At 66.4% G+C, this 56,573-nt stretch carries 46 protein-coding genes and 1 pseudogene; 15 read left to right on the top strand and 32 right to left on the bottom strand.

The genetic code is table 11. The annotated features are described in order from the left end of the window. Nucleotides 1-200: 200 nt before the first annotated feature. Entirely contained in the window at nucleotides 201-1,118 is a 918-nt protein-coding gene (locus XCSCFBP4642_RS0102140; protein WP_029218334.1) for an AEC family transporter, read from the bottom strand. Nucleotides 1,119-1,668: 550 nt separating this feature from the next. Next, complete coding sequence (locus tag XCSCFBP4642_RS0102135) at nucleotides 1,669-2,304, bottom strand: tetratricopeptide repeat protein (protein WP_029218333.1); 636 nt, start codon at nucleotides 2,302-2,304, stop codon at nucleotides 1,669-1,671. Between the two features lie 193 nt (nucleotides 2,305-2,497). Here XCSCFBP4642_RS0102135 and XCSCFBP4642_RS0102130 point away from each other — a divergent pair, with 193 nt between their 5' ends. From XCSCFBP4642_RS0102130 to XCSCFBP4642_RS30350, 5 genes are all read left to right on the top strand, one after another. After that, entirely contained in the window at nucleotides 2,498-6,205 is a 3,708-nt protein-coding gene (locus tag XCSCFBP4642_RS0102130) for an indolepyruvate ferredoxin oxidoreductase family protein (protein ID WP_029218332.1), read from the top strand. 96 nt (nucleotides 6,206-6,301) lie between these two features. Beyond that, entirely contained in the window at nucleotides 6,302-6,661 is a 360-nt protein-coding gene (locus XCSCFBP4642_RS23840) for a helix-turn-helix transcriptional regulator (RefSeq protein WP_228325789.1), read from the top strand. A gap of 131 nt (nucleotides 6,662-6,792) precedes the next feature. After that, nucleotides 6,793-7,086 carry a hypothetical protein gene (locus XCSCFBP4642_RS26245; RefSeq protein ID WP_228325845.1) on the top strand — a complete coding sequence of 98 codons (294 nt, stop codon included), beginning with the start codon at nucleotides 6,793-6,795 and terminating at the stop codon, nucleotides 7,084-7,086. Continuing rightward, a complete protein-coding gene (locus XCSCFBP4642_RS30355; RefSeq protein WP_228325846.1) occupies nucleotides 7,083-7,844 on the top strand; it encodes a HipA N-terminal domain-containing protein in 762 nt (253 codons plus the stop codon). The genes XCSCFBP4642_RS26245 and XCSCFBP4642_RS30355 overlap by 4 nt, the downstream gene beginning before the upstream one ends. A gap of 37 nt (nucleotides 7,845-7,881) precedes the next feature. Next, the gene (locus tag XCSCFBP4642_RS30350; protein WP_228325847.1) at nucleotides 7,882-8,367 is read left to right on the top strand and encodes a HipA domain-containing protein; all 486 of its coding nucleotides are present in this window, start codon (nucleotides 7,882-7,884) and stop codon (nucleotides 8,365-8,367) included. Nucleotides 8,368-8,418: 51 nt separating this feature from the next. Here the strand turns inward: XCSCFBP4642_RS30350 and XCSCFBP4642_RS0102115 are convergent, their stop codons facing one another. Genes XCSCFBP4642_RS0102115 through egtB form a run of 3 tightly spaced genes read right to left on the bottom strand, consistent with a single transcriptional unit; the run spans nucleotide 8,419 to nucleotide 10,970 of the window. Beyond that, the gene (locus tag XCSCFBP4642_RS0102115; protein ID WP_053329622.1) at nucleotides 8,419-8,652 is read right to left on the bottom strand and encodes a DUF3253 domain-containing protein; all 234 of its coding nucleotides are present in this window, start codon (nucleotides 8,650-8,652) and stop codon (nucleotides 8,419-8,421) included. A 51-nt stretch (nucleotides 8,653-8,703) separates the two neighbouring features. Beyond that, a complete protein-coding gene (egtD, locus tag XCSCFBP4642_RS0102110; RefSeq protein ID WP_029218330.1) occupies nucleotides 8,704-9,690 on the bottom strand; it encodes an L-histidine N(alpha)-methyltransferase in 987 nt (328 codons plus the stop codon). After that, nucleotides 9,687-10,970 carry an ergothioneine biosynthesis protein EgtB gene (gene egtB / locus XCSCFBP4642_RS0102105; protein WP_029218329.1) on the bottom strand — a complete coding sequence of 428 codons (1,284 nt, stop codon included), beginning with the start codon at nucleotides 10,968-10,970 and terminating at the stop codon, nucleotides 9,687-9,689. Before egtB ends, egtD begins: the two co-directional genes overlap by 4 nt. Nucleotides 10,971-11,041: 71 nt before the next feature. Here egtB and XCSCFBP4642_RS0102100 point away from each other — a divergent pair, with 71 nt between their 5' ends. Further along, on the top strand, nucleotides 11,042-12,226 hold the full coding sequence (locus XCSCFBP4642_RS0102100; RefSeq protein ID WP_029218328.1) for an aminotransferase class V-fold PLP-dependent enzyme: 1,185 nt from the start codon (nucleotides 11,042-11,044) through the stop codon (nucleotides 12,224-12,226). Nucleotides 12,227-12,756: 530 nt separating this feature from the next. Here the strand turns inward: XCSCFBP4642_RS0102100 and XCSCFBP4642_RS0102095 are convergent. The 4 genes from XCSCFBP4642_RS0102095 to XCSCFBP4642_RS0102080 are packed head-to-tail and all read right to left on the bottom strand — an operon-like array spanning nucleotide 12,757 to nucleotide 16,602. Continuing rightward, entirely contained in the window at nucleotides 12,757-14,229 is a 1,473-nt protein-coding gene (locus XCSCFBP4642_RS0102095; protein ID WP_029218327.1) for an ABC transporter permease/substrate-binding protein, read from the bottom strand. Beyond that, nucleotides 14,226-14,963 (bottom strand): ATP-binding cassette domain-containing protein, encoded by a 738-nt coding sequence (locus tag XCSCFBP4642_RS0102090; protein ID WP_029218326.1) that lies wholly within the window; start codon nucleotides 14,961-14,963, stop codon nucleotides 14,226-14,228. The genes XCSCFBP4642_RS0102095 and XCSCFBP4642_RS0102090 overlap by 4 nt, the downstream gene beginning before the upstream one ends. A gap of 48 nt (nucleotides 14,964-15,011) precedes the next feature. Next, complete coding sequence (locus tag XCSCFBP4642_RS0102085; protein WP_033898839.1) at nucleotides 15,012-15,338, bottom strand: EF-hand domain-containing protein; 327 nt, start codon at nucleotides 15,336-15,338, stop codon at nucleotides 15,012-15,014. A gap of 58 nt (nucleotides 15,339-15,396) precedes the next feature. Further along, the gene (locus XCSCFBP4642_RS0102080; protein ID WP_029218324.1) at nucleotides 15,397-16,602 is read right to left on the bottom strand and encodes a DesA family fatty acid desaturase; all 1,206 of its coding nucleotides are present in this window, start codon (nucleotides 16,600-16,602) and stop codon (nucleotides 15,397-15,399) included. A 144-nt stretch (nucleotides 16,603-16,746) separates the two neighbouring features. On the opposite strand from XCSCFBP4642_RS0102080, the gene XCSCFBP4642_RS0102075 reads away from it, so the two are divergent. After that, nucleotides 16,747-17,586 carry an ABC transporter ATP-binding protein gene (locus tag XCSCFBP4642_RS0102075; protein ID WP_029218323.1) on the top strand — a complete coding sequence of 280 codons (840 nt, stop codon included), beginning with the start codon at nucleotides 16,747-16,749 and terminating at the stop codon, nucleotides 17,584-17,586. Nucleotides 17,587-17,657: 71 nt separating this feature from the next. On the opposite strand, the pseudogene XCSCFBP4642_RS28085 reads toward XCSCFBP4642_RS0102075, so the two are convergent. Then, nucleotides 17,658-17,753 (bottom strand): annotated as a pseudogene (locus XCSCFBP4642_RS28085) (DMP19 family protein); the annotation flags it as partial. 123 nt (nucleotides 17,754-17,876) lie between these two features. On the opposite strand from XCSCFBP4642_RS28085, the gene XCSCFBP4642_RS0102065 reads away from it, so the two are divergent. Then, on the top strand, nucleotides 17,877-18,890 hold the full coding sequence (locus tag XCSCFBP4642_RS0102065) for a TIGR00266 family protein (protein WP_029218322.1): 1,014 nt from the start codon (nucleotides 17,877-17,879) through the stop codon (nucleotides 18,888-18,890). Between the two features lie 427 nt (nucleotides 18,891-19,317). Next, nucleotides 19,318-20,355, top strand: coding sequence for a patatin-like phospholipase family protein (locus XCSCFBP4642_RS0102060; protein ID WP_029218321.1), 1,038 nt, complete (start codon nucleotides 19,318-19,320; stop codon nucleotides 20,353-20,355). Between the two features lie 454 nt (nucleotides 20,356-20,809). Here XCSCFBP4642_RS0102060 and XCSCFBP4642_RS0102055 read toward each other — a convergent pair whose 3' ends face one another. Both XCSCFBP4642_RS0102055 and XCSCFBP4642_RS0102050 read right to left on the bottom strand, forming a co-directional pair. Next, nucleotides 20,810-22,996, bottom strand: a complete 2,187-nt coding sequence (locus tag XCSCFBP4642_RS0102055) for a TonB-dependent siderophore receptor (protein WP_029218320.1) — start codon at nucleotides 22,994-22,996, stop codon at nucleotides 20,810-20,812. A gap of 246 nt (nucleotides 22,997-23,242) precedes the next feature. Further along, the gene (locus XCSCFBP4642_RS0102050; protein ID WP_029218319.1) at nucleotides 23,243-23,725 is read right to left on the bottom strand and encodes an Lrp/AsnC family transcriptional regulator; all 483 of its coding nucleotides are present in this window, start codon (nucleotides 23,723-23,725) and stop codon (nucleotides 23,243-23,245) included. Nucleotides 23,726-23,854: 129 nt separating this feature from the next. Between XCSCFBP4642_RS0102050 and phhA the strand changes: the two genes are divergently transcribed. Beyond that, nucleotides 23,855-24,745, top strand: coding sequence for a phenylalanine 4-monooxygenase (gene phhA, locus XCSCFBP4642_RS0102045; protein WP_029218318.1), 891 nt, complete (start codon nucleotides 23,855-23,857; stop codon nucleotides 24,743-24,745). A gap of 68 nt (nucleotides 24,746-24,813) precedes the next feature. Next, nucleotides 24,814-25,458 (top strand): DMP19 family protein, encoded by a 645-nt coding sequence (locus XCSCFBP4642_RS0102040; RefSeq protein WP_029218317.1) that lies wholly within the window; start codon nucleotides 24,814-24,816, stop codon nucleotides 25,456-25,458. 284 nt (nucleotides 25,459-25,742) lie between these two features. Here XCSCFBP4642_RS0102040 and XCSCFBP4642_RS0102035 read toward each other — a convergent pair whose 3' ends face one another. The 10 genes from XCSCFBP4642_RS0102035 to XCSCFBP4642_RS0101990 form a co-directional block, all read right to left on the bottom strand. Beyond that, a complete protein-coding gene (locus tag XCSCFBP4642_RS0102035; protein ID WP_029218316.1) occupies nucleotides 25,743-26,861 on the bottom strand; it encodes a GDSL-type esterase/lipase family protein in 1,119 nt (372 codons plus the stop codon). A 221-nt stretch (nucleotides 26,862-27,082) separates the two neighbouring features. Further along, nucleotides 27,083-27,745: an RpiB/LacA/LacB family sugar-phosphate isomerase gene (locus XCSCFBP4642_RS0102030; RefSeq protein ID WP_029218315.1), complete on the bottom strand. Its 663-nt coding sequence runs from the start codon at nucleotides 27,743-27,745 to the stop codon at nucleotides 27,083-27,085. A gap of 275 nt (nucleotides 27,746-28,020) precedes the next feature. Beyond that, on the bottom strand, nucleotides 28,021-28,776 hold the full coding sequence (gene kduD, locus XCSCFBP4642_RS0102025; RefSeq protein ID WP_029218314.1) for a 2-dehydro-3-deoxy-D-gluconate 5-dehydrogenase KduD: 756 nt from the start codon (nucleotides 28,774-28,776) through the stop codon (nucleotides 28,021-28,023). A gap of 182 nt (nucleotides 28,777-28,958) precedes the next feature. Beyond that, the gene (gene kduI / locus XCSCFBP4642_RS0102020) at nucleotides 28,959-29,813 is read right to left on the bottom strand and encodes a 5-dehydro-4-deoxy-D-glucuronate isomerase (protein ID WP_029218313.1); all 855 of its coding nucleotides are present in this window, start codon (nucleotides 29,811-29,813) and stop codon (nucleotides 28,959-28,961) included. Between the two features lie 505 nt (nucleotides 29,814-30,318). After that, on the bottom strand, nucleotides 30,319-31,377 hold the full coding sequence (locus XCSCFBP4642_RS0102015) for a LacI family DNA-binding transcriptional regulator (protein ID WP_029218312.1): 1,059 nt from the start codon (nucleotides 31,375-31,377) through the stop codon (nucleotides 30,319-30,321). Nucleotides 31,378-31,518: 141 nt separating this feature from the next. Continuing rightward, the gene (locus XCSCFBP4642_RS0102010; RefSeq protein ID WP_029218311.1) at nucleotides 31,519-33,099 is read right to left on the bottom strand and encodes a family 43 glycosylhydrolase; all 1,581 of its coding nucleotides are present in this window, start codon (nucleotides 33,097-33,099) and stop codon (nucleotides 31,519-31,521) included. A gap of 101 nt (nucleotides 33,100-33,200) precedes the next feature. Then, the gene (locus tag XCSCFBP4642_RS0102005) at nucleotides 33,201-34,484 is read right to left on the bottom strand and encodes a TRAP transporter large permease (protein WP_029218310.1); all 1,284 of its coding nucleotides are present in this window, start codon (nucleotides 34,482-34,484) and stop codon (nucleotides 33,201-33,203) included. Then, complete coding sequence (locus XCSCFBP4642_RS0102000; RefSeq protein ID WP_029218309.1) at nucleotides 34,484-35,005, bottom strand: TRAP transporter small permease; 522 nt, start codon at nucleotides 35,003-35,005, stop codon at nucleotides 34,484-34,486. Before XCSCFBP4642_RS0102000 ends, XCSCFBP4642_RS0102005 begins: the two co-directional genes overlap by 1 nt. Before the next feature lie 10 nt (nucleotides 35,006-35,015). After that, nucleotides 35,016-36,014, bottom strand: a complete 999-nt coding sequence (locus XCSCFBP4642_RS0101995; protein ID WP_029218308.1) for a TRAP transporter substrate-binding protein — start codon at nucleotides 36,012-36,014, stop codon at nucleotides 35,016-35,018. Between the two features lie 37 nt (nucleotides 36,015-36,051). Beyond that, entirely contained in the window at nucleotides 36,052-36,873 is an 822-nt protein-coding gene (locus tag XCSCFBP4642_RS0101990; RefSeq protein ID WP_029218307.1) for a 2-keto-4-pentenoate hydratase, read from the bottom strand. Nucleotides 36,874-37,012: 139 nt separating this feature from the next. Here XCSCFBP4642_RS0101990 and XCSCFBP4642_RS0101985 point away from each other — a divergent pair, with 139 nt between their 5' ends. The 3 genes from XCSCFBP4642_RS0101985 (at nucleotide 37,013) to XCSCFBP4642_RS0101975 (ending at nucleotide 40,782) form a co-directional block, all read left to right on the top strand. Then, the gene (locus XCSCFBP4642_RS0101985) at nucleotides 37,013-38,065 is read left to right on the top strand and encodes an alpha/beta hydrolase (protein ID WP_029218306.1); all 1,053 of its coding nucleotides are present in this window, start codon (nucleotides 37,013-37,015) and stop codon (nucleotides 38,063-38,065) included. Then, nucleotides 38,062-39,684, top strand: coding sequence for a carboxylesterase/lipase family protein (locus XCSCFBP4642_RS0101980; protein WP_029218305.1), 1,623 nt, complete (start codon nucleotides 38,062-38,064; stop codon nucleotides 39,682-39,684). The genes XCSCFBP4642_RS0101985 and XCSCFBP4642_RS0101980 overlap by 4 nt, the downstream gene beginning before the upstream one ends. Nucleotides 39,685-39,849: 165 nt before the next feature. Further along, on the top strand, nucleotides 39,850-40,782 hold the full coding sequence (locus tag XCSCFBP4642_RS0101975) for a rhamnogalacturonan acetylesterase (protein WP_029218304.1): 933 nt from the start codon (nucleotides 39,850-39,852) through the stop codon (nucleotides 40,780-40,782). A 78-nt stretch (nucleotides 40,783-40,860) separates the two neighbouring features. Here the strand turns inward: XCSCFBP4642_RS0101975 and XCSCFBP4642_RS0101970 are convergent, their stop codons facing one another. The 8 genes from XCSCFBP4642_RS0101970 to XCSCFBP4642_RS0101935 all read right to left on the bottom strand — a co-directional run bounded on the left by XCSCFBP4642_RS0101970 (nucleotide 40,861) and on the right by XCSCFBP4642_RS0101935 (nucleotide 53,989). Continuing rightward, nucleotides 40,861-42,009, bottom strand: a complete 1,149-nt coding sequence (locus XCSCFBP4642_RS0101970) for an aldo/keto reductase (RefSeq protein ID WP_029218303.1) — start codon at nucleotides 42,007-42,009, stop codon at nucleotides 40,861-40,863. A 185-nt stretch (nucleotides 42,010-42,194) separates the two neighbouring features. Continuing rightward, on the bottom strand, nucleotides 42,195-42,662 hold the full coding sequence (locus XCSCFBP4642_RS0101965; RefSeq protein ID WP_029218302.1) for a metallophosphoesterase family protein: 468 nt from the start codon (nucleotides 42,660-42,662) through the stop codon (nucleotides 42,195-42,197). A gap of 156 nt (nucleotides 42,663-42,818) precedes the next feature. Further along, the gene (locus XCSCFBP4642_RS0101960) at nucleotides 42,819-44,384 is read right to left on the bottom strand and encodes a PepSY-associated TM helix domain-containing protein (protein WP_029218301.1); all 1,566 of its coding nucleotides are present in this window, start codon (nucleotides 44,382-44,384) and stop codon (nucleotides 42,819-42,821) included. After that, entirely contained in the window at nucleotides 44,381-44,653 is a 273-nt protein-coding gene (locus XCSCFBP4642_RS0101955; RefSeq protein WP_026064062.1) for a hypothetical protein, read from the bottom strand. The genes XCSCFBP4642_RS0101960 and XCSCFBP4642_RS0101955 overlap by 4 nt, the downstream gene beginning before the upstream one ends. Further along, nucleotides 44,643-44,942 (bottom strand): hypothetical protein, encoded by a 300-nt coding sequence (locus tag XCSCFBP4642_RS0101950; RefSeq protein ID WP_029218300.1) that lies wholly within the window; start codon nucleotides 44,940-44,942, stop codon nucleotides 44,643-44,645. Before XCSCFBP4642_RS0101950 ends, XCSCFBP4642_RS0101955 begins: the two co-directional genes overlap by 11 nt. Before the next feature lie 388 nt (nucleotides 44,943-45,330). Then, nucleotides 45,331-47,514, bottom strand: a complete 2,184-nt coding sequence (gene glgB, locus XCSCFBP4642_RS0101945; protein ID WP_033897900.1) for a 1,4-alpha-glucan branching protein GlgB — start codon at nucleotides 47,512-47,514, stop codon at nucleotides 45,331-45,333. Between the two features lie 11 nt (nucleotides 47,515-47,525). Further along, nucleotides 47,526-50,876, bottom strand: coding sequence for a maltose alpha-D-glucosyltransferase (gene treS, locus XCSCFBP4642_RS0101940; protein ID WP_029218298.1), 3,351 nt, complete (start codon nucleotides 50,874-50,876; stop codon nucleotides 47,526-47,528). Continuing rightward, nucleotides 50,873-53,989, bottom strand: coding sequence for an alpha-1,4-glucan--maltose-1-phosphate maltosyltransferase (locus tag XCSCFBP4642_RS0101935; RefSeq protein WP_029218297.1), 3,117 nt, complete (start codon nucleotides 53,987-53,989; stop codon nucleotides 50,873-50,875). Before XCSCFBP4642_RS0101935 ends, treS begins: the two co-directional genes overlap by 4 nt. 360 nt (nucleotides 53,990-54,349) lie before the next feature. Between XCSCFBP4642_RS0101935 and XCSCFBP4642_RS0101930 the strand changes: the two genes are divergently transcribed. Continuing rightward, a complete protein-coding gene (locus XCSCFBP4642_RS0101930) occupies nucleotides 54,350-55,240 on the top strand; it encodes a hypothetical protein (RefSeq protein ID WP_029218296.1) in 891 nt (296 codons plus the stop codon). A gap of 142 nt (nucleotides 55,241-55,382) precedes the next feature. Here XCSCFBP4642_RS0101930 and XCSCFBP4642_RS23830 read toward each other — a convergent pair whose 3' ends face one another. Then, a complete protein-coding gene (locus tag XCSCFBP4642_RS23830) occupies nucleotides 55,383-55,625 on the bottom strand; it encodes a hypothetical protein (RefSeq protein ID WP_235048260.1) in 243 nt (80 codons plus the stop codon). Between the two features lie 164 nt (nucleotides 55,626-55,789). Further along, nucleotides 55,790-56,410, bottom strand: coding sequence for a DUF4142 domain-containing protein (locus XCSCFBP4642_RS0101925; protein ID WP_029218295.1), 621 nt, complete (start codon nucleotides 56,408-56,410; stop codon nucleotides 55,790-55,792). Nucleotides 56,411-56,573 lie beyond the last annotated feature (163 nt).

Raw genomic sequence — 56,573 nt, 5'->3', positions numbered from 1 at the left:
GTGGCGAGCGCCGCGCACACATGCCGCGCGTTGGACCAAGCGCCGTGCCTGGCTTTGCTGACCAAGGCCGCACATGGCCAGGACGGTGCAGTCATCGCAATGCAACATCCGAAGAGGCGTGGCGATAGTGCGAAGACCGCGCGTTAGGCGGGCAACCGCAGCACTGCGAGCAGCCCTTGGCCGTCAGCGGCGCGGTCCGCTCACGCCACCAGCCGCGCCAGCAGCCAGGACCAGGCGGGCAAGGTCAGCAACGACAGCAGGATGCTGTAGCCGACCATCGCGGCGGCCAGGCGCGGCGTCAGCCGATGCGAGATGGCCAACGCGGCGGCGGTGATCATGGTGGGCATGGCCGATTCGAGCACACTGGTCTGCAGCATCAGCCCGTGCAGGCCCAGCGCCCAGGACAGCGGCAGCGCCAGGATCGGCATCACCGCCAATTTGAAGACCAGGCCCAGCGCCAGCGGCTTGAGCTCGTCGGCCGGCAGGCGCAGTTGCAGTGAAAAGCCCACCGCCAGCATCACCAGCGGCAGCATGGCATCGGCCAGGCTCTTCAGGCCGGAGCCGATCCAGGCCGGCGGCTGCTCGGGCATCAGGGTCAGCGCAAACAGCAGTGCCCACAGCGGCGGGAATTTCAGCACCCGGGCCAGGATCGTCCTGGCGGTGGGCGGGGCGTCGCCGCTGTACCGGGCCAGCACGTACAGGCCAACGGTGGACAGCAGCACGAAGGTGCCGAACTGGTCGTAGACCACCGCGTAGGGCAATGCCCGATCGCCGAGCATTGCGCGCACCATCGGAAACCCGATGAAGCTGGAGTTGGTGAACACCACGCACATCAGCAAGGCGGCGTAATCGGCGCGGCCGATGCGCAGCAGTCGGCTGCAGCCCCACAGCAGCGGCACGATCAGTGCGGTCAACAGCCAGGGCGTGGCGATCACCCCGCCCAGCGAGGCATCCAGATGCAGCCGTGGCACATAGGTCAGTACCGACGCCGGCAGGCAGACGTACAACACGATGCGGTTGAGCACATCGGCGCTGTTGTCCGGCAACACCTTGAGCCGCGCGAACACCAGGCCAAGCCCCAGCATCGCCAGGATCAACGCAAATGCATCCACCGCCATGGCGTGATCGTGTCCGTTGGAAAGCCTGGCACAGCATCGCACGGCAGGCGGCAGGCCCGAACCGGTGCGTGGCAGCGCCTGGACCGGGCATGCGCGACGCGCGATCCGAAGCGGGGATCGTCAAACAGACCGGTGCCTCAAGCGCAGTCCGCCACAAGCTCTCGCATGCGGAAAGGACCGTGCGGCGTGAGGTTGATCTGTGCTCTGCGTACAGCTGTGCGTCGTGGTGATGGCGTCCCGCAGCTTCTCGCCCAAAAGCTCAACGTTGACCGAGCCTGGTCATCGAGCCAATGCATGCAAGGCATGATTTGCACCTGCACATCGGCCATCTCGATGGTGGCCTGCAGCATTTACCTCGCCGCCAACCGTCCGACACGCGTTGACAGCATGGATGCCGCCAACACGCCTGCGAACGTCCTTACGACATGCCCCCGACAATGCCCGGGCAACGGCCATGCAGCCAAGCCAGCGATCCAACCCATGGCCGGCCGCAACGGCGACCGCAGCACCACCCGTGCTGCGGGCTGTCCCCGCAGCACGACGCCTTAGCTTACGGAAACGCCGGCGGGTTGGCCTGCCACGCCGCATGGACTTCGGCCAGGCTGGCGCGCTCAGCCTCGCGCCAGTCCGGCAGCAGGCTGGCGTAGTTGGCGGTGCTGCTCCAGCGGTCCGGCCAGGTCCGCACGGCGGCGGCATACCACTCGGTCGCCTCCTGCTTGCGTCCGGCCCGCCACAGGGCCAGGGCGGCCGCGGTCGGCAGCCATTCCGGCGTGGCCGGACGGCCGTTGGCCAGGTTGGCCCACTGCTGCAGCGCCTTGTCCGGCTTGTCGGCGCGCAACAGGTCCCAGCCATAGCTCCAGGTGATCGTGCGGTATTGCTGGCTGCCATTGGAGACCAGGGCCAGCGCGCCCTGGTACAGCTCGTCGCCCAGCTGCGTGCGCCCGCCCGCGTAGGCCAGCGAGGCCAACTGCGCGCGAGGCTCGGCGGCGCGTGCGTCACGTTGCACCATCGCGGCCAGCCGGTCGACGACAGCATCGCCCTGCCCTTGCACGGCCACCACCGGTCTGGTCGTGGCACGGTCTTCGTCGAAATAGAACTCCTTGGGCTTGGGCAGGTTTTGCGCCTGCGCCAACGACCACGCGCCTCCAAGCAGGGCCAGTGCGGCCCATGCGTATTTCCTTTTCACTGTGTTTTCCCCTGACAGCAAACGACCCTTCCCGTTCCCATCCTACCCGCAGCGCGTCGGCTGCGCATCCGCATGCGAACGGGCGCGTGAAGGCTGACTGTTACACTTGCGCCGCCGTTTTGGAAACCGACGGGCGGGTCAGATAGTTACAGATGACACGCACCGGGTCCCAGCCACCCTTTCCGGGCACGCCATGACCAGTACTGCAGCACTTTCCTCTCCCGACTCTGCCAACACGCCGGAGCTCGGCCAGGTGGATGCGGACTACACGCTGGAGCACAAATACACGCGCGCCGACGGCCGCATCTACCTGTCGGGCGTGCAGGCGCTGGTGCGGCTGCCGTTGATGCAGCGGCTACGCGACCAGGCCGCCGGCCTGGACACGGCCGGTTTTGTCAGCGGTTATCGCGGCAGCCCGCTGGGCGGGCTGGACCTGGAACTGTGGCGCGCGCGCAAGCATCTGGACGCGGCCAGGGTGACCTTCACCCCCGGCCTCAACGAGGACCTGGCCGCCACCATGGTCTGGGGTACCCAGCAGACCAACCTGTTCCCCGGCGCCAAGGTGCAGGGCGTGTACGGCATGTGGTACGGCAAGGGCCCGGGCGTGGACCGCAGCGGCGACGTGTTCAAGCACGGCAATGCCGCCGGCACCTCTCCCTACGGCGGCGTGCTGGCGCTGGCCGCCGACGACCACGCGTGCCGCAGTTCGACCCTGCCGCACGGTTCGGAAGACGAGTTCGTCAGCGCGATGATGCCCATCCTCAACCCGGCCGGGGTGCAGGACATCCTGGACATGGGCTTGCTGGGCTGGGCGATGAGCCGTTACACCGGCCGCTGGATCGGCTTCAAGACGATTGCCGAAACGGTGGAATCGTCCGCCTCGGTCGAGGTAGACCCGTTCGCGCGCACCATCGTGCTGCCGGAGGACTTCGCACTGCCGCCGGGGGGCTTGGGCATCCGCTGGCCCGACCCGCCGGTGGACCAGGAGATGCGCCTGCATCGCTATGCAGTGGCCGCCGCGCAGGCGTTCGCCCGCGCCAACGGCATCGACAAGGTGGTGCTGGATTGCCCACAGGCGCGGCTGGGCATCGTCACCACCGGCAAGAGCTACCTGGACGTGCTGCAGGCACTGGAATACCTGGGCCTGGATGCGCGCGCCTGTGCGCAGATCGGCATCCGCGTCTACAAGGTGGGCATGACCTGGCCGCTGGAACCGGTGGGCATCAGCGCGTTTGCGCACGGGCTGGAAGACATCGTGGTGGTGGAGGAAAAGAAGGCCTTCATCGAGCGGCAGATGAAGGAGCTGTTCTACAACTGGCCGGCCAGCGCCGGCGCGCGGCCGAGCATCGTCGGCAAGTACGACGAGCAGGGCGCGTGGATTCTGCCCTCCACCGGCGAGTTGACCCCGGCCACCATCGCGGCGGTGATCGGCAGACGCATCCAGCGCCTGCTGCAATCGAGCACGATCAATACCGATTCGATCGAGCAACGGTTGCGCTGGATGGAGGCCAAGGAAGCGGAAATGGCCTTGCCGCGCGCGCAGTTCCCGCGCGTGCCGCATTACTGCTCCGGCTGCCCGCACAACACCTCCACCGCCGTGCCGGAAGGCTCGCGTGCACTGGGCGGCATCGGTTGCCACTACATGGTGACCTGGATGAATCGCGCCACCGACACCTTCACCCATATGGGCGGCGAAGGCGTCACGTGGTCCGGGCAGGCGCCGTTCACCGACACCCCGCATGTGTTCCAGAACCTGGGCGATGGCACCTACTTCCACAGCGGCTCGCTGGCGATCCGGCAGTCGGTCGCCACCGGCGTCAACATCACCTACAAGATCCTCTACAACGATGCGGTGGCGATGACCGGCGGGCAGCCGGTGGACGGCACCCTCACCGTGCCCGACATTGCGCATCAGCTGCGTGCCGAAGGCATCCACGACATTGCGGTGGTCAGCGACGACATCGGCAAATGGACACGGCGACGTGACCTGTTTCCGCCTGAGATCGCGTTTCACGATCGTGGTGAACTGGATGCCGTGCAGCAGCACCTGCGCACGGTCAAGGGCGTGTCGATCCTGATCTTCGACCAGACCTGCGCCACCGAAAAACGCCGCCGCCGCAAACGCGGCAAGCTGATCGACCCGCCCAAGCGGGTGATGATCAATTCGCTGGTGTGCGAAGGCTGCGGCGATTGCGGCGAGAAGAGTTTCTGCGTGTCGGTGTTGCCGAAAGACACCGAGTTCGGGCGCAAGCGCCAGATCGATCAGTCCAACTGCAACAAGGATTATTCCTGCGTGTCGGGCTTTTGCCCGAGCTTTGTCACCGTGCATGGCGGCGCACCGCGCAAGGGCAAACAACGCGACGCCAGCGCATTGCTGGAGACGCTTCCCGCACCGCCGCAGCGCACGGCGCTGGAGCAACCCTGGAATATCCTGATCACCGGCGTCGGCGGCACCGGCGTGGTGACCATCGGCGCACTGCTGGGCATGGCCGGGCATCTGGAAGGCAAGGGCGCCACGGTGCTGGACCAGACCGGCCTGGCGCAAAAAGGCGGCGCGGTGACCACGCATATCCGCATCGCACGCCAGCCCGACGATATCCACGCAGTGCGTATCGCTGCCGGCGAAGCGGATCTGGTACTGGGCTGCGACATGGTGGTGGTCAACGATTACTGGGCGTTGTCCAAGGTGCGCGACGGGCGTACGCAGGTGGTGCTCAACACCTATGAAGCAATGCCGGGCACGTTCACCACGCAACCAGACTTACAGTTTCCCGCTGCCGAAATCATCGCCGGTGTGCGCACTGCGCTCGGTGGCCAGGAGCCGCTGTTGCTGGATGCCACGCAGCTGGCAACTGCGTTGTTGGGCGATGCGATTGCCAGCAATCTATTCGTGCTGGGCTACGCCTGGCAGCATGGACTGGTGCCGCTGTCGCATGCGGCGCTGATGCGTGCGATCGAACTCAATGGCGCGGCAGTTGCGATGAATCAGCAGGCATTCGCCTGGGGCCGCCTGGCTGCGATCGATCTGCCGGCGGTACAACGCGCCGCGGGCTTGGCGCACGTGGGCACGCCGGCAGCGACGCATGCCGACACACCGCCGGCACGTGGACCGGGCAGTTGGGAAGATCATGATCTCGGCGGCCAGAGCGCGCCACGCGCGTTGGCGCAAACCGACGGCAGCACGCTGCACGGCGATGTCGACGCGCCGATGCGTCCGCTCGACGACGAGCAGCCGGCGCAGTCGCTGGAAGAAGCCATCGCGCGTCGCATCGCGTTCCTGACCGACTACCAGGATGCGGCCTACGCGCAGCGCTATCGCGTACTGGTCGAGCGCGTACGCAGCCACGAGACACAGCGCGTGCCCGGCAGCAGCGCACTGACCGAAGCGGTCGCCCGTTACGCCTTCAAGCTGATGGCCTACAAGGACGAGTACGAAGTGGCGCGGCTGTACACACGCGGCGATTTCCAGCGCCGGCTGCAGCAGCAGTTCGAGGGCGACTACACGGTGCGCTTCCATCTGGCACCACCGTTGCTGGCCAGGAAGGATGCGCAGGGCAACCTGATCAAGCGCGAGTACGGGCCGTGGATGTTCACCGCCTTCAAGCTGCTGGCGCGGTTGAAGTTCCTGCGTGGCGGCAAGCTCGACCTGTTCGGCTACAGCGCAGAACGACGTGGCGAGCGTCAGCTGATTGCCGACTACAGTGCGACCGTGGAGACACTGCTGGAACGGCTGGATGCCGACAACGTCGGCCTGGCCGCACAGATCGCCAGCATTCCCGAACATATCCGCGGCTATGGCCACATCAAGCATGCGCACCTGCAGGAAGCCAAGGCGCGCGAAGCGGCGCTGCTGGCGCAATGGCGCAATCCGAAGGCGTTGCATGTGGTGCAGACGGCGTGATGTCGCCGAACGACTACGTTTCGTTAATGTCGCCGCTCAACGACAATTTGTGAAGATGATTGATTGCGCGGGCAGGATCGGCATGCCAATGTAACCATGGATACCGTCCGCACTCCTTCCGATGTCGGCAACATCATCCGCTCCAGGCGCAAACGCCTGGGCTGGGATCAGGCTCGCCTGGCCCGCGAAATCGGCGTGAGCCGGCAATGGATCGTCGATATCGAGAAAGGCAAACCGCGTGCGGAGCTGCAGCTGATCCTACGAGCGCTGCAGGCGCTGGGGCTGGAGTTGATGATGGGTCCAGGCGTTGCTCAGGTTTCGGAGGTGCGCGCGCCTGATCGCCACACTGTAACGCCGATCAATCTCGACGCGGTCATTGAACATAACCGGGCCAACCCATCGTTGGGAACGACTGTTTTCAATGCGTTTAAGGAAACTCTGAACAACTCCCCCTGATCCTGCGACAATCGCACAGAGGCACCAGGACGATGACGATGCAACTGACCTTCGGCGACGCGGAGTACAACAGCAAGCGCANTGCCGAAAACGGCAAAAAACCGGGGGGTTGAGCGCCCTCAGCGCGGCGGATGTGGCGTGTTTCGTTTTCCGGCTGCGTTGATCAGACCATCCTTAACAACAACATCTTCAAGAATCAATCCTTGCCGCTCGATGGACTGAAAAACCCTGGATTAAATAAATACCCCTCGATTATCGGTGCACGCGTTAAAAAAGATCCAGCCAATGAAAACTTGCATAAGCAGTTATCAGCAGCTAATCACTTGAAGGTTGGCGAGACGGTAGCTGATAGTTTGAAGATTGGCGAGGCAACGAAACTGTCCAATGTCATATCGACACCTTCTGAAAAGAAGCGCGATCCGTGAGGCTGGTCGCACTGATCGAAAACCAGGTGATCGGCCATCTGGCGCCCGATAAGCGTGGGCATCCACGATTCACCTGCGCGCCGGACTGGCAGCAGTCGAAAAATGCGATACCGCTGTCGTTGAACCTTCCCCTCAGCAAGGAACATCACCCGACCGAGGCGATCAGTGCAGTGCTGTGGGGCCTGCTGCCAGACAACGAAGCCATCTTGCAACGCTGGGCATCCAGGTTCCAGGTTTCGCCGCGCAATCCGCTGGCCCTGTTGTCGCATGTCGGCGAGGATTGTGCTGGTGCGGTGCAGTTCGTCACCGAAGCTAGGCTCGAGGATGTCCTGTCCGGCGCCAGCGATGGCATCGAACCGCTCACCGATGGCAAGCTGGAAGCACGCTTGCGCAGGCTGCGCCAGGACATCGGTGCGGCGCGCCAAGTCGATGACGTTGGACAGTTCAGCCTGGCCGGCGCGCAGGCCAAGATCGCATTGCTGCACGACGGCCTGCAATGGGCCATCCCGGCCGGACGCATCCCGGCTACGCATATCCTCAAACCATCGAGCGGCGAATACGACGGGTTCGTCGAGAACGAGCTGTTCTGTCTACGCTTGGCGCACAGCATCGGCCTGCCGACCGCAGCCGCCCAGGCGCCCAGGCGCTGCGCGTCGGCGCTGAAACCGCCATTTGCGTCGAACGTTACGACCGCATCCTTATCGACGGAGTGCTGCTGCGCATCCACCAGGAAGATACCTGTCAGGCGCTGGGGGTGATCCACACATCAAGTATCAGAACCAGGGCGGTCCTGGGGTGGAGGCGATCTCACAACTCGTATGGACGCACTCGTCGCACCCGCGGCAAGACGTCGAAACCTTGTTCCAGGCCCTGGTCTTCAATTACCTGATCGGCGGCACCGATGCGCATGCGAAGAACTATTCACTGCTGCTCGGCGAAGGCAGGCAGGTTCGCCTGGCGCCGCTATACGACCTTTCCAGTGCTCTGCCGTATCCCCAGCTGCAGCGACGTCGGATCAAGCTGGCAATGAAGATGGGCAGCCATGATTGCTGGCGGGACATCCGTCCAAGCGACTGGATACAGGTCGCCAGCACATTGCGCCTGGATGCATCTGAGTGCCTTGCATGGATGCGCCGGGCCGTTAGCGACATGCCCGATCGAGCGCACGAACTCCTTGTCTCGCTTGCGCGAGAAGACCTCGCGCACCCGATCCTGGATGCTCTGGTGGAGGAAATCGCCAACGCTTGCAGCCGTATGCGCAAGCTGTTGCAGCAGGAGTAATCGGTTCAATACCGTTATACACGGCAGCCGGCGTATCCAATCGATGCGACGTCAATCGAAATGCGGCCCACGCATCAGGCGAATCGGCCCGCGTGCGGTGGCAAGGTCCACCGTTCGGCCCTGTTGGGTGATGCGCACCAGGCCCTTGCCTGCTGCATCGGCGGCAACCGCGCGCACCTGCGGCATCAAGGCACGCCACACCGCCACGTCATCGCTCAGTGCGCGCGCAACCTCCGAAGGACAGATGGAATGCTGCGGCAGCCGCTGTGCCAGCAGCTGCCGCATGACCGCGACAATCTGCGCATCGGCCGGCCGCTGCGCGCTGACCACCCGCGCTTACAGCGGACGCAGCAGACGCAGGCCGAACCAGTCCTTGGCATCGTTCCAGCCATGGGTGACCTTGAGCCCGGCCGCAGCGGCCAGTTCGGCAAAGCGCGCATCGGTGTATTTGTAGCTGTATTCGACCTGCATCGCTTCGCCTTCGGCGAAGACAATGTCCTGCCCACCCACCTGGACGCGCTGGTCGCGCTGGCTGATCAGGAAGGTCTCGATGCGACCGCGTTCGCGCGCATACGCCGCATGGTGACGGAAACCGTCGAGATCGAAATCGCTGCCGATCTCGCGGTTGAGCCGCGCCAGCAGGTTCAAGGTGAACTCGGCGGTGACGCCGGCGGCATCGTTGTAGGCCGCCTCGATCAGGCTGGCGTCCTTGTCCAGATCGATGCCGATCAGCGCGCAGCCGTCGCTGCCCATGGTCTGGCGCATCGCATCCATCAGCGCGATGGCCGCGGTGTCGGTGAAATTGCCCAGCGTCGAGCCGGGGAAGAACACCAGATGGCGACGCGCCGGACGCTGTGCATCCGGTAGCCGCAGCGGCTTGGTGAAGTCGGTGCAGACCGGCAGCATCTGGATCTGCGGAAACTGCCGGGCCAGCCGTGCGGTGCTTTCCAGCAGCGCAGTGCGCGAGATTTCCAGCGGCGTATAGGCCACCACATCACGCAGGCCCTGCAGCAGCAGCTCGGTCTTGCGGCCACTGCCGCTGCCGTATTCCACCATGTGCACACCGGCACCGATGGCCTGGGCAATCGAACCCATGCTGGCTTCCAGCAACCCCAGTTCGGTGCCGGTGAGGTAGTACTCCGGCTGCCGGGTGATGGCTTCGAACAACTGGGAGCCGCGCGCGTCGTAGAAATACTTGGAGGGCAAGGTCTTGGGCGTCTGCGACAGACCGGCCAGCGCGTCGGCGGTGATGTCGTCCGGCTGTGGACGCAGATCGGTCAGCGCAGCATGGGCGCGTTGCATGGCATGGGCGGCAGCGTTCACGGCAGATCCTTGGCAAGGCGCACACCGGCAAACTGCCAGCGCGCATCGGAGGGGAAAAAGTTGCGATAACTGGCGCGCATGTGGCTGGCCGGCGTGGCGCAACTGCCGCCACGCAGCACCCATTGCGCGTTCATGAATTTGCCGTTGTATTCGCCCAGCGACCCTGGCCACGGCACGAAGCCCGGATACGGCAGGTACGCGCTGCCGGTCCACTCCCAGACATCGCCGAACAACTGCTGCACGCCGGTATCCACGGCCTGCGCGCCGCGCGGATGCAAGGCGTCGCTGTCGACGAAGTTGCCCTGCACCGGCACGCCGGTGGCGGCCAGTTCCCATTCGGCTTCGGTCGGCAGGCGCGCGCCGGCCCAACGCGCGAAGGCGTCGGCCTCGAACAGGCTCAGATGGCAGACCGGCGCATGCGGATCGCGCGCGCGCCATCCGTCCAGGGTGAACTCGCGCCCCTGCGCATCCCAGTACAGCGGATGCTGCCAGCCCTGCGCCTGCACCATCGACCAACCGTCGCTGAGCCAGGCACCGGCATTGCGGTAGCCGCCGTCGTCGATGAACTGCTGGAATTCGGCATTGCTGACCACGCGGCTGGCCAGCGCATGCGCACCGACCAGTACCCGGTGACGTGGCGACTCGTTGTCATAGGCGAAGCGCTCGCTGTTCGGCCATGCGGGCGCGCCGATCTGTGCAATCTGCTCGTCGCGCGCATGCCAGCGCACCGCACTGCCAACGGCCAGCGGCGCTGCAGGCGTCTGGCGATAGGCAGGCTGCAACGGGTTACTCCACAGCGCATGCTTGATATCGGTCAGCAGCAGCTCCTGATGTTGCTGCTCGTGCTGGATGCCCAGCTGCACGATGGTGCTGGCCTGCGCATCCAGCAGGCCCTCGCGCAGGCGTTGCTGCATGTGCGTATCCACCGCCGCGCGGTAGTCGTGCACCTGTTGCAGCGACGGTCGCGACAACACACCGCGGCGCGCGCGCGCGTGCATCGGGCCAACGCTCTGGTAGTAGCTGTTGAACAGGAAGTCCCAGGCCGGATCGAACACGCGGTAGGCTGGATCGGTCTGCAGCACGAACCGTTCGAAGAACCAGGTGGTATGCGCCAGATGCCATTTGCTGGGGCTGGCATCGGGCATGCTCTGCACCATGGCGTCTTCGGCGCTCAGGGGTGCGGCGAGGCGATCGCTGAGCGCGCGAGTCTGCGCGTAGCGTTCCAACAGGCTGAGCTGCTGGTGCTGGTGGTCGACCAGCAAGGATGAGAGTGCAGACATCGCCGTATGCTTGGGCAGCGCCCGTGAACGCGCCGTGTCGGCGCGATCGCAGGCAGCGGTAAGCTATGAACATGTCATCGTTCTTGTTGTCCAGCCCGCTCCCTGCCTCTCTGGAGTGGACACACCGCCAGCAGGCATTCGCGCTGCCCGGCGAAGTCGTTTATCTGGACGCCGCTTCGCGCGGACCATTGCTGCGTGCGGTGCAACAGGTGGCGCACCAGGCCGTGGATGCGCTGGCCGCGCCCTGGCAATTATCTTTCGATGCGTGGCTGCAGCAGATCGAACACCTGCGCGCACTTGCGGCTGGCCTGTTCGACCACGACGCCGACGCGGTGGCCTTGCTGCCATCGGCCGCACACGGCCTGGCCACCGCCGCGCGCAACCTGCCGCTGCACCGCGGCGATGCCGTGCTGGTCCTGGAGGGGCAATTTCCGTCCAACCTGCTGATCTGGCAGCGCCGCTGCGCGGAGGTGGGTGGACAGGTCGTGGCGGTCCCCACCAGCCCCGGCGCGGTGTTGACCGATGCCGTGTTGCAGGCGATCGCCCAGACCCCGGCGCTGCGTATCGCCAGCCTGCCGCAGGCGTACTGGCTGGATGGGCGGCAACTGGATCTGGACCGCATCAGCGCCGCGCTGCAGGCACGCGGAGTGGCGCTGGTGCTGGACCTGAGCCAGAGCCTGGGCGTGTTGCCCACCGATCTGCCGCGCTGGAAGCCGGAGTTCGTGGTCAGTGTCGGCCACAAATGGCTGCTGGGGCCGATGGGCCTGGCCTGGCTGTGGGCGGCGCCGCACTGGCGCGCACACGGTGTGCCGATCGAGGAACACTGGATCGGCCGCGATGCCGCCAGCAGCTGGGAATTTCCCATTGCGCACGCGCCGCAGTATCGCGACGGTGCGCGTCGGTTCGATGCCGGCGGCGTGGCCGACCCGCTGCGCATTGCGATGGCGACGGCCGCGCTGCAGCAGGTCAGCGCATGGCAGCCGGTGCGCATCGCACAGGCGCTGGGCAGCCTGACCAAGCGGTGGGACGCCGCCTTGTACGCGCGTGGCCTGGGCGACTGGTGCACGCCTGGACATGCACCGCATCTCACCGCGCTGCAGCCGCCCGCCGCTGCGCTGGACGCGGTGGCAACGACGCTCGGCGCGCTCGGCGTGATCTGCACGCGCCGGCACGGGCGCTTGAGGATGGCGCCGCATTTGAATGTCACCGACCACGCGCTGGACCGCGTGATCGCAGCGCTTCCGGTTGAACGCTGAGGTATGCGCCGCGTTCCCGGTCACCACTCTGCCCCAGCGCGTAGGAGCGGACCTGGCCGCGACCGGGCATAACCGAAGGCTTCGCGCTGAGCGAGGGGGACAAGCGCCAGGGCCCCTCATCCGCCCTTCGGGCACCTTCTCCCGCAGGCGGGAGAAGGAAATGACTGACGCTGGTGGGAGAATGTCACCGACCACGCGCTGGACCGCGTGATCGCAGCGCTTCCGGTTGAACGCTGAGGTACGCGCCGCGTTCCCGGTCACCACTCTGCCCCAGCGCGTAGGAGCGGACGTGGCCGCGACCGGGCATAACCGAAGGCTTCGCGCTGAGCGAAGGGGACAAGCGCCAGGGCCCCTCATCCGCCCTTCGGGCACCTTCTCCCGCAGGCGGGAGAAGGAAATGACTGACGCTGGTGGGAGAAGGAAGTGACTGACGCTGGTGGGAGAAGGACGCGACCGGTGCTGGCGGTGGCGGGGCGGATGCAGCTGCGATAAGGCTCGACGACGGCGAGCCCACGCCAGCAGGCTGCGTCTCAGCGCTGCTGGCCGATTCGCAAACCGCGCGGCGTCGCCCAGCGCTCCAGGCCCTCGAACACCGCCTGTACCAACAATGCGAGCAGCGCGGCAGGCACCGCTCCTTCGAGGATCAGGCCGATATCGTCCAGGCGGATACCGGTGAGGATGGGCTGGCCGTAACCGCCCGCACCGATCAACGCGCCCAGGGTCGCGGTGCCCACGTCGATCACGGCGGCGGTCTGGATGCCGGCCACGATCGTGCGACGTGCCAGCGGCAGTTCGATGCGCCACAGCCGCGTCCATGCCGGCAGGCCGATCGCTTCGGCGGTCTGGCGCAGCTGGCGTGGGATCGAGGTCAGCCCGGCATGCGTGTTGCGCACGATCGGCAGCAGGCTATACAGAAACAGCGCCGCAATCGCCGGCTTGGCGCCGATGCCGAACAGCGGAATCATGAAGACGAACACCGCCAGTGAGGGCAAGGTCTGCAGGACGCCGGTCAGCGACAGCACCACCTGGCCCAGCCGTGGCCGTCGTGCCGCCAGCACGCCCAATGGCAGGGCGATCAGCAATGCCATTCCCAACGAGCTGCCGACCAGTGCCAGATGCTCGCCGGTATAACGCCATAACCGGCTGATGCGCGACTCCGTGTCCGAGACAGGCTTCACGCCCAGCCATTGCGCGGCCACCGTAGATTCGCTCTTGCGCTGCAGCTTCACCTGCGCATTGAGTTGCTGCATCGCCGCTTCGTCGATGCGTCCCTGCAGGCCTTGCAAGGTCTGCAGCATCTTCGGCGCACGCTGTGCCAGATCCTTGCGGTACAGGAACACAGCCTGGTACTCGGGGAAGTAATGGCGGTCGTCGCGCAGCACCTGCAGTGTGTGATACGCAATCTCCGCATCGGTGCTGTACAGATCGGTGACCTCGATGGCGCCGCTTTGCAGCGCACGATAGGCCAGGTCGTGATCCAGACCAGTAGCGGCTTGCGGCAGGGCATAGGCGGCGCGCACGCCCGGCCAGCCGTCGGCGCGCTGCATGAATTCGTTGCTCAGCCCGATCTTCAAGCCCGGGTGGCGCGCCAGTTCCGACAACGTGGTGATGCCCAACGCCTGCGCGCGCGCGCGCGACATGCCGAACGCATAGGTGTTCTGAAAGCCGAGCGACTGCGTCATCGCCAGCCCGCGCGCGTCCAGTGCGGCGCGCAGCTCGGCGTGGCTGGCCTTGGGCAGCTGCAGCAGTTCCTGCGCCAGGGTGCCGGTGTATTCGGCGTAGGCATCGATCTGCCCGGTTTCCAGCGCGCGCCACAGAATGCGCGTGCCGCCGAGCTGGGCGCGATGCTGCACATCCACCCCATCCCGCTTGCCTGCGGCAGTGGCGATTTCGCCCAGGATCACTGCTTCGGTGAAGTTCTTCGAGCCCACGGTGACCTGCGCAGCGTGTGCGCCCAGGCTGCACAGCAACAGCAGCACCGCCACAACCGCACGCGCGCTCATGCAGCGTCGCCGATGCTGCGCTGGGCAGTAAGAAACCGCTGCACGAACGGGTCGGCCGGGTGCTCACGCAGCGCGCGCGCACTGCCCTGCTGCACCACGCGGCCGGCGCGCATCAGCACCAGCGTGTCGGCCAGATATGCCGCCTCGGCGACATCATGGGTGACCAGCACCACGGTCTTGCCGAGCTGGGCAAACAGCACGCGCAGCTGTTCCTGCAGGTCGTAGCGCACGATGGGGTCGAGCGCACCCAGCGGTTCGTCCAGCAACAGCGCCGGTGGGTCGAGCATCAGCGCGCGGATCAGGCCAACGCGCTGGCGTTGCCCGCCCGACAGCTCGGCCGGATAGCGCGCCAGCAACTCCGGCGGCAGCTGGCACAGCGCGCACAGCGTCTGCAGGCGCGCATCGATGCGCGTGCGCGTCCAGCCCAGCGTCTGCGCCAGCAACACCACATTGCTGTGCGCATCCAGATGCGGAAACAGGCCGCCTTCCTGGATCACGTAGCCGATGCGCTGACGCTGCGCCTGTAGCTGCTCGCGTCGCAGTGGCGTGCCATTGACGGCGACCGTGCCGCTGTCGGGCCATTCCAGACCCACCAGCAGGCGCAACACGGTGGACTTGCCGGCGCCGCTGGGCCCGATCACCGCAGTGGTGACGCCGCTGGCGAACGCCAGGCTGACGTTGTCGAGCGCGAGGGACTGGCCGTAGCGCCGGCTGACCTGATCGAGTGTGAACATGCGCTCGAGCTTGCCGAAGGCGACGTCGGCCGAGCGCGAAGGCGTGCATCAGCGCGGCGGCGCCAGCAACTCGCGTGCGCTCAGGTAGCCGTCGCCGTTGGCATCCTGGCGCGCGAAGCGTTCGATCAAGGTGGCGCGATACGCGGCGCGGGTGATCGGCTTGCCGCGCCGGCCGGGCAACTCCTCGCCCTGCAGCACGCCGTCGTGATCGGTATCGCGCTGATCGAAGGCGTAGCTCATCCAGGCCAGATATTCGTCGCGGCCGACCCGACCATCGCCATCGGTGTCCATGCGCTTGAGATACTCCTGGCTGTCCTGCACCTGGGCGTGCGCACCGCCTGCAGCGGCGCATCCCAGGCAGAGCGCCAGCAGCAGGCGTCCGCTCGATCGGCTCGGCGCGCTGACCCACTTGGCCGCCAGCGCGCCGCTGCGCTTACGCACCACTCAGCGCATACCCCTTGAGCCGTGCCGCGTAGGCCTGCAGGGCGGCATTGCCGCTGGCTTCGGCTTCATGGCACCACTGCTGCAATTGCTTGAGCCGCTCGGCGGCATCATGACTGCGCGCTTCCAGCACCGCGGTCAGACGCGCGCGATACTCCACCAACGTACGCATGCGCGGGCGTTGCGCCACCCAGGCCTGCAACTGCGCGCGTGCATCCGGTTTCAGCCAGCGGCCATCGTCGACCAGGCCCTTGCGCAGACGGCGCGGCAACAATTCGCGCAACTTGGCGCCTGTGGCGGCGGCTTCTTCGCGCAGTGCCGGCTTGAGCACGTTGCGCTGGTAGTCGGTCATGGCCTGGAAGCGATGCGACAGCAAGGCCTTGAGCGTGTCCGCATCGGGCACGGCGATGTTGGGGCGGATATCCAGCGTCGGCGCCACCCGCAGCACCTTGGCAAGACCCAGCGCCTGCAGGCCGACAATGGCGATCCAGCCGATATCCAGCTCCCAGCGCCGCATCGAGAAACGCGCCGAACTGGGGAAGGCATGGTGGTTGTTGTGCAGTTCTTCGCCACCGATCCACAGCGCCCACGGCGTGAGGTTGGTGGAGGTGTCGGCCGATTCGAAATTGCGATAGCCCCACCAGTGGCCCAGCCCGTTGACCACGCCGGCGGCCCAGAACGGAATCCATGCCATCTGGATCGCCCACAGCGCAATGCCGGGCAACCCGAACAGCAGCGTGTTGATCACGCCCAGCGCGATCGGGCCGGCATTGGCATGCGGCGTATACAGATGCCGTTCGATCCAGTCCGATGGCGCGCCCCTGCCGTATTGGGCGATGTCGGCACGCTCGGCACGCGCCTGCCGATACAACTCCACGCCGCGCCAGAACACCTGGCCGATGCCCTTGGTCTGCGGGCTGTGCGGGTCTTCGTCGGTTTCGACCTTGGCGTGGTGCTTGCGATGGATCGCCACCCATTCGCGGGTGATCATCGAGGTGGTGAGCCAGGTCCAGAACCGGAAGAAGTGCGCCAGCACCGGGTGGAAATCCACACCGCGGTGCGCCTGGCTGCGATGCAGGTACAAGGTCACCGCAAAGATGGTGAGCTGGGTGAACGCCAGCAGCACGGCAAGCATGCCCCAGACACCCAGGCCAGCCACGCCGGACGTCATGAAGTCGATGATCGGGTCGGGCAGCATCGGCAAGTCCACAGCGGCGGCATCTCGTTGGTTGGTGCAGACATGATGGGGGCGATCGCGGCAAACTTCACCCTTCGCTTGCGTAGGGTGTGCCCTACATTCCTAAAGCGGTTCACACGTTTCCCCCACGACCCGACGTTGCGTATGACTGTTGCCGTTTCTTCTTCTTCTGCTGCCGATGCAAACGCTACCGGGTTGATCGAACTCGACCAGGCAAGTGTGATGCGCGGCCAGGTTCGCGTGCTGCACAGCTTGTCCTTGCGCATCGCGCTGGGGCAGCACACCGCCATCCTCGGGCCCAATGGCTGCGGCAAGTCGTCCTTCATCAAGCTCATCACCCGCGAGCTGTATCCGCTGGCGCGCGGCGATGGCCAGGCGTCGGTGAAGGTGCTTGGGCAGACGCGCTGGCAGGTGGACCGGTTGCGCTCGCAGCTGGGCATCGTCACCGGCGATCTGAGCGTCAACCTGTCCGACATGCCGGGGCTGGATGTGGAAAGCGCGGTGCTGTCCGGCTTCTTTGCCAGCTACGTGGTGCCGCCGCACCGCGAGATCAGCGACGACATGCGTGCCCGAGCGCGCGAAGCGCTGACCCTGGCGCGCGCCTTGCCGCTGCTGGACCGCCCGTTCGCCGCGTTGTCGGCCGGCGAAACACGCCGCGTGCTGATCGCCCGTGCGTTGGTCAACCGCCCGCAGGCGCTGTTGCTGGACGAGCCCTCCACCGGCCTGGATCTGGTCGCGCGCCAGCACCTGCTCGACACCCTGCGCCACCTTGCCCAGCAAGGCATCACGCTGGTGCTGGTGACCCACCACATCGAAGAGATCGTGCCGGAGATTGCGCGGGTGATCCTGCTGCGCGCCGGCAAGGTGGTGGCCGATGGCAGCCGCGATGCGGTGCTGACCGATGCCAGCCTGTCGGCGGTCTTCGATGGCCCGGTGCGGGTCCAGCGCGATGGCGAGCGTTACTGGGCCACAGTGGGCGCGTAGCACGGCCGCCGCCGGCTGCACCCGCTTCGGCGCGCCGCACCATGTGCAGCCCGCTACGGACCAGCGATGGCGATGGGCGCATGGATGCGCATGCCGTCGGCCAAGGTGAACAGCAGGCGGGTGTCGTCCAGTTGCAAGCGCCGGATCCGCAGATGCGTCAGGTCCAGTCGCGACGGCGATGTGGGGAACCCCGCCTGACGACCGCTGCGGGAGCTCATGACCTTGGACACGCGACGCAGCGGACGCGGCTAAGGCTAGACTCCACACACACACAGACAGGAGTCGTCCCGATGGCCCAGTGGTATTTCCATGTTCCCGGACAGGCCGACCGCATCGGTCCGCTCGACGATGCCAGTGCGCGCGCGCACGCCCAGCGCCAACCCGATGCCCTGGCCTGGCGCGACGGGCTCGATGGCTGGACCCCTGCCCGGCAACTGGCCGAGCTGCAGAGCGGCGGCAGCGCCCCGCCGCCGCTGACCGGCGCGGCCGGCAGTGCCGACGAGATCGATTACCGCATCGTCGGCAATGACATGCAGTTCGTCGAAGTGGAGCTGGACCCTGGCGAAAGCGCGATCGCCGAGGCCGGCGCCCTGATGTACAAGGATTCGGCCGTGCAGATGGACACCGTGTTCGGCGACGGCTCGCATGCCGGCCAGAGCGGCGGCGGCGGCGGCCTGATGGGCAAACTGCTCTCTGCCGGCAAGCGCGTGGTCACCGGCGAGAGCCTGTTCACCACCGTATTCACCCACGCCGGTAGCGGCAAGGCCAAGGTGGCGTTTGCCGCGCCCTACCCGGGCACGGTGCTGGCGCTGCGCCTGTCCGAACACGGCGGGCGGTTGATCTGCCAGAAGGACAGCTTTCTGGCCGGTGCCCGCGGAGTGTCGCTGGGCATCGCGTTCCAGAAGAAGATCCTCACCGGCCTGTTCGGTGGCGAGGGCTTCATCATGCAGAAGCTCGAAGGCGACGGCTGGGTGTTCGTGCACGCCGGCGGCACCGTGATGGAGCGCGAGCTGGGCCCGGGCGAACGTATCGATGTCGATACCGGCTGCGTGGTTGCTTACCACGCCGGCGTGGACATGGACGTGCGCCGCGTGGCCGGCCTGAAGAGCATGTTCTTCGGTGGCGAAGGCGTGTTCCTGGCCACCCTCACCGGCCCCGGCAAGGTCTGGCTGCAATCGCTGCCATTTTCGCGCATGGCCGGCCGCATGCTGCAGGCTGCCCCGCAGGGCGGCGGCCAGCAACGCGGTGAGGGCTCGGTGCTGGGCGGTCTGGGGCGGCTGCTGGATGGCGACAACCGGTTCTGATTGGGTGACGCGCCAGCTGAGTGCGCCGGTGATTTGTGCAGTCGCACGTTGGTCCAAGGACGCGTGGTGCGGGCCGAGCGGTTGCGCACTACCACGGTGCCGTCCTGTCTAAGCCCCTCTCCCCACCGGAGAGGGGTTGGGGTGAGGGTACGGGGGCGAGGCCCTCGTGTCGTTCCAACTGCACGTGGCTTCGCGCGTACCCTCATCCGCCCGTCGGGCACCTTCTCCTCCATCAAGGATGGACAATGTCCCGGCGGGAGAAGGGCGAAGTACCGGGCGATTGGTGCCATGACGGCAGTCCGAGCGCAGCCAGCGGCTGTTCTTGCGGAATCGACGCGTCTTTCCCTCTGTAAGGGAGGCTCACGAGCGCAGCGATCGTCTCGGCGCGCGTGTATTCTCCCTCGCCTTTCCCATCGACGTTTTCGCCATGACCGCGCTCCGCCGCCCCCGCTCGCTTGCCCTGTTGTCCGTGCTCGGTCTGCTCTCGGCCTGCGGTGGACAGCCGCGCCCGGCACCACCTGCGCCGGTAGTGCCGGCGCCTTCGGCCACTGCACCCAAGCCGGTGAAGATCGGCATCGCGCTTGGCGGCGGCGCGGCCAAGGGCTTTGCGCATATCGGCGTGATCAAGATGCTGGAGGCCAACGGGTTTGCGCCGGTGGTGGTGTCGGGCACCAGTGCCGGCAGCGTGGTCGGCGCGTTGTATGCCAGTGGCATGGACGCCTTCCAGATGCAGGAAAAAGCCGTTGCGCTGGACCAGACCAGCATCCGCGATGTGCGGCTGTTGTCCGGCGGCCTGGTGCAGGGGCAAAAGCTGCAGGACTACGTCAATGCGCAACTCGGCGGCAAGCCGATCGAGAAATTGCGCAAGCCGTTCGCGGCCGTGTCCACGCGCCTGGAAGACGGTGAACGGATCGTGTTCGTGCGTGGCAATGCCGGTCAGGCAGTGCGTGCGTCCAGCAGCATTCCCGGCGTGTTCGAGCCGGTGACCATCGGCAACTATCACTTCGTCGACGGCGGCGTGGTCAGCCCGGTGCCGGTGGATGCCGCGCGCCAGCTGGGCGCCGAGTTCGTGGTGGCGGTGGACATTTCCAGCAAGGCCAGCGGAAAAAATCCGGGCGATCTGCTGGGAACGGTGAATCAATCGATCTCGATCATGGGCCAGCGCCTGGGCGAAGCCGAACTCACGCGCGCCGACGTGGTGATTCGCCCCAAGGTCAGCGATATCGGCTCGGCCGATTTCAACCAGCGCGGCACCGCGATCCTGGAAGGCGAGCGCGCAGCGATGGCGGCGATGCCGCAGATCCGCGCCAAGATCGCGCAGTTGCAGGCCGCACGCAGCAGCGCGGTGCGCAATGCGGCCGAGCAGGCGGCCGCCGCAAAACAACAGGCCTACCAGCGTTGCCTGGAACAGCGCACGCGCTGGGACAAGCTGCGCGGCAAGGACGAGGACTGCGTGGCGCCGTGAAGCGGCTGCAGGTCCGATGAGGGGGCTGGCGACCGCACCGCGCCACGGCGCAGCGGCCGTCTGGGTGATCGGTACGGCTTCGCGGCCAGGGCCGCTCCTACATCACGGGCGCATTTTTTCTGCGGGCACCTGCAAGCGCCGCTCCGTGCAGGAGCGGCCCCGGCCGCGCAGCTCCACCGATGTCTCCGCAAGCCCTCAATACCGCCCCAGCCATGCGGCATCACGCGTAACGCTTCGCGTCTGTCCAATCGAAGACAACGCCGTCGCAGCGGATACCGCTGGATGACCGATGCGGTGCCAGAGGCGCCGCCGTCTGGGTGATCGGTACGGCTTCGCGGCCAGGGCCGCTCCTACACCACGGGCGCATTTTTGTGCGGGCACCTGCAACCGCCGCAAACCGCTCCGTGCAGGAGCGGCCCCGGCCGCGCAGCTCTACCGATGTCTCCGCAAGCCCTCAGTACCTCCAGCGCAGCGACACGCTGACGAAGCGCGGTTCGCCGTAGTTCTGGTAGTCCAGGTTCGCCCAATAGGTCTTGTCGAACGCATTGCGCACCGCCAGCGTGGCGGTCCATTGGTCGCTGAAGCGGTAGTTGGCGTTGAAGTGCACCAGTGCGTACGGGTTCTGCACCACCGTGACCGGGGTGGTGGCGCCGCTGCCATCGCCGGTGGGGCGTTCGATATTGACGCCGCGCACCGCGCTCTGCCAGCTGACGCCGCCGCCGATGCTCAGGCGGTCCCATGCGCCCGGCAGGCGCCACTGGGTGGAGAGCTGCAGATAGTCTTCGGGCAGGTTGGCGTAGATCGCATCGGTGGGCGCGCGGGTGACCTTGACGTGGGTGTAGCCGGCGTTGACGGTCCAACCGGACAGCACTTCGCCGTTGAAGTCCACCTCCCAGCCGCGGCTCTTGGTGCCGTCCACGCCGATATAGGCCGAGCTACCGTCCGGCAGCGAGGCTTCCGGCTGGGTCATGTCGCGCAGTGCGTAATTGTCCTGCCTGGCCTCGAACACCGCCGCAGTGGCCATCGCGCGACCACCGAGCAACTGCGCCTTGATGCCGGCCTCCAGGTTGGAGCCTTCCACCGGCGCAAGCAGGTTGTTGTCCTTGTCGCGGTAATTCTGCGGGTTGAAGATTTCGGTGTAGCTGGCATACGCCGACACGTCCGGCACGATGTCGTAGACCAGGCCCACATACGGCGTGACTTCATCGCTCACTTCGTAGCGGCCGCTGGTGCTGGTGTAGGCACCGGCCGCATTGACGGCCTGGGTGCGGGTCTCCCACGAACTCAGGCGCGCGCCAGCGATCAACGACAGCGGATCGGCCAGGCGAAACCGCGTGGAGGCATACACGCCGCGCTGGGTGGTCCGCGCTTCGTTGCGCCGGCCGGTGCGTGCGTAGGTCACTTCGGAAATGTCGCCGTCCCAGTTGCGGATGTTCGGGATGAAATAGCAACGTTCGCTGCCGCAGGTGGCCCAGTCGGCGGGATAGGTCTGTGCGGTGGGATAGGCGGTGGACTGCAGGTCCTGCCAACTGCCGCCGATGACCACGTCGTGCTGGCGGCCGAACAGCGAGAAGCCGCCGGACAGATACACGTCCACGCCGTCGCGGGCGTCTTCGGTTTCGCCGGCCGCGGTGCGCAGGAATACGCCGCTGCCATCGGCAGCCGGGTAACCGGTGCCGTAGACGCGCATGTTCTGCACCTGGCCCTTGGTGTGCGCGTAGTTGACGCGCAACAACCAGTCCTCGCCGAAGCGTTGTTCGAGGTTGGCGAACGCGGTGCTGGTCTCGCGCTGCCAGCGCGTCCAGGCCGGTGCCATGTTGGTGGAACGCGCCAGGTTGGCAAATGTGCCGTCGGCGGCGAAGAACGGCACCGTGCCCCAGGTCGACCCGACCGGGGTGTTGTCCTGGCGCTGGTAGCCGACGGTGAGCGTGGTGCTGTCGGTCAGGTCGCCTTCCAGTACCGCCATGCCGGACATCTTGCTGTCGTGATAGCGGTCGTAATAGTAATCGCGGTCCTGCCAGGCGGCCACCACGCGGCTGCGAAAGCGCCCGTCGCTGGTCAGCGGCGCATTGACATCGGCCTGCATGCGGCGGAAATCCCAGGTGCCCGCACTCACTGCGAACGAGGCATCGAACTCCTTGCCGGGGCGCTTGCGCAGCAGGTTCACCGTGGCCGAGGGAATGCCCGCACCGGTGAGCAGGCCGTTGGCGCCGCGGATCACTTCGATGCGGTCGTAGAAGACCGTGTCGTATTCCTGGTTGGTGGCGCCGCTGTAGGTGGGCAGGCCGTCGATCTGGAAGTCGGTGATCTGGAACCCGCGCGCGAAATACAGCGGGCGCTGGGTGTCGTAGAACGAGACGTTGACGCCAGTGACGTTGCGCATCACATCGTCGATGCTGAACAGCGATTGCTCTTCCAGCCGCTGCAGGCCGATCACGCTCACCGACTGCGGGGTTTCCTGCAGGGTCAGCGGCAGCCGCGTGGTGGTGGCCGGCTGCGCACGGCTCACTGTCCCGTTGACGTTGACCTGGTCCAGGGTGGTGGCTTCGGCCAGGTCGGCGGCGTGGACGGCGGGCGCCAGGGTCAGCGCGCACAGCAGTGCGACAGACAGCGGGGTCGGTGCAGGGGTAATTGCAGGCATCGGTTTCTCGTCGAACGCGCGCGCACGCCAGGCGTGGGCGACACAAGGGGTCGGGTCGGCGTCGTGCTCAGGCGATGGACTGGCTGGCCTGGCGAGGCTGGCGGATCGACGAGAAGGACGTGGCCGGAGCGGCCAGACGTTACGCAAATGTAAATCGTTATCGTTTGCGAGGCAAGTTTTGCGTGGCTCGGCGGCGGCGGGTGGCTGCCACTTCCGCGCTTGGAAGGGCCTTATTGACGGCTGCCCTCACGCCAGATGCGACAGCGGCAGGCCCTCAGGCGCCTTGACCGTGCGCAGCACGAAGCTGGAATTGACGTCGGACACGCCGGTGGCGTTGAGCAGGCGGTCGAGCAGGAAGCGCGAGAAGTGCTCCAGGTCGCGCACCTGCACCTGCAACAGGTAATCCATGTCGCCGGTCAGTGCCCAGCACGCCACCACCTCATCCCAGCCACGGACGCCATCGGCGAACAACTCGATGTCGGCCTGGCCATGCTGTTCCAGCTGTACCCGCACGAAGGCCTGCAGCCCCAGTCCCAGCGCACGCGCGTCCAGCCGCGCGCCATAGCCGGCGATGATGCCGGCCGCCTCCAGCCGTTGGGTGCGGCGCAGACAGGCCGAGGCGGAAAGATTCACCTGCACGGCGAGTTCGGCGTTGCTGCTGCGCCCCTGCGTCTGCAACAGGGCGAGCAACCGCAGATCGGTGCGGTCCAGGGCGACGGGCTGATCCATATGTTGCGCAGCAGCAGAAGAAGAGGCACGAATCTTGCGCGCCAGCCGCCTGGTTGCGCAAGATTCGCAATCCTGTTGCGCCGCGATCCGGCTAAGGTGAACGCCTGCCGCCACGGACCTCCTGCCCGCATGAATACCGGCTCGCGCCGTGTCGAAAACCAGCTCACCGACAAGGGCTATGTGCCGGTCTATACCACCGCCGTGATCGACCAGCCATGGGAGGGCTACAGCACCGACGACCACGCCACCTGGGGCACCTTGTACCGGCGCCAGCGCGAGTTGCTGGTCGGCCGCGCCTGCGATGAATTCCTGCAGGCACAGGACGCCATGGGCATGGACGATACGCAGATCCCCCGCTTCGACGCACTCAACGCGGTGCTGCAGGCGGCCACCGGCTGGACCCTGGTGGGCGTGGAAGGCCTGCTGCCGGAGCTGGACTTCTTCGATCATCTGGCCAACCAGCGTTTCCCGGTGACCTGGTGGATCCGCCGCCCGGACCAGATCGATTACATCGCCGAACCGGACCTGTTCCACGACCTGTTCGGGCATGTGCCGCTGCTGATGAACCCGGTGTTCGCCGACTTCATGCAGGCCTACGGCCGCGGCGGGGTCAAGGCGCACTGCATCGGCGCGGACGCGCTGCAGAACCTGACGCGCCTGTACTGGTACACGGTGGAGTTCGGCCTGATCGCCACACCGCAGGGGCTGCGCATCTTCGGTGCCGGCATCGTGTCGTCGAAGGGCGAATCGCTGCACTCGCTGGAATCGCCGGCGCCCAACCGGATCGGCTTCGACCTGCAACGCATCATGCGCACGCGCTACCGCATCGACAGCTTCCAGAAGACCTACTTCGTCATCGACAGCTTTGCGCAGTTGATGAGCGCCACCGCGCCGGATTTCACCCCGATCTATGCCGATCTTGCGCAGCAGGCGCAGGTGCCGGCCGGCGAGGTGCTGGACACCGATCGGGTCATCCAGCGTGGCAGCGGCCAGGGCTGGAGTACAGACGGCGACGTGTGAGGCTGCACCGACTCGACACCACTGCCGAGCCGGACTATGGTCAAACCTCCCCATACCGCCTTCGCTCAATGGACCTGACGCAGCTTCGCATCCGGCGCTTGGAGCTGGACGACACCCGCCTGCTGTTCACCCTGGCCAACGGCATGCGCATCGACGAGCCCATCCAGGCCCATCGCCTCCTGCAGCGGGCCGCGCCGCCCCAGCGTGCGCACTGGCAACTGACCGACGATAGCTTCGGCGTGAACTGGCCGGCGATCGCACCGCCCACGGCCGACGGCCTGCTCAACATGCCCGAGTTGCTGTGGCGCCGCCACGTCGCACGCGCGCAGGCCAGGCTTACCGCGCAGCGCGGACGCATGGATGCCCTGTCGCCGGGCGAACGCGAGCTGGTGGCATTGGCGCGGCTGGATGCAGACATGAGCGAGAGCGGCTATGCACGCTACTTCGACCGCTGGGACGCCGCCACCCGCAGCGATGCGCTACGCGGGCTGGCGGCCATGGGCGCGGCGCAGACGCGGCAGGCCATCGAGGGCCTGGGCGCAGTGTTCGAACGCCTGGAAGAAGACCCGGACCTGCTCAGCATCGAAGACATCCTCGACGCGATGAACGAGACCGACCGCCAGCGCGTGCAAGGCTGGGAAGAGGTGTATTACCGCCACCTTGGCGACCTGGCGCGGCTGGGATTGGCGCACTACGGGGTGGACAAGGCCTGAGCGGCGCAGGCGCTGCGGGCAACGCAGCGTGCCTGCGGATCATCCGAGACAGCTCGCGCAGCGCTGGCAGACAGCGCATAACGCTTCTGGTGCAAGCGCCGGGTGTGATAGCAGGCAGGCCTCCGTTCCGCTTGCGTGCCAACAGCCGGAAGGCACGTTCGATGGCGGCGATGGCGGCGGCGGATACGGCCGAAGGTGAGGCATCGGCGGTACGCAGCGCCCTGCACTCCCACCGGCACCGTGGTGCGCATCACGCATCCTGCGCGACGAGTACCGTGCAGGGTTCAGCCCGCTGGCTTGACCGTGTATGCCAGCAGCACGATCAGGTCCTCGTCGCCGGTCTGCTGCAGCGCATGCGTGCTTCCCGGCCGCGTGAGCAACGCATCGCCGGCAGCGACTGCGTATTGCTTGCCATCCAGCGCGTACAGGCCGCGGCCGCTGACGATGTAATAGATCTCGTCCTTGTAGTGCAGGTGCAGGCCGATGCCGGCGCCCTTGTGCAACACACGCTTGCGCAGGACGAACTTCAGCCCGGGGGCATCGGCGAAGAACGGATACGCCGTGGTGGGGCCGGCACCGCCATGCGGGCCGGATTGTGTGCGGGCGAGGTCGCGCTCGTGCACCACCAGCGAAGGGTGTGCCTGTGCGGCGCGCTGTGCGGCAGTATCGGGCGCGGCGCCGCAATCGGCATCGCGGCGCAACTGTGGCGTGAGAGCGGGTTGCAGCTGCACCCAGCCATGCACGACCAGGCACGCCACGGCGGTGGCGCCGGCGCGGCTGAAGTGGGTGCCGTCGGCTTTGCCTTGTTCGGGAACGATCAGGAAGTACGGTCTGGCCGCCTGTTCGCCGAGGGCGCGGATCCAGTCGCTGGAACTGGCGTTGAGATCGATCAGGCCAACCTGTTCCTGCGCGGCGAGTTGCTGCATGGCCAGGGTGTAGCGGCCGTGGGTGTCGAGCAGCGCGCCGAAGTCGTAGAGCAGACGGGCAGCGGGCGTGATCAGGATCGGCGTGGCGCCATTGTCGCGCGCGGCGGCGATATAACGGCGCAGGAACTGCTGATAGTCGCCCTGCGGGTCGGTGTAGCGGGTTGGATCTTCGTGTTTGGCGTCGTTGTGGCCGAACTGGATCAGCAGCACGTCGCCGGCACGGAGGTCCTTGGCGATGGCGTCCAGGCGCCCCTCGGCGATGAAACTACGGGTACTGCGGCCGCCCTTGGCGTGGTTGCGCACCTGCCATTGCGCCGGGTCGAACCACTCCTGCAGCATCTGGCCCCAGCCGGCTTGCGGCGCACGCTCGGCACCGTATTCGGCAGCGGTGGAATCGCCGGCAATGAAGATGCGGTGTGGATCGGCACGGGCGCTATTTGCGCAGAGCAACAGCAATGCGAACAACAGCAGGCGCATGGTGGGCTCCGGGAAAAATGCTAAGTCCGCGACACTGTTTCCTTCTCCCATCGGAAGAAGGTGCCCGAAGGGCGGATGAGGGTACGGCGGCACAGGAAATGTTGGACGGCCGTACTGCGTCTCAAGCCTTTCAAGCCTCCCCGTTCAGGCCAGCAGTCTTCCGCCGTACCCTCACCCCAACCCCTCTCGCGGCGGGAGAGGGGCCAAAACGCATTGGCTAATTATGCAGCTGCTGCAGTGGCTTCCGGCTTGCCCAGCACGCCGGCGACGAAGTTGCGGATCTCTGCGTCCTGGGCATTGTCGAAGAAGCACTGCTGGAAACGCTCGCCGCCCACGGCCTGCTTGATCAGCTCCGGGTCGATGGCGCGCAGGCCGTCCAGGTAGGACTTGGCGGTGGCCTGCTTGACCTGGGTCAGGATGCCCGCGTTGGCGGCCTGCGATTCGCGACGCTCGGCCGGGTAGCCCATGCCGCGCTCGCCGCTGAAGGCCTTTTCGAAGATGTAGCGCACGTTGATTTCCGCGCCCCAGCCGTAGCCCTTGGCGAACGCCAGCGACAGCGCGTTGCCGTTGTTGACCTGGGCGAACAGGTAGGCGTCGGTCGGCTCGATGCAATAGCCGCAGAACACGCCCGGATGCGCATTGAGCGACATCATCGCGCCCTGGCCGGTGCCGCAGCCGGCGACGACGAAGTCCACGGCCTTGGAGTTCAGCAGCAGGCTGGCGGCGATGCCCAGGTGGATGTAGGTCAGGCGGTGATCGTTGTCGCCGTCCATGCCGACGTTGAAGACGCTGTGGCCCTGCTCGCCGGCGACGTCGTTGAGCTGCTGCAGGATCACCGGGTTCTTGGCAGCCTGACTGAACTCATTCATGAGTGCGATTTTCATGGGAATGCTCCGATTGGGTTGGGGAAGAGTGGTGCGGAAAAAAATGGAGGCGATGGTGCTGCCACGAGGCATTTTCGGTTGCGCTGCCCGTCCGGGGCGTGGCGCTGGAGGTGACCAAGACGCTGCGCGCCGTTGAGTGCGGTTCCGGGCGGGGGCTGCCCCCATCCGCCCTGCGGACACCATCTCCCGCAGGCGGGAGAAGGACACGACATCGCGGCAACACCAGGGGCGGGGGCGCGCGTTGGACGCTGCGCGCCATCGCCGTGCGATCTGGATCAGCGCGCCAGCCAGCCACCGTCGACCGGAATGATGGCACCGTTGACGTAGTCCGAGGCGCTGCTGGCCAGGAACACGGCGGTGCCGCCGAGGTCGGCCGGCACGCCCCAGCGCGCGGCCGGAATGCGGTCCAGGATGGCCTTGTTGCGGTCTTCGTCGGCACGCAGCTGCGCGGTGTTGTCGGTGGCCATGTAGCCCGGTGCGATGGCGTTGGTGGTCACGCCCTTGCTGGCCCATTCGTTGGCCAGCAGGCGGGTGATGCCGGCGATGCCGGATTTGCTGGCGGTGTAGGACGGCACGCGGATACCGCCCTGGAACGATAGCATCGAGGCGATGTTGATGATCTTGCCGCGGCCCTGCGCGATGAAATGGCGGCCGGCCGCCTGCGCCATGAAGAAGGCCGACTTCAGGTTGACGTTGAGCACGTCGTCCCAATCCTGCTCGCTGAAATCGACCGCATCGGTGCGACGGATCAGGCCGGCATTGTTGACCAGGATATCCAGCCTGCCGAGACCGGCGATGGTCTCGTCGACGATGCGCTGCACCGGCTCGATGCTGATCAGGTTGGCTTCGATGGCCAGGAAGCGACGGCCCAGCGCCTTGACCTTTTCCTCGGTCTCGGTGGGTGCCTGGATGCCGGCGGCGGCGATGTCGGCGCCTGCCTGGGCCAGTGCCAATGCGATGCCCTGGCCCAGGCCGGTATTGGCACCGGTGACCAGTGCGACCTTGCCTTCGAGACTGAACGGATTGCTCATTACCTTATCGCTCCTGCTGGGTGTATCACGGTGTGAGGGGTGAGCCGCGCAGCGCGCGGCAGCATGCGTTGATGTCGTTTGGACTGCTGCGTCGCCAACGCCTCAGGTGGAGCGCGCCGACGGCGCCGGTGCCGGCCTGGATCGCAGGCGTCACCGAAGCGAACGATGGAAAGAAACCGGGTTTACTTGAGCTGGCAGATGTCCAGCACGTGCATGTCGGTGTAATCCAGATTTTCGCCGCCCATCGCCCAGATGAAGGCGTAGTTGCTGGTGCCGGCGCCCATGTGGATGGACCACGGCGGCGACACCACCGCTTCGTTGTTCTGGATCACGATGTGGCGCTGCGCCTCGGGCTCGCCCATGAAGTGATAGACGCGGTCGTTGGCGCCGAGATCGAAGTAGAAATACACCTCGCTGCGGCGGTCGTGCAGATGCGGCGGCATGGTGTTCCAGACGCTGCCGGGCTTGAGCACGGTCAGGCCGAGCAACAACTGCGACGACTGGCAGGTGGCCGGCACGATGTACTGGTAGATGGTGCGCGCGTTGCTGGTTTCCAGCGCGCCGCGCTCCAGTGCCACGGCATCCTTGATGGAAAGTTGTTTGGTCTCAAAGCGCGCGTGCGCCGGCGTGGAGGCGAGATAGAACCTGGCCGGGTTGGCGGGGTCTGCGGACGCGAAACTGACATCGGTGCTGCCCATCGCCACATACAGGCCGTCCTTCGGCCCCAGCGTGTAAGCGGTGCCGTCCACGGTCACGGTGCCGGTGCCTGCGCCGACATTGAGAATGCCCAGCTCGCGACGCTCCAGGAACGGATGCCCGGCGGCAGACGCCGGTTCGGTCTGCCTGGGCAATTCCAGCGTGGTGCCGACCGGTGCTGCGCCACCGAGCACGAAGCGCTCGTAGTGGGTGTATTTGAGCGTGACCGCATCGTCGACGAACAGGCCGTCGAGCAGGTAGAGCTCGCGCAGGTCGTCGTTGCTGGCGCCCTTGATGGCGTCGGGATGGGTGGCGTAATGCGTTTTGCAGTACAGGGACATGCGCCTCTCCAGTGACAAGCGGGTGGGGTCGTGAGCTTGCACCGGGCTAGTCTACCGGCCCTGGTTAACCGGTGTCATTGCGCAGTGCACGATAGTGACTCCGGTGGCTTTGATCCCTTCTCCCATCGGGAGAAGGTGGCGCATAGCGCCGGATGAGGGTACGAGGCTGCGCACGGCGTTGGGTGTGCGTCTTGATTGGTCGGGTAGAAGGCTCATGTGCGCCTCCTCCGTCAGCTCATGTCTGAGCTTTTTTAGATGGCTGTCTGCCGCCGTATCCTCACCCCAGCCCCTCTCCCGCAGGCGGGAGAGGGGCTTCACGGCAGCGACCGGCGGACTGCCTTCTCCCGCCTGCGGGGAAGGTGCCCGAAGGGCGGATGGGGGCAAGCTGTTGGCCGATCGAGCCAGCTGTTCTCACCCTGTTGGGCACAACGCCCTGCAAGGTGGAGCGGAAGGCCGAAACCGTGGTGCGCGGCCCTTAATCTTCCGGCGCGGCACGACGCAGTGCTCAATCTTCCGGCGGTTGGCAGGAGTCGCGCACGATCAGGTGCGGGCGCACGCTGGCGGTGGGGAGCTGCGGGGCGTTGTCGGGCTGGATCAGCATCGCTGCGGCAGTACGCCCGGTGTCACGGGTGTGGCGGCGTACCGATGTCAGCGGCGGCCACAGCCGCGAGGCCAGCGAACTGTCGTCGTAGCCGATCACCGAGAGCTGGCGCGGAATGCTGATGCCGGCGCGCAGCGCCACCTTGTAGATACCGGCGGCCATTTCGTCGTTACCGGTGAAGATGGCGGTGGGGCGCTTTTTGCCCAGCAGCAGCTTTTCGGCCGCGGCCACACCCGATTCGAAGGTGTAGCCGGCCTCCACGATGCGTTCGGGCGGTAACTCGATACCGCGCCGGGTCAGCGCGTCGGCAAAGCCGGAGGTGCGCTCGATCGAGGAGCGGTAGGCGCTGGGGCCGGTCACCAGGGCGATGTCGCGGTGGCCGAGCGAGAGCAGGTAGTCGGCCGCCTCGGCCGCGCCGTCGCGGTCGTGGGTGATCACCGTCTGCGAGGTGGCGTCCAGCGCGATCGAGGCGATGCGGGTGTAGCGGCAACCGATCTCGGCCAGCATGTCGGCCAGCGCCTGATCCTCGGAGGCGCGCGGCACCAGGATCACCCCGTGCAGCTTCTGCGCCTGGGCGAAGCGGCGCACGCCTTCGATGTAGCCGGGGCTGCGGCTGTCGCAGGGATGCACCACCAGCTCGAAACTGGAGCCGCGCAGCGCGTCCAGCGCGCCGTACTGCATGTCCACGATGTACTGCGCGGTGGGGTTGTCGTAGACCATGCCGATCAGGAACGAGCGCCGGAACGCGAGCCCGCGGGCGAGCGGATCCGGTGCATAGCCGACCTCGCGCATCAGCGCTTCGACCTTCTCGCGGGTGTCCTGCCGCACCAGCGGCGAGTTGTTGATGATCCGCGAGACGGTCTTCTTCGACACGCCCGACATCCGTGCGATGTCGTTGATCGTGGCTACCTTGCCCTTCGGCAGGCCGGGCATTCCTTCTTCAGGCATCTTGCGGGCGGGCATAGCGGTCAACCAGTGAAGTTGATTGGATTCTACCGGCCCTGGAGCCGGCAGACCTGAGCGACGCCTGCCGCTGCACCGCAGCTGCCAGGCCGGGCCCGCCGCAGCGGGCAGCGCGGCGGCATGCCCTGCCATGCAGAACGGTCAGTCCAGGGCGCGGTAGCGGAAGTTGCGGAACTCCACCTGGCCGGGGCCTGCGGCATACAGCGCCGGCTTCAGGGCCAGGAACTTGCCGGCCACGTTGTGGTGGTAGCCGGACACTTCCATCTGCACCGGGTACTTGGTCCACGTCTTGCCGTCGGTGCTGTTGTGGATGGTGACGATGTGGCGGTTGTTGGTGACGCGCAGCCACAGCGTGCCGCCGGTGGCGCTGGGCGCCAGCGTGCCCGGGCCTTCTTCGCCGTAACGGTGCATGACGAAATTTTCGCCATTGCTGCCGACACCTGCATAGAGCTTGTCGCTGTAGAACAGCAGCGCCCCGCCCTGCCCGCCCGGGGCCACGGTCATCTGCACTTCGAACTGGTAGGCAGGGTCGGTGGCGATGACGGTCAGCGGCGAGGCATTACGTGGCGCGCTGCCCTTGCCCTGCAGGCGCAACACGCCATCGCCGACCTGCAGCCGCTTGGCTTCGTCGGCGGCCGGGTTGAAGAACGCCCACTGCGGGCCGAGCGCGGCGGCGCGGAAGTCGTCCGACAGCCCCAGCCCGTGTTGCAGCGCCTGGCCGCTGGGTTTTTTCAGCGGGGTGCCCAGGTCGCCGCCCTTGGCGACGAACCAACCGTCCGCAGTCCACTCGATCGGATCCAGCAGCGCCTGCCGGCCCAGCGTCCAGTAGCCGTGTTCGTAGCCGTGGTAGAGCATCCACCAGCGCTGGTCGGTGCCTTCCACCAGGGTGGCGTGGCCGCGCGACCACCATGGCTCGTCGGCGCTCCTGGTGCGGGTGATCGGGTTGTTGGGTGCGTTCTGCCAGGGGCCATGGATGGAGCGCGAACGCGCGGTGATCACCATGTGCCCGGTCGGCGGGCCGGCGGTGCCACCGACCGCGGTGGTCATGTAGTACCAGCCGTTGTGGCGGGTGATCTTGGGGCCTTCCTGGGCGTAGCCTTCCACGTCCCAGCTTTCCGGGTATTTCCAGCCGCCGTAGACGTGCTTGGGCGTACCGACCACCTTCAGGCCATCGTCGGACAGCTGCACATAATCGCCGCCGCTCAGGAACAGATAGCGCTTGCCGTCTTCGCCCACCGCATGACCAGGATCGATATACTTGCCAAGACCGATGTCGATCGGCGCGCTCCACGGCCCGTTGATGTCGTCGGCCCACACCACGAAGTTGCTGCGCTCGCCCTGGTCGCCGCGGCGGGCCGGGAAGTAGATGTAGTAGCGCTTGCCGTGCTTGATCAGGTCCGGCGCCCAGATCGCGCCGACGTTCTGGGTGATGGCATGGCCCAGCGGCTGCCAGTTGACCAGATCGCGCGAATGCCAGATCGGCAGGCCGGGGTAGGCATCGAACGAGGACAGCGTGAGGTAGTAGTCCTGCCCGTCCTTGAGCACCGACGGGTCGGGGTGATCGCCGGCCAGCACCGGATTGAGGAAGGTGCCATTGCCCTGGTCGGCGATGCGCTGGTGCTCGATGCCGCGCTTCCACTCGGCTGCCGCACTCAGGCCCGCACACAGCAACAACCCGCCGGCCAACAGCCAACGCACACCGGTCAACGAACGCACACGCATGCTTGCTCTCCTTGCCCCGCAACCAAAGGGCGATGCGGCCACCGACGCCTGGAGCGTCGGTGGCCTGGATGAAGGCGGAGACTTCCGCCGGACACGCCGCCTTACGCGCGCAATGCCCTAGGCAACCAGAGCGACAGCTCCGGGAAAAACGCCACGATCAACAGCACGCACAGCGCCGCCAGCCAGAACGGCCAGATGGTGCGCATGCTCTGGGCGATGGTGATCTGCCCGATCGAGGTCCCGATGAACAGCACCGAGCCGATCGGCGGGGTGATCAGGCCGATGCCGCCGGCCAGCACCATCACCAGACCGAAGTGGATCGGGTCGATACCGTAGGCCTTGACCACCGGCAGGAAGATCGGCGTGCAGATCAGGATCTTCGGCGCCAGGTCCATGAACATGCCCAGCAGCAACAGCATCACCACGATCATCAACAGCACCGTGTTCTTGCTGTCGGCGATGGCCTGCAGGAACTTTACCGCCGCCGCCGGCACCTGGAGGTAGGCCAGCAACCAGCCGAACACCGCCGCGGTGGCGATCACGAACAGGATCACGCCGGTGGTGCGCGCCGCATGCGTGACCGCGGCGAAGAACTCGGCCCAGCGCAGCTGGCGATACAGCAGCGCAGTGACGATCAAGGCATACACCACCGCGATGGCCGCGCTCTCCACCGCAGTGAAGATGCCGGCACGGATGCCGACGAAGATCAACGCGACCAGCCCCAGCCCCGGCAACGCGCCGATCAGGCGCAGCGCCACTGCGCGCCAGCCGGGGAACGGCTCGGTGCCGTAGCCGCGATGGCGCGCCACCGCATAGCCGGTGACCATCATCGCCGCGGTCATCAACAGCGCCGGGAAGATGCCGGCCGCGAACAGGTCGGCGATCGACAAGCCGCCCCCGGCCGCGGCCGAGAACAGGATCAGGTTATGCGAGGGCGGCACCAGCAAGGCCACCAGCGCCGCGGTCATGCTCACGTTCACCGCGTAATCGCGGTCGTAGCCGCGCTTGATCATCTGCGGAATCATGGTGCCGCCGACCGCCGACACATCGGCGATCGCCGAACCGGACACGCCGCCGAAGAACAGCGACGACAGCACGCTGACCTGGCCCAGGCCGCCACGCACGCGCCCCACCAGCGAGGACGCCAGCGCGATCAGGCGTTCGGAGATGCCGCCGCGCAGCATCAGCTCGCCGGCGAAGATAAACAGCGGGATGGCGATCAGCGAGGCCGAGCCGCTGCCGGCGGAAATCTGCTGCACCAGCACCACCGTGGGCAGGTCCAGATACAGCAGCGTGGCCAGTGCGGCCGCGCCTAGCGCATACGCCACCGGCACGCCGATCAGCAGCAGCACCACGAAGGTTCCCAACAACATCGCAATGCCCATCAGCGCACTCCTCCGGCCTGGATCGGGCGCAGCACACGCCACAGCTTGTACAAGGCAAAGACCACCATCAACGCACCGCCGATCGACAGCGGCAGGTAGTTGATGCTCTGCGGCATCTGCGCGCCGGCCATCTTGATATCCAGCCCATCGAGCAGCAGCGCCGCGCTCCACCACGCCAGCACCGCACCGATGGACATGATCATCAGCGGGCGAATCACTTCGAAGATTCTGCGCACCAGCGACGGCACGTGTTCGCCCAGCAGGTAAAAGCCGAAGTGGCGGTTGGTATGCACACCGGCCGCCGCACCCAGGCACAGTGCGGTGCTCAACAGCAACAAGGTCACCGGCTCGGTCCAGCTGGGCGAGTCGTTGAGCACGTAGCGGGTGAACACCTGCCAGCCCTGCACGACCACCAGGCCCAGCAAGGCCAGCGAGGCCACACCAATGGCAATGTCGGAAACGCGGTCCAGCGCGCGCTGCAACGGCGCGACCGGGACGGCAACGGTCTCGGGTTCGGTCATCGGGACACCTCTATGCAAAATCGCGGATGCGGCGGTACAGCGCTTCGATTTCCGGCTGCTGGCGGTATTCGACCAGCAGCGGGGCAGCGGCGGCGCGGAACGCCGGCATGTCGACCTGGTTGAGCTTCACGCCGTAGTCGATCACCTGTTTGCGCGCGATCGTTTCCGACGCATCCCACAACTGACGCATCACCGGCACCGACGCGCGCGCCAGTTCCACCACCAGGCCGCGATCGGCCGCGCTCAGCGATTCGAAGCTCTGCCGCGACATCACCAGGATGTCCGGCGCGTAGGAATGCTCGCTTTGCGACCAGTAATGCGCGGCCTCGAAGTGGCGGCTGGACTGGAAGCTGCGCATATTGTTTTCCGCACCGTCGATCATGTGCGTTTCCATCGCCGAGAACGTCTCGCCCAGCGACATCGGCGTGGGGTTGGCGCCCAGCATGCGCATCAGCTTGAGGAAGATGTCCGAGGAGGCCACGCGCAGTTTCAGGCCCTTGAGATCTTCCGGGCGGTGCAGCGGATGCTTGGTGTTGTAGAAGCAACGCGCGCCCGAATCGTAGATCGCCAGGCCGACCAGGCCGCGCTGCTCGAAGCTGCGCAGCACGCTGTCGCCGACATGCCCGTCGATGGCCCGGCGCAGGTGCGGCACCGAATCGAACACGTACGGCAGGCACAGCGCCTGGGTCAGCGGGAAGGTGTTGTTCAACGCACCGGAGTAGACGCGGGTGATGTCGATGGCGCCGAAGCGCGCCATGTCGATCGCCTCCGACTCGCGGCCCAGCTGGCCGGAATGGTACTGGCGCAGCTTGAGCCGGCCATTGGTGCGTGCTTCGAGCTGCTTGCCGAACCAGCGCACCGCCTCCACCGTGGGGTAGTCGCCCACGTGCACGTCGGTGGCGGTGAGCAGCTGACCGCCGGGGATCGGCGTGGTGGCGCCGGTACCCAGCCAGGGGCCGGCGGCGGCGGCGGCGAGTCCGGCACCGAGGAAATGTCTGCGTGTGATCATTGGCGCCCTCCCAAGCGTCTGGTCACGGGGTCCGCGCTTAGCTGGCGGACACGGCCGTACAGGAAATGTCGCCGATGCCGGCGAAGCGAATCAGGGCATGCTGTCCCACTTCGATGTCATGGATACCGGTGGCATTGCCCGTGGCGATGAGATCACCGCGCTTGAGCGAACGTCCGCGCTGAGCCGAACGGCTGAGTGCAAATGCGTAGGCCGCACGCAATCCGCCTGGCAGCGTGGTGGCGCCACCGGTGCCCACCACCTGGTCGTCGATCAGCGTTTCAGCGGTCAGCGCGGTTTCCTCGCGGCCCAGCCAATCGGTGACTTCCGGCCCCAGGATCAGCCCGTTGTTGTTGCCGAAATCCGAAATCACCACCCGCGGCCCCAACTTGTTGATGGTGGCCAGCGGGCTGCTGGCGATTTCCACGCCGATGAACAGCCGTGCCGGCAGCGCAGCGGCCTCGTCCGCGGTGTAGTGGGTCTTGCCGCTGGGCGCATCGGCCTCCAGGCGCAGGACGTACTCGGCTTCCACGGCGCCGAAGCCGCCGACGAAGACCGGAATCTCGGTTGTTCCACCGGTAGCATTCCAGAGCTTCTGCAAGAAGATCGGGCCGAGCAGACGCTCGTCGCCCGAACCATCGCGGCGTTCGGCAGCGATATAGCCCACCTTCCAGCCGACCACCTGGTCGTGCCACTGGCTGATGGCGATGTCCTGCACCTGATACGCGGTCACCAGATCGTCGGGGATTTGCCCTGGAAAGTCGCGAAGCGATGCGCCTGCACGGCGTGCCTCCACAAAGCGCTGGGCGATTGCGGACAGCGGGGATGTGGACGATGGCGGGGTGGCGGCGTCGTTGCTCAAGGGTGTCTCCCTGAAAGGTGTTTTGTTGCACTGCCAATCGACAGCGGCACGGTGTGCTGTATATGGTAAACCGGTGTCATTGGCAATGTGCAGTGCGGCAAAACTGGCCGCAGCAACGAAGCAACCCTGGGAGGGGTGGATGGAACAGGCAAGCCCGACGCGTGTGTTTGCCGCGTTTTCGAGCCTCATGCGCCGGTGCATGACGGTGATGGTGGTGGGAGCGCTGCTGGCCGGGCCAGTGCTGGCGGCCGAGGTACCCAGCGCCGATACCGCAGCCGAGCAGGCCAGCCAAATCCTGCTGTGGCCCAATGGGATGGCACCGGGAGACAAGCCGCTGCAGCAACCACAGCGCATCATCCAACGCAGCAGCGATCCTGCCCTGCCCGATCGCTACATCCAGCAGATCAGCATGCCTTACCTGGTGGTCTACCGGCCCAAGCGGCCGAACGGCACCGCCCTGCTGGTCACCCCGGGCGGCGGCTACCAGCGCATCGTGCTGGACAACGAAGGCAGCGCCTTGGTGCCAAGCTTCGTCGACCAGGCCGGCATCACCTTGTTCGTGCTGCGCTACCGGCTGCCGGGCGAAGGCCATCCGAACGGCGCCGACGTGCCGCTGGCCGATGCACAGCGCGCGCTGCGGCTGATCCGCGCCAATGCGGCGCGTTATGGCATCGATGCGTACCGGGTCGGGGTGATGGGGTTTTCGGCCGGTGGCCATGTCGCGGCCAGCCTGGCCACGCGCTATGCCGCGCAGGTGTACCCGGCGCAGGATGCCGCCGATGCCCTGAGCGCCCGGCCGGACTTCGCGTTGCTGATCTACCCGGTGATCGACATGGACAGCACCAACGCGCATCCGGGCTCGCGCGAGCGCCTGCTCGGCAGCGCGCCCAGCGACGCGCAGGCGCGTGCCTACTCTCCGCAGCTGCATGTGGACGCCCACACGCCGCCAAGCTTCCTGCTGCACGCCCAGGACGACAGCGTGGTGCCGGTCCGCAACAGCCTGCTGATGCACGACGCACTGCTGCGTGCCGGTGTCCCCAGCGAGCTGCACGTGTTTCCGCAGGGCGGCCATGGCTTTGGCACCGACCGCATCGCCGGGTTGACCCTGGCCGCCTGGCCGCAGCTGGCGCAGGCCTGGATTGCCCATATCACCACGCCACCGGCATCGGCAAAGAAGGACGCCGGGCGATGAGCGCACCCCGCGCGCCCGACCCGCGCCGCCGCGCGCTGCTGCAGGGTGGCCTGCTTGCGACCGCCGCGGCCGCCTTGCCCGGCGTTGCAGCCGCCACAGCGCCAGCGCCGCCACGCGACGACAGCGCACCGCTGGCGCACCTGCGCAGCGGCACCGTACGCGGCCTGCGCGATGCAGGCGTCTGCGTGTTCAAGGGCATCCCGTACGGCGGCGACACCGCCGCGCGGCGCTTCCAGACAGCGCTGCCGGAGAGCCCATGGCAGGGCGTGCGCGATGCCAGCGCCTATGCGGCGGCGGCGCCGCAGCTCAAGGCCAGCGAACCCACCAGCGAGAACTGCCTGTTCCTCAACGTGTGGACGCCGGGCCTGCGCGATGGCGGCAAGCGCCCGATCCTGTTCTACATCCACGGCGGCGGCTATACCACCGGCTCCGGCAGCGACCCGTTGTACGACGGCGTGGGCCTGTGCAAACGCGGCGATGTGGTGGTGATCACCGTCAATCACCGGCTCAACCTGTTCGGCTACCTGTCGCTGGCGCAGCTGAGCGATGCCGGCTTTGCCGACTCCGGCAATGCCGGGCAGCTGGACCTGATCCAGGCACTACACTGGGTGCGCCAGCACGCGGGCGAATTCGGCGGCGATGCCGGCAATGTCACCGTGTTCGGCCAGTCCGGTGGCGGCGCCAAGATCGCCACGCTGATGGCGATGCCGGCCGCGCGCGGCCTGTTCCACCGCGTCTGGACCATGAGCGGGCAGCAGGTCACCGTGGCCGGCCCGCGTGCGGCCACGCAGCGTGCGCAGTTGCTGCTGGATGCATTAAAACTTGCGCCCGGCGAGCTTGCGCGCATCCGCACGCTGCCGGTTACGCAACTGCTGGCTGCCGCGCAGCTGCGCGACCCCTCGCGGGTGGAAAACAGCGCGCTGTACTTCGGCCCGGTGCTGGATGCGCGCAACCTGCCGGTGCATCCGTTCTGGCCGACCGCACCGTTGCAGTCGGCCGCCATTCCGATGGTGATCGGCAACACCCGCGACGAAACGCGCGCGTTTCTCGGCAACGATGCGAAAAACTTCGCACTGAGCTGGGACGAGCTGCCTGCCAGGCTGGAAGCCCAGCAGTACGTGGACCTGTTGCCGCAGGTGGTGATTGCCGAATATCGCCGGCTGTATCCGCACTACTCGCCGTCGGAGGTGTTCTTCGCCGCGACCACGGCGGGCCGCTCCTGGCGCGGCGCGGTCGAAGAGGCCGAGGCGCGCGCACGCCAGGGCGCACCGACGTGGGTGTATCAGCTGGATTGGGGATCGCCACTGGAGGGCGGCAAGTTCGGCGCCTTCCACACGCTGGATATTCCGCTGGTGTTCGACACGATTGCCCAGCCCGGCTCGCGCACCGGCGATGGCCCCGCGGCGCAGCAGATGGCCGACCAGATGAGCGCCGCCTTGCTCGCGTTTGCGCGCCACGGCGACCCCAATCATCGCGGCCTGCCGCGCTGGCGCCAGTACTCGCTGCAGCACCGCGACACGTTGCTGTTCGATGTGCCGAGCCGGATGGACAACGACCCGCGCAGTGGCGAACGGCGGCTCTACCAGCAGGCGCCCTTCATCCAGCGCGGTACGTTCTGAGCGCTTTCGTTCCGGCGGGGCGATCGGCACCTGGGGTGCGGCCGCCACACGGGTACGAACGTTCCCAGACCGGAAGGCCTGCGCAGGACGGGCCGATTCCACAGCGCTGGCCGCCCCCATTCCGGCGAGCGCGTAGCCGTGTTTCAGTCGTTTTCGAGGCGATGCATGCATAAGTACGCTGTTGTTGCACCGATGCTGCTGACAGCGCTGGCCGCTGCCTGCCTGACGTTTGCCGATGCGGCCGCTGCCGCGCAGGTCGGCACGCCGCTCGCATCCAGGGCATTGGCCTCCACCGCCGCTGCGCCCGCGCTTGCGGCCAGCAAGATCGTGCTGGTCGGCGACTCCACCACCGCCGTGCAGGGCGGCTGGGGACCGAGCTTTTGCGCGCAGCATGTGAGCTCGTTTCTGAGCTGCCTCAATCTGGCGCGCGGCGGCCGCAGCACGTCCAACTACCGTGCCGAAGGTTCGTGGGACATCGCGCTGCACGAGCTGCGCAGCGGCGGGTATCGCCAGGTGTATGTGCTGATCCAGTTCGGCCACAACGATCAACCCGGCAAGCCGGGGCGTTCCACCGACCTGGCGACCGAATTCCCCGCCAACCTGCGCCGCTATGTGGTCGAGGCGCGTGCCGCCGGTGCGATTCCGGTGCTGGTCACGCCATTGACGCGGCGGCAGTTCGCGCGCGGTCAGTTGCTGGACGATCTGGCGCCCTGGGCCGAGGCCACGCGCACGCTCGCGCAGGAATTGCAGGTGCCATTGATCGACCTGCACGCGCGCAGCCGCACCCTGGTGCAAGGCATGGGCCCGGTGCTGGCGATGCGCCTGGCGCAGCGGCCGGCCGATCCGGAGCAGGTGCTAGCCGCGCAATCGGGCACCACCATCGGCAAGACCCCGGCGCAAACCACATCGACGCCAGCCGCGCCCGCTGTCGCCGCTGCGCGTGCACAGGACAACGCCAGTGCCGAGCCGATGGGCCAGGCCAAGCTGGCATTCGATTACACCCATCTGGGTGCCGAGGGTGCCGATCTGGTCGCGGCGATCGTCACCGACGAACTGGCCAGGCAAGTGCCTGCGTTGCGGCCGCTGTTGATTCCGTGATGGGTGAGGTGATGCCTGCTGCGTGACGTGGTGCATCGCAAGCGCAGGCGTTTGCGATGCACCCACCACGCGTGAGCCTCAGCCCACAACAGGCACCGGTGCATCCGCTTCGATCACCTGCTCGCGCTTGAGCTCTTCCCATACCGCTGCCGGAATCGCCACGCGCATCGAGGCCGCATTCGCACGCGCCTGCTCGGCCGTGCGCGCACCCGGAATCACCGCGGACACCACCTTCGGCGCAGCGGCAAACTGCAGCGATACTGTGCGCAGATCCACGCCGTGGCGCTCGCAGATGGCGAGTGCTTTCTGGCGCTTGGCCGGTGCCCATTCCGGCACGGTGCCGTCGTAGAGATAACGCTCGCGCCCGGCCAGATAGCCTGCCAGCAGCGGCGCACCGACCACCACCGATGCGCCGTGCTTTGCGATCTTCGGGAGGGTGCCGTGCAGCGCCTGCGCGTGGTCGAGCAACGAGTACTGGCAGGCCAGCAGGAAGATGTCCGGGTCGGCCTCCTCGATCGCACGCAGGGCCGGTTCGGGACGATTGACGCCAAAGCCCCAGGCCTTGATCAGGCCCTCCCTGCGCATCTTGGTCAGCTCAGGCATCGCGCCTTTCACCGCTTCGGCAAAGCGCTGTTCCCACGGCATGCCCAGGTCTTTCTCGTTCTCCGGCGACAGATCGTGGATGTAGGCGATATCGATCTGCGCCACGCCCAGCCGCTGCAGGCTGTCTTCGATCGAGCGACGCACGCCGGAGCCGCTGTAATCGTAGCGATACTCGAAGGGCGACGGCCGCTGCCACATCGTCTTCGGCGGTTTGTCGGTGGCGGTGAGCAGGCGCCCGACCTTGGTCGATAGCACATAGTCGTCTGCAGCGTGATTGTGCAGATGGTGACCGGTACGGCGCTCGGACAGGCCCAGGCCGTACCATGGCGAGGTATCGAAGTACCGCACGCCCGATTCCCACGCCGCAGCCAGGGACGCTTCGCTTTGCGCATCGCTGGTCGGCGCAAACCCATTGCCGATCGCCACGCCACCAAAGCCCAGTCGACTCGAGGGCCGATAGCGTGCGCCCTTGCTTGCGGGATTGGTCGGCAACGCCGATGCGGCGGCCTTGCCGCGCGTGGGCATCACGCTGCCCGGTGCGGAGGTCTGTGCCACCAACGGGGCAGCGGCCAATGCGGCGGTGCCGGCAGCGGCGGCGGAAAGGAACTGACGACGGGTATTCATGGAGGACATCCTCGCAACGACTCGATGCACAAGGATGGTCCCGCCTGCGTGCAGACAAGGTCAGCGCAGCGACCGCGGGCCTACCCATGCAGGCAGCGACCGCGCGATTCTGACGCCCGCGCAGTCGTTTTGCTGGCCGCTCCAGATCCATGCGCAAGCCTCTGTTGCACGGAATCCAACTTCCATCAGCGTATTTCCAGCAGCTGCAGCTGCGCCTGCGGCGGGCCATCGCCCAGCCACAGCGTGCCCACACTGATCGGCAAGCTGAAGCGACGCGGACCGGCGCTGCCCGGATTGATGTACAGCACACCGTCGTGCGTGTGCATCGACGGCTTGTGCGAATGCCCGCTGATGATCACATCGGCAGCAACATCCGCTGCCAGCGTTTTCAGATCGTGCAACACATGGATCCGCACGCCTGCGATCAGCAGATCCAGCGTTTGCGGAAGCTGCGCTGCCCAGGGCTTGTTGTCGATATTGCCGGCGATCGCATGCAGCGGTGCCAGCGCCTGCAGCGCGGTGAGGATCTCCGGCTTGCCCCCATCGCCGGCATGGATGATCGCCGCGCAGCCCTGCAACGCAGCCACAGCCTCGGGCCGCAGCACGCCGTGCGTGTCGGAGATCAGGCCAATGCGTAAGACGGCAGCCGTCATCGGGTGTGGGTGAAGGTGGCGGGCGATCAGGATGCACTGCCGGGTGAGGCCGTCGCGTCAACGGGCCAGGTTGTCGAGCCGGCCGCATGGTCAGCGACCAGGCGCTCGGCCGCAGGTGTTGCCCGGCCCACCGTGGCGTGCCAGGCATCAATCGCCTCAGTGCATCGACTCAGCGCGTTGCGCGCGCTTCCACGCCCAGACGCTGTTGGGATCGCCCTGCACTCCGCGCCGCCTGCTCGCACGCGCCAGTTGCCAGTACGCCCATGCCAATACCAAGGCGATCAGGTCCACGACCAGCACCGTTGCGTCCTGCCACGGCAACACCACGCCATGTGCCGGAACACAGCTGGCCAGCGGAATCAGCGCCGTGAGGACAGCGCAGGCCAGCAACGCCTCGTACACACCACGTGCGGTGGGACGGACCAGCGCCCACACCAACACGGTCGCAAAGACCGCGTAATAGACATAACGCTCCTGTCCTTGCGCAAGCAGGCGTGCGGCGATGAACAAGGCCGAGATGCCGGCGACGCTACCCAGGCACACGCCCACGGTGAGGCGCGCCATCGCGTGGGTGCGGCGCGGTTGATCCACCAGCCGACGCTTGCGGCGTGTTTCGATCCACAACAGGTTGCCGCTGTAGAACAGGAACGCACCGCCCAACCCGAGCAGGAAATACAGCCACTGCACCGGTGCATGCCCGAAGTTGCCGAAGTGCAGCCCTTGCAGTCCGCGCAAGGCGGCGGTGCCTGGTGACATCGTCCTTGGTTCGAGCACGCGCAGGACCTGGCCGGTTGCCGCGTCCAAGGCCACGCCACCGAGTGTGTTGAGGCGGCGCTGATCGTTGTGGCCATACACTTCCGCACGTGCATGGGCATCGCCTGCATCATGGAACCCGATGCTCTCCGGTACCAAGCCCGGGCTGGCTGCGCGCGCCTTGTCCAGCAGCACCGCAACCGGCAACACCGGCGCCGCACGCCTGGCCGGTTGCACATGCGGGGTGAGTTCGAACTCCGGCGCCAGGATCTGCATCAGCTTGCCGTCGAACACCAGGAACTGGAACGGCGCCAGCAACAGCACGCCCAGGCACAACACCGCGCCGGACCAGGCAAAGATCACATGGAACGGCAGCGACAACATGCCGACCACGTTGTGCGCGTCCTGCCACAGGCGCTTGAGGTTATGGCCCGGCCGCAGCGCGAACAGGTCCTTGAAGAACACCGGCGCGTACAGCACCACCCCGCTAAGCAACGCCAGCCCGTACAGCACGCTCACCACACCGAACAGATAGGTGCCGAACACGCGTGGCAGGCCGGCGGTGAAGTGCAGGTCGTAGAGGAAGTCGGCAAAGCCCACGCGCTGCGGCAGTTCCAGCAGGCTGCCATCGGCGGCCTGTTGATACTGCCGCATGCCGCCACTGGCCTCGGCCTGTGGCCCATACCAGTACAGCCGCGGGATCGGCCCGTGCTCGCCGGGCAGCAGCACCAGGAAGGAGTCGGCCACCTGCGGATGCCGGGCGATCACCGCATCCAGCAAAGTCTGCGCGGCGGCGACAGGATCTGCCGGCGCACGCTGTGTGACAGGCGGCGTGGCCTGCCAGCCGCTCAATTGATGCGTGAACACGGTGATGGCGCCGGCGTAGAAGGCGATGAACAAGGCCATGCCCGCCAACAGACCCATCCAGCTGTGGACCGACAGAAACGCGCGCAAGGTCGATGCTTTCATGCGCCCAGCTCCGTCCAGCCCAATGCCTTGATGCCTGCAAGCGCGAGGTAGCACAGCAGCGTCAGCCCGCCGAGCACGGCCCAGGCGCGCGATGCGCGACGGAACACGAACGGCAGCGCCATCGCACCCACCCAGGCCGGAAACATCAGCAGCAGCCATGCCAGCGTGTAACTCTGCTGCGGCCCCGGCAGCAACAGGGCGCACAGGCCGACCACGCCGACCGCCAGCGGCAGGCCCAGCACCACTGCGGCCAGCCACCTAGCCCACATGGCGCACCTGCCTGCGTTGCGTGCGCGCCTGCCGCCAGGCATCCAGACAGGGCAGCGCCACCGCCACCAGCATCAGCGCCGTCACTGCGGCGAAGATGCCGGCCCAGGTGCCCAAGGCCTGCATGGCGCAGCCCAGCGATAGCAGCAGCAATGCGCTGGCGCCGATGCGTAGCGCGCGCGCGGGCAGCCGGCGCTGCGGCCACAGGCGTTGATGCCGTGTTGCCAGGTAGAACGCCAGCGCCGACGCCGCAGCGGTGAGCAGGTAGCACCAGGTCATCAAACCGCTCATGCCTGCGCCCGCGTCGAAGCGGAGAAACGCAACACACCGAGCTGCGCTGGCCGCGCGCCGCCACCTTGCGCGCCGGCACACAGCGAATATGTAACCCACACTAGTGCATGCGCGCATCCAAGGATGCGCACACCATGGACAAACGGCTCAACCATCGAAGAAACCACCGCCATCAAAACGCCCACGCACAACACTCCCGTACACACGGTCGACGGAAGGCATGGCGGCGGCTGTGCCCGGCAGCCCTCCCCGGGCCGCCTAAGTAGCGGGTGGCACCCCTGCCGCACCGCCCGGTGGGCGCGCGCAGCGAGGTGTTGGCCGCTCTACGGCGCGCAATCTAACAGGTGCCACAGCGCCGGACCAGCGGTCCGGCGCTGTGTGTGCTGCATCAGTCCTGCGGCGTCAGCACGATGACGCCCAGCGGCGGCAACACCAACGGCAGGGATTGCGCATGGCCATGCATGGACTGCTGCTCGGCGCTCACCATACCGCCATTGCCCAGGTTCGCGCCGCCGTAGAGGCCGGCATCGCTATTGAACACTTCGCGCCACTGGCCGCCCTGCGGCACACCGATACGATAGCCGTGCTGCACCACCGGGGTGAAATTGATCACCACCAGCACTGGCGCATCGCCGCGCTTTGCCTTGCGCAGGAACGCGACCACGCTGTTGGCCGCGTCATCGCCGACCACCCAGGCAAACCCGGCCGGGTCGTCGTCCTGCGCGTGCAATGCGGGATATTCGGCGTACATCCGGTTCAGATCGCGCACCAGGGTCTGCACGCCGCGATGGCGCGGGTCGTCGAGCAGATGCCAGGGGATGCCGCCGTCGTGGTTCCACTCGGTGGGCTGGCCGAATTCGCAGCCCATGAACAACAGCTTGCGCCCCGGGTGGGTGAACATGTAACCCAGGTAGGCGCGCAGGTTGGCAAAGCGCTGCCAATCGTCGCCCGGCATGCGGCCGAGCAACGAGCCCTTGCCGTGCACCACTTCGTCGTGCGAGATCGGCAGCACGAAGCGCTCCGAATACGCGTAGACCATGCTGAAGGTCAGTTCGCCATGGTGATAACGGCGGTAGATCGGGTCCAGCGCCGCGTAATGCAGGGTGTCGTGCATCCAGCCCATGTTCCACTTGTAGTGGAAGCCCAGGCCGCCGTGCGCCACGTCGGCAGTGACGCCGGGGAACGCGGTGGATTCCTCGGCAATCATCACCGCACCCGGGGTGTGCTCACGCACCACCTCGTTGAGCCGGCGCAGGAAGGCGATGGTCTCGTAGTTCTCGCGCCCGCCGTGGATGTTGGGCACCCACTCGCCGGCATTGCGGCTATAGTCGCGGTACAGCATCGAGGCCACCGCATCCACGCGCAGGCCGTCCACGTGATAGCGCTGCAGAAACTCCATTGCACTGGCGATCAGAAAGCCGGATACCTCACGGCGGCCATGGTTGTAGATCAGCGTATTCCAGTCGCGATGGAAGCCCTCGCGCGGGTCGGCGTGTTCGTACAGCGCGGTGCCATCAAAATGCGCCAACCCATGCGCGTCGGTAGGAAAGTGCGCCGGCACCCAATCCACCAGCACGCCGATGCCCTCGCGGTGGCAGCGGTCGACAAAGCGGGCAAAGCCGTCCGGCGAACCGAAGCGCGCGGTGGGCGCGAACAGCCCTAGCGGCTGGTAGCCCCACGAGCCACCGAATGGATGCTCGGTGACCGGCATCAGCTCCACATGGGTGAAGCCCATATCGGCGACATACGGAATCAGGCGGTCGGCCAAGCCGTCCCAGTCCAGGTCCACGCCTTCTTCGCGCAGCCAGGAGCCGGCATGGATCTCGTAGATGCTCATCGGCGCGTCGTGCGCCTGGCGGCGCGCGCGCGTGGTCATCCAGCCGTCGTCGCTCCACTGGAACGGCGTGGGGTCGGCGACGATGGAGGCGGTGCCCGGCGCCAGTTCCGCGCGCCGCGCCACCGGGTCGGCCTTGGCCGGCAACTCGTGGCCATGCGGGCCACGCAGCTGGTATTTGTAATGTGCTCCGGGGCCGACGTCGGGCACGAACAGCTCCCACACGCCGGACTGGTGGCGCAGCCGCATCGGGTGGCGTCGCGCATCCCAACTGTTGAAGTCGCCCACCACCGCCACGCGCGTGGCATTGGGCGCCCATACCGCAAAGCGCGTGCCACGCACGCCGTTCACCTCCACCACGTTGGCACCCAAGGCATCGGCCAGCTGCAGGTGGTGGCCCTCGCTGATCAGGTGCAAGTCGAAGTCGCTGAGCTGCGGCCCGAAGGCGTACGGGTCGGCGGTGTCCTGCTCGCCGCCGGGCCAGCCGATGCGCAGGCGGTAGCCGCCCTGCGCCGGAAGGTCGCCGGCAAACAGGCCCGGTTCCGGGCCGGCCTCCAGCGCGATCGCCTGGCCGTCGTCGAGCACCGCACTGACGCGTTCGGCACCAGGCAGATAAGTGCGCAACACGCGCCCGCTGTCGCTCGGATGCGCGCCCAAGACAGCGAACGCATTGCCGTGGCGCGCTTCGGCCAGGGCGCGGATGACGCTGGGATCCCATCGATTACTCACTGCTGTCATTACTCCACTCATCATGTGTCCCCTGCACCGGCGCGTGCGCGTTGCAGGATGCGTCGCAACCCTTCGATCGGCACCATCAACCAGCCGGGACGGTTGGCAGCTTCATAGCGCACTTCGTAGCAAGCCTTCTCCACCAGGAACAGCAAGGTGGCGGCATTGAACGCCGCCGGCGCGATCCACGGATGGGCGCTGGCGTCGAGCACGGCATGGTAAGCGTCCAGGAAGGCCCGTGTGGAGCGGCGGCGGAACTGCACCAGGAATTCGTCCAGATGCGTGTCCACGCCCACCCCGGCGCGTGCGGCCGTGCCCTCCTCGCCACGCGCCGACACTTCGCTGGCGTAATCGAGCGAGCGCAGGAAGCCGGCCACATCACGCAGCGGGCTGGCCTTGGCGCGACGCTCGGCCAGCGGCTTGGCCGGCTCGCCTTCGAAGTCGATCAACACCACATCGTCGAAGGCCACCAGGATCTGGCCCAGGTGGAAGTCGCCGTGCACGCGCGTCAGCAGCGAATCGGCCAGCACGCTCGGCGCCTGGGCAAGCAGCGAATCCAGCTGCGGACGTTGCGCCAGGATGGCGTCCAGCGCTTCGCGTTCGGCCGGTTCCTCGCTGCCGGCCAGGCGGGCGTTGACGGTTTCCCACATCTCCTCCACCTGCCGCGCCACGCCCGCCACCACATCGTTGGCGGTGGGCAGGTCGATGCGCTGCGGGGCGAAGTCGGCATCGTCGGTGGCGCGCGACAGCGCCTCATGCAACTCGGCCAGGCGCTTGCCGACCACCGCGGCGAACGCGTCATACCCGGCAATGGCTTCGGCGCGGGCCTCATCGGTCTGCGCGGTGGCGTATTCGTCGAAGCTGCGCGCCAGATGATCCAGCGTCCAGCGCCAGGCATCGCCCTGGTTGCGGATGAAGCCCTGCAACAGCGCGATGGTGGTGACGGTGCCCTGGCCATCGATGCGGCTCACACTGCCCAGCAAGGGAGCAGCATTGGCATAGCCCATCTCGGTGAGCCGACGGCCGATCTCGATCTCCGGGTTGGCGCCGGTGGCCACATGCCGCAGCAGCTTGAACACCGCCTTGTCGGCCACCACCAGCGAGCTGTTGCTCTGTTCGGCCGACAGCCAGCGGATGTCCGGGTCGTCCGGGATCTCCAGCCTGGCCAGCGCCGGCGTCGCTTCGAATCGCACCTGGCCCTGCTGCGAAGCATCGTCGCCATCGCAGAAGTCCAGCGTCGCATCGGTGCGCAAGGCATCGATCACCCCGCGCACCATCGGCTTGAGCGCAAACGCATCGGTGAGATAGCCCACCTCGCGGCCCTGGCGCACGCGCGCCAATGCCAGCTGCTCGGCCAGCGTGCTGGGGTGCTCGCGCTCCCACACGATACCCACCGGCAGCATGTAGCACTCGTGGCGGCCGTCTTCCAGCTCTACCGCCAGCTCCAGCAGGCTCATCGGCTCATCGCCCGGCAGCGGCGTACGGCGCGAGATGCGCACGTGCTTGAGTGCCTGGTCCTTGGCCGAAAACCAGCGCCGCGCCGACAACCAGGCCGGCAGGATTTCGCCTTCCAAGGTGGGCAGATGCGGCAGTAGCGCAGCGCTTTCGTCGACATCGCTGCGCAGCACCAGCGTGCGGTAGTCCGGCAATGGCACCGGGCTGGGCACATGCCAATCCGGCAAGGTGCCCTCGCTGACCAGCTGGAAGGCATAGAAGCCGAACGGCGGCACGGTGAGCAGATAGGTCAGCCGGCCCACCGGCGGGAAGCTGCCGCCGCCGATGATGTCCACCGGCACGCGGCCTTCGAACTCGGACAGGTCCAGCTCCACTGCCTGCAACGTGTGCGACAGGTTAGCCACGCACAGCACGGTTTCGTCCTGATAGCAGCGCAAGTAGGCCAGCATGCGGCGGTTGCCCGGGTACAAAAAGCGCAGGCTGCCGCGGCCGAACGCCTGGTAGCGCTTGCGCACGCTGAGCACGCGGCGGGTCCAGGTCAGCAGCGAATGCTGGTCGCGGATCTGTGCTTCCACATTGACCGCCTGGAAGCCGTACAGCGGGTCCATCACCGGCGGCAGCACCAGCTGCGCCGGATCGGCGCGCGAGAAGCCACCATTGCGGTCGATCGACCACTGCATCGGCGTGCGCACGCCATCGCGGTCGCCCAGATGGATGTTGTCGCCCATGCCGATCTCATCGCCGTAATACAGCACTGGCGTGCCCGGCATGGTGAGCAATAAAGAGGTCATCAGCTCGATGCGGCGGCGGTCGCGCTCCAGCAGTGGCGCCAGTCGCCGGCGGATGCCCAGGTTGATACGCGCCCGGCGATCGGCCGCGTAGGTCTGCCACAGGTAATCGCGCTCCGAATCGGTGACCATTTCCAACGTCAACTCGTCGTGGTTGCGCAGGAAGATCGCCCACTGGCAGCTCTCCGGAATCTCCGGGGTCTGACGCATGATGTCGGTGATGGGGAAGCGGTCTTCGCGCGCGATCGCCATGTACATGCGCGGCATCAGCGGGAAGTGGAACGCCATATGGCATTCGTCGGCATTCTGGCCGAAGTACTGCTGGGTATCTTCCGGCCACATGTTGGCTTCGGCCAGCAGCATGCGATCCGGGTATTCGGCATCCAAGGTGGCGCGGATCTTACGCAGGATCGCGTGGGTTTCCGGCAGGTTTTCGTTGGAGGTGCCAGAGCGCTCGATCAGGTACGGCACCGCATCCAGGCGCAGGCCGTCCACACCGCGGTCCAGCCAGAAGCGCATCACTTCCAGCACCGCCTCCAGCACTGCCGGGTTGTCGAAGTTCAGATCCGGCTGATGCGAGTAGAACCGATGCCAGAAGTATTGGCCGGCCACCGGGTCCCAGGTCCAGTTGGATTTTTCGGTATCGCAGAAGATGATGCGCGTACCTTCGTATTCTTGATCGGTGTCCGACCAGACGTAGAAGTCGCGCTCAGGCGAGTCGGCCGGCGCGTTGCGCGCACGCTGAAACCAGGGGTGCTGATCGGAAGTGTGATTGATCACCAGCTCGGTGACGATGCGGATGCCACGCGCATGCGCCTGCGCCACCAGCTGCTCGAAATCTTCGATGCTGCCGTAATCCGGATGCACCGCCATGTATTCGGCAATGTCGTAGCCATCGTCGCGGCGCGGGCTGGGGTAGAACGGCAGCAGCCAGACGGTGTCCACGCCGAGTTCGGCGATGTAGTCCAGCTTGGAAATCAATCCCGGGAAGTCGCCGATGCCATCGTCATTGGAGTCGAAGAACGACTTGACGTGCACTTGATAGATGATCGCGTCCTTGTACCAACGCTGGTCGGCGACCACGGCAGACTGCTGCGCGTCGGCCTGTAAAGCGGGAACTGCATTCATGCGACCTCTCCTGCGCGGATGCGCCATAACGCGAACGGCCGCGTCGCTTCTAACCGGATGTGTTGGTGTTTGCCATGCAACGTAAAACGATGGCCGTCCCACAGGTCTTCCACCGCCACACCGGCGTGATCGGGCAGGCCCAGCTCCCATAGCGGGATTTCGACGTCCGCGTCCTGCCCCGCATGCGGATCGAGATTGATCGCCACCAGCACCATCGTGCGGCTACGCGACAGGTAGCCGGCATCCAGGAACTTGCCGAAGTACAGCACCTGATCGTTATGCGCCTGATAGAAACGCGTGCCCAGGTGCGACTGCAGCTCCGGATGCATGCGACGCAGCTGGTTGAAGCGGGTGATCTCCGCGACGATATCGCCGGGCGCACGCTCCGGCCAGGCGCGCAGCTGGAACTTCTCTGAGTCCAGATACTCTTCCTTGCCCGGCGCCAGCGGCGTGGCCTCGCACAGCTCGAAGCCCTGGTACATGCCCCATAGCCCCGATAGCGTGGTCGCCAGCGCGGCGCGGATCAGATGCCCGTTGCGTCCGCTGGTCTGCAGGAACAGCGGATTGATGTCCGGCGTGTTGACGAAAAAGTGCGGGCGGAAGCATTCGCGCGGCACGCCTTCGTTCAATTCCTCCACATACGCCTGCAGCTCGTGCTTGTGGTTGCGCCAGGTGAAATAGGTATAGGACTGCGAGAAACCGCACTTGGCCAGGCGGTACATCATCTTCGGCCGGGTGAAGGCCTCCGACAGGAACACTACATCCGGCCGGCGCCCGCGCACATCGGCAATCAGCCACTCCCAGAACGGGAACGGCTTGGTGTGCGGGTTATCGACACGGAACAGCGTCACGCCCTCGTTGACCCAGAACAGCACCGCGTCGCGCAGCGTCTTCCATAGATCCGGCACCGCGCCGCTGGCGTAGAAGTCGACGTTGACGATGTCCTGGTATTTCTTCGGCGGGTTTTCCGCATACGGAATCGAGCCATCTGCGCGCCAGGTGAACCAGTCCTTGTGGTCCTTCAACCACGGGTGATCCGGCGCACACTGGATCGCAAAATCCAGCGCCACCTCCAGCCCATGTGCACGTGCGGCCTGGATCAACCTGCGGAAGCCTTCGAGCCCGCCGAGTTCGGCATGCACCTCGGTATGCCCGCCGTCGGTTGCGCCGATCGCATACGGACTGCCGGGCTCACCATCGACGGCGGTGACCGAGTTGTTGCGGCCCTTGCGGTTCTTCGCCCCAATCGGATGGATCGGCGGCATGTACAACACGTCGAAGTGCATGGCGCGGATATGCGGCAGGCGCTGGATGACGTCATCGAACGTGCCATGCCGGTTGACATCACCGCTCTGCGAGCGCGGAAACAATTCGTACCAACTGGCGAAGTGCGCCGCACGGCGCTCCGATTCCACCCGGAAGGTGACCGGATACTCGGCGCGGAACGGCTTGTCGTCGGCCAGCGCCATTGCCTGCGCGGTCTGCGGCTCCAGCACGATGGCCAGTTGCTGCAACGGCTCGCTCTGCGCGCCGATGCGGGTAAGAATGTCCTGCAGCTGCGCTGCCAGGCCGCCTTCGCTGCGCGCATGCGCCGCCTTGACCACCGCAATGGCTTCCTGCACATCCACCGGCAGCACCGTATCGGCGGCACGCTTCTTCTCCAGATCCACATGCAACGTGGCGAAGACATCGCGCCAGCCTTCCACGCGGAATTCGTAGGTGCCGATGCGCTCCAGCGGAAACTCCGCGCGCCAGCGGTCGTTGCCCAATGCGCGCATCGGTGCGCTGGCCCAGCTCTTGGCATCGGCGGCACGCCACAGTACTGCCACCGCAATGCGGTCGTGTCCGTCGCAGAACGCATCGGCCTCCACGCAGATCCGGTCGCCCACGGTGCGCTTGACCGGGAAGCGGCCGTTATCCACCGACGGCGTTACCGACTCGATGCAGACACGTGGCCAGGTCCCGGCGGTCTGCGCGCGCGGACGCATGCGCGGCACCGCCAGCACATGCCGTGCCGGCACGCTGCGATACACCCGCACCTCGCCTGGCTCCAATGCTTCCAGCGTCGCGCCGGAGAGCGTGCTGCCGTCCTCGGCCACCAGCGCTTCGGCATCGCCGAACAAGCGCAGCAAATCAGAGGCCGGCACCGGCACCACACGACGGGTATCGCCATTGATCAATAACAAGGAGGGCAAGCCACCCAACGGCTCGACCGCCACCGCGGTGAGCCCGGTGGGCTCACGCAGCAGCGGGCGCAGCCGCATGCCGGCATTGCTACCCGGCAGCCGGTCGCCGTTACGTAAGGACTGCGGCAAGGCGTGCAACTGCGTCTCGTCCAGTAACCAGGCGCCGCCCAGCGCCTGGGCCAGCTGCCAGTGCTGTTCCGGCGCTGTGGCACGCATGCCGTCGGGCGCATCCAGCACCGCCACGACCTGCGCTGCCAGTGCGCGCAATGCCATGTCTTCTTCGAAGAACCAACTGCCGCGCCCATCCCACCAGGCCAGCGAAGAGAATGCCGCATCGAAGCCGGCGCCGGACAGCTGCTGCAAGGCGTCCAGCCCCAGACCCGGCGTCCATGCGGCGAACACCACCTCCGGTGCCTGCGCATGCACCCGCGCAATCAATTCGCGCCATCGCTGCGCCGGCACCTGCTGCGGCTGTAACAGGCGGAAGCCACCCACGCCCTGCCCGGCCCACTCCAGCAGCCGTGCGCTCCACCATTCCACCAGGGCCGCACCCTCCTGCGCATAGCTGAAGCGTGCCTCGGCCACCTCGGGCGTGGCCCGTGGCTGGCGCGGGTCCGGCACCGCCGTACTCCGCGCCCGAAACCACTGCGGATTGTCGCGCACCACTGCGCTGGCACCGCCCACCTCGTCCAGCCGCACATCGATCAATAGGGTCACGCCGGCCTGCTGCGCGGCCTGCACGGCCGCACGCAGACGCCCGGCGTGCGCGTCGTCTCCGCCGGTGGGCTCCATCAACCGGCCTTCGGCATCGCGCGCGAACGGCGCGGCCATCACCACATGGTCGCAGCCGGCATCGCGTGCAGCCGTGCAGCGCTGCTCCAGCCCGCTGGACGCCACAGTTGCGTCATTGAGATCACAGATCCGCATGGCCCCCCCCTAGCCGGCAACGGCGCGCAAACGCGCCGTGACGAAAGACCCCATGCGCTGTCCCCCGCGCTGCAACGCCGTTGGCGCAGCCGTACGGCGCACCCGTCCAACACTTGCCCGGATCACCCCTTGCCCGCGCGACACCGGGACGATCCTGCCTACCGTGACTGCAGTCATGCGCAACTCCGCAACGATTCTTGACCCATGCAGTCAAACACCCCCGTTGCGAATTTCATGTGTCGGTGGAATTGACGAAAATCCAACAAGCGTGACGTAGCAGCCGCGGCCACATGACGTTCTCGCGTTCCGAGTACCTTGCGATGCAGTAAGCTGAGCGCTCACCCTGCAAGGAGCGCACGGATGCGGAGCTATGTCGCGATGGCGTTTGTGATCGTCGCCGCGGTTGCACAAGCCAGGGAGCCCAAGCTGGAATCAAGGCGCGCACACGAAATTGCAACGCTTTGGCAGGACTTCAGTGTCAACGACGACATTGTGAAAGAGGACTCTGTGGGTTTCCTGCAGGTTGCCGACCTGGACCAGGACGGTGCTGATGAAATCGTCTACCTCGGCTCATCCTATTGCTCAGGATCCACCGCAGATTGCCCCAACGGCATCACGGTCCTCAGCAAACTCATTCCCAGAAAGGCACCCACCCTTGGCGCTAGCGCGGACCAGTGGGAAATCAGGGCGCGCAAGACCGGCTATACCCCGGATGCAACCGAGCAAATTCCTGGCGAAGTGATGGACCTGGCAATCTCCGGCAATCGCATCGACGTGACCTTTGTCGTACAGAGGCCGTCTTCCATCTGCAAGCGGGAATTGCGCAATGCGGACGGATCGGAGCGCTGTCCTGCACCGGGCCGTTACACCTGGGCCTATACCTGGAAGCGCGGCAGCCTGACGCGAGTCGCGCAGGGGGAGCGCTACGAACGGAACCCCTCAACGGCCAATTTCCCGGAGCCGGTGCTTGGCACATGGGTCACTGCCGGCGTTGCATGCGGCGATCCGGAGGCGGCCGATCCCAAGCACACCCTTACAGTGGAGCGGAATCGCATGACCGGCAAAGGCGAGCAACTGTGGCCTGCCGCGGTCACTCTGCTGGCGCAAACTCCCTGGGCCTGGCGGATCATCACCACTTCGGCGAAACCGCCACACAAGGAAGTCCCCGCCATCTTCATGCTGAGCGAAATGGAATCACGGCTGATCATTGCCGAGCAGACGCGGGTCAGGACGCTTGATCGCTGCCGCTAGGGAAACTCTGAACAACTCCCCCTGATCCTGCGACAATCGCACAGAGGCACCAGGACGATGACGATGCAACTGACCTTCGGCGACGCGGAGTACAACAGCAAGCGNTGCCGAAAACGGCAAAAAACCGGGGGTTTGAGCGCCCTCAGCGCGGCGGATGTGGCGTGTTTCGTTTTCCGGCTGCGTTGATCAGACCATCCCTAGGCGCCGAATCAGCCTGCTCCAACATCTGCAGCAACGGATAGCCGAACGCCGCAAGCAAGCGGTCACCGTCATGGGCATGCCCACCCGCCGCCCTGACAAACCGAAACACGCGCAAACGCCCCACCCAGGCGCGCAACTGCATCTCGGAGTGTTCTTCAGACAACCAACGAGACCAAGCGTCCATACCGTCCTCATTGCACTGAAACGTATCGCCGCTCACCGGCCAGACCTACCCGTGGATGGGCACTGTGTCCTTCGGGTGACGGGATGTCACGTTTGTAGCAGGGGCTGACGCCAACGCCGCTTGCAGACCAGGCGTGGCTGATCGGCGATCTGCCACGCCCACGCTCACATCGCCTTCTTGATCTCTTCCGCCTTCGCCAGGTGCTGCTCGACGTGCGTCTTAGTCTCGGTCAGGTGCTGCTTGACCGGCTCGGTCGACGCCACCGGCATCATCTGCATCTCGATCAGCTGCAGGGCGTCCTTGTGCCCGGCGATCATCGCGTCGATGTAGGCCGCAGCGTAGTCCTTGCCGGACGTCTGCCCCAGCGTGGACAGATCCTGCTCGCCCTTGCTCTCCAGCTTCTTGACGTCCGGGGTTTCGGCCAGCGTCCCCAGCGCCTTGGTCTTTTCCAGGTTCTCGGTGTGCTCTTTCTCCATCATCTTCGCGTACTCCAGCACCGCGCCGGTGACCTTCTTTTCCTGCGCCTGCTTCGCTGCGGTGATCTCGTGGTTGTCCACCGCCCCAAGCAAGCCAAGGGCGATGTCGTCTCCCGAACTCGCGCGTGCCGCGCCTTCCGGTGCCGGGCTGGTCTCGCCAACAGGCGGCGTGGTCGGGGTCGCCGCGCCACCGGTCGGCGTCGGCTCGGTGGACGCGGCAGGCGCTGCGGCCTCCTTGTCGGCATCCGGCTTGCACCCAGCGAGCGCAAGCGCCGCGACGACGGACAGGACCAACAGTGACTGTTTCATGCTCCACTCCTTACTCGATAGGAGAGAGCAGCATCTGCCTGCCCAGGTGAAGAAAGCTCCGACGTCCCCCCAAGTTTGAGTAGCGCCTTAGTTTGGAGTCCAATTCCCTACCCCGAGGAGATTGGACGTGAAGAAGCGTTTTTCCGAAGAACAGATCATTGGC

Source organism: Xanthomonas cassavae CFBP 4642, from assembly GCF_000454545.1.
GTDB classification, from domain to species: domain Bacteria; phylum Pseudomonadota; class Gammaproteobacteria; order Xanthomonadales; family Xanthomonadaceae; genus Xanthomonas; species Xanthomonas cassavae.
Note: the sequence above shows the minus strand (reverse complement) of the source record. Positions and strands in the feature narration are given on the sequence as shown.

What these genes read in the sequence shown, in the direction of transcription:
- XCSCFBP4642_RS0102140 (WP_029218334.1), bottom strand. Translation starts at nt 1,118, where the DNA reads ATGGCGGTGGATGCATTTGCGTTGATCCTGGCGATGCTGGGGCTTGGC.
- XCSCFBP4642_RS0102130 (WP_029218332.1), top strand. Translation starts at nt 2,498, where the DNA reads ATGACCAGTACTGCAGCACTTTCCTCTCCCGACTCTGCCAACACGCCG.
- XCSCFBP4642_RS23840 (WP_228325789.1), top strand. Translation starts at nt 6,302, where the DNA reads ATGGATACCGTCCGCACTCCTTCCGATGTCGGCAACATCATCCGCTCC.
- XCSCFBP4642_RS26245 (WP_228325845.1), top strand. Translation starts at nt 6,793, where the DNA reads ATGTGGCGTGTTTCGTTTTCCGGCTGCGTTGATCAGACCATCCTTAAC.
- XCSCFBP4642_RS0102115 (WP_053329622.1), bottom strand. Translation starts at nt 8,652, where the DNA reads ATGCGGCAGCTGCTGGCACAGCGGCTGCCGCAGCATTCCATCTGTCCT.
- egtB (WP_029218329.1), bottom strand. Translation starts at nt 10,970, where the DNA reads ATGTCTGCACTCTCATCCTTGCTGGTCGACCACCAGCACCAGCAGCTC.
- XCSCFBP4642_RS0102100 (WP_029218328.1), top strand. Translation starts at nt 11,042, where the DNA reads ATGTCATCGTTCTTGTTGTCCAGCCCGCTCCCTGCCTCTCTGGAGTGG.
- XCSCFBP4642_RS0102095 (WP_029218327.1), bottom strand. Translation starts at nt 14,229, where the DNA reads ATGAGCGCGCGTGCGGTTGTGGCGGTGCTGCTGTTGCTGTGCAGCCTG.
- XCSCFBP4642_RS0102090 (WP_029218326.1), bottom strand. Translation starts at nt 14,963, where the DNA reads ATGTTCACACTCGATCAGGTCAGCCGGCGCTACGGCCAGTCCCTCGCG.
- XCSCFBP4642_RS0102080 (WP_029218324.1), bottom strand. Translation starts at nt 16,602, where the DNA reads ATGCTGCCCGACCCGATCATCGACTTCATGACGTCCGGCGTGGCTGGC.
- XCSCFBP4642_RS0102075 (WP_029218323.1), top strand. Translation starts at nt 16,747, where the DNA reads ATGACTGTTGCCGTTTCTTCTTCTTCTGCTGCCGATGCAAACGCTACC.
- XCSCFBP4642_RS0102065 (WP_029218322.1), top strand. Translation starts at nt 17,877, where the DNA reads ATGGCCCAGTGGTATTTCCATGTTCCCGGACAGGCCGACCGCATCGGT.
- XCSCFBP4642_RS0102060 (WP_029218321.1), top strand. Translation starts at nt 19,318, where the DNA reads ATGACCGCGCTCCGCCGCCCCCGCTCGCTTGCCCTGTTGTCCGTGCTC.
- XCSCFBP4642_RS0102055 (WP_029218320.1), bottom strand. Translation starts at nt 22,996, where the DNA reads ATGCCTGCAATTACCCCTGCACCGACCCCGCTGTCTGTCGCACTGCTG.
- XCSCFBP4642_RS0102050 (WP_029218319.1), bottom strand. Translation starts at nt 23,725, where the DNA reads ATGGATCAGCCCGTCGCCCTGGACCGCACCGATCTGCGGTTGCTCGCC.
- phhA (WP_029218318.1), top strand. Translation starts at nt 23,855, where the DNA reads ATGAATACCGGCTCGCGCCGTGTCGAAAACCAGCTCACCGACAAGGGC.
- XCSCFBP4642_RS0102040 (WP_029218317.1), top strand. Translation starts at nt 24,814, where the DNA reads ATGGACCTGACGCAGCTTCGCATCCGGCGCTTGGAGCTGGACGACACC.
- XCSCFBP4642_RS0102035 (WP_029218316.1), bottom strand. Translation starts at nt 26,861, where the DNA reads ATGCGCCTGCTGTTGTTCGCATTGCTGTTGCTCTGCGCAAATAGCGCC.
- XCSCFBP4642_RS0102030 (WP_029218315.1), bottom strand. Translation starts at nt 27,745, where the DNA reads ATGAAAATCGCACTCATGAATGAGTTCAGTCAGGCTGCCAAGAACCCG.
- kduD (WP_029218314.1), bottom strand. Translation starts at nt 28,776, where the DNA reads ATGAGCAATCCGTTCAGTCTCGAAGGCAAGGTCGCACTGGTCACCGGT.
- kduI (WP_029218313.1), bottom strand. Translation starts at nt 29,813, where the DNA reads ATGTCCCTGTACTGCAAAACGCATTACGCCACCCATCCCGACGCCATC.
- XCSCFBP4642_RS0102015 (WP_029218312.1), bottom strand. Translation starts at nt 31,377, where the DNA reads ATGCCCGCCCGCAAGATGCCTGAAGAAGGAATGCCCGGCCTGCCGAAG.
- XCSCFBP4642_RS0102010 (WP_029218311.1), bottom strand. Translation starts at nt 33,099, where the DNA reads ATGCGTGTGCGTTCGTTGACCGGTGTGCGTTGGCTGTTGGCCGGCGGG.
- XCSCFBP4642_RS0102005 (WP_029218310.1), bottom strand. Translation starts at nt 34,484, where the DNA reads ATGGGCATTGCGATGTTGTTGGGAACCTTCGTGGTGCTGCTGCTGATC.
- XCSCFBP4642_RS0102000 (WP_029218309.1), bottom strand. Translation starts at nt 35,005, where the DNA reads ATGACCGAACCCGAGACCGTTGCCGTCCCGGTCGCGCCGTTGCAGCGC.
- XCSCFBP4642_RS0101995 (WP_029218308.1), bottom strand. Translation starts at nt 36,014, where the DNA reads ATGATCACACGCAGACATTTCCTCGGTGCCGGACTCGCCGCCGCCGCC.
- XCSCFBP4642_RS0101985 (WP_029218306.1), top strand. Translation starts at nt 37,013, where the DNA reads ATGGAACAGGCAAGCCCGACGCGTGTGTTTGCCGCGTTTTCGAGCCTC.
- XCSCFBP4642_RS0101980 (WP_029218305.1), top strand. Translation starts at nt 38,062, where the DNA reads ATGAGCGCACCCCGCGCGCCCGACCCGCGCCGCCGCGCGCTGCTGCAG.
- XCSCFBP4642_RS0101975 (WP_029218304.1), top strand. Translation starts at nt 39,850, where the DNA reads ATGCATAAGTACGCTGTTGTTGCACCGATGCTGCTGACAGCGCTGGCC.
- XCSCFBP4642_RS0101970 (WP_029218303.1), bottom strand. Translation starts at nt 42,009, where the DNA reads ATGAATACCCGTCGTCAGTTCCTTTCCGCCGCCGCTGCCGGCACCGCC.
- XCSCFBP4642_RS0101965 (WP_029218302.1), bottom strand. Translation starts at nt 42,662, where the DNA reads ATGACGGCTGCCGTCTTACGCATTGGCCTGATCTCCGACACGCACGGC.
- XCSCFBP4642_RS0101960 (WP_029218301.1), bottom strand. Translation starts at nt 44,384, where the DNA reads ATGAAAGCATCGACCTTGCGCGCGTTTCTGTCGGTCCACAGCTGGATG.
- XCSCFBP4642_RS0101955 (WP_026064062.1), bottom strand. Translation starts at nt 44,653, where the DNA reads ATGTGGGCTAGGTGGCTGGCCGCAGTGGTGCTGGGCCTGCCGCTGGCG.
- XCSCFBP4642_RS0101950 (WP_029218300.1), bottom strand. Translation starts at nt 44,942, where the DNA reads ATGAGCGGTTTGATGACCTGGTGCTACCTGCTCACCGCTGCGGCGTCG.
- glgB (WP_033897900.1), bottom strand. Translation starts at nt 47,514, where the DNA reads ATGACAGCAGTGAGTAATCGATGGGATCCCAGCGTCATCCGCGCCCTG.
- treS (WP_029218298.1), bottom strand. Translation starts at nt 50,876, where the DNA reads ATGAATGCAGTTCCCGCTTTACAGGCCGACGCGCAGCAGTCTGCCGTG.
- XCSCFBP4642_RS0101935 (WP_029218297.1), bottom strand. Translation starts at nt 53,989, where the DNA reads ATGCGGATCTGTGATCTCAATGACGCAACTGTGGCGTCCAGCGGGCTG.
- XCSCFBP4642_RS0101930 (WP_029218296.1), top strand. Translation starts at nt 54,350, where the DNA reads ATGCGGAGCTATGTCGCGATGGCGTTTGTGATCGTCGCCGCGGTTGCA.
- XCSCFBP4642_RS23830 (WP_235048260.1), bottom strand. Translation starts at nt 55,625, where the DNA reads ATGGACGCTTGGTCTCGTTGGTTGTCTGAAGAACACTCCGAGATGCAG.
- XCSCFBP4642_RS0101925 (WP_029218295.1), bottom strand. Translation starts at nt 56,410, where the DNA reads ATGAAACAGTCACTGTTGGTCCTGTCCGTCGTCGCGGCGCTTGCGCTC.